Consider the following 41,289-nt stretch of genomic DNA (forward strand, 5'->3'; position numbering starts at 1 on the left):
GCCCACCCCCGTCAACCGGAGACAGCGTTCATGAACGTGATCCATCAGTTCCTCGGCGGCCTGGCTGATCTGGTGCCTCCGCCCCCAAGGGCTCCAAGCGTATCGAGCGGGCCGAAAACCGGCATGGTGTTCAAGCGCTCGGCATCCATTTCGGCGCCGCTGGTGCGGGGGCAGATGCTGATGCCGGTGACCGCGTGGAACTGGCCCGATCCCGTGACTGGCACCATGGCCGACGCGCAGTTCCTCTTTGCAGATACGGTGCCCCAGTCCGCTGCCAATGGCGCGCTGTACCAAGCGTCGGGGCGCAGCTTTTCGCAGGGATACAAGACCTTTCTGCAGGTACTCGAAGCCTGCAAATTTCCCTATCAGTCGATGCTTGCAGGCGCCATGCAGAAGATGGCAACGCCTGCGGGCGAACCTGCATACTCGCCCACTCCGGTGGGATGGACCAAGGTGTACGAGACCGGCTACCTCCAGTGGAAACCGATCTGGACACTGCCCAAGAGTTCGTCGGAGTGGAGCGCAGCAGTGGCTGTCGGCACGATCGCAAACCCCGGCACCTTGCGCTTGAATCTCAACGACACATCCGGCGCAGGGCCGCAGGCTCCGGCGTCTTTGCAGGCCCTGGACGCTTCCGGCCGCGTCCTTGCGCTACCCGCCGCTTCGCTGGAGACGGTGACGATCACCTCTGAATGCTGGGACCAAGTGCCGATCTACCCCGGCAGCTGGTACGACGCCTCGATGGTGGCGCTGGGTCGCGGCCTGGTGCCGGATGCAGGCGTGTTCTTCGGGCCTGGCGGCCTGATGGCGTGCCGTGTGTCAACTTTCTACGTCGCGTTGAACCCCCGCTTCGACTTCACTGCCGCAGCGCCGATACCCGCCTCGCTGCGCCAGACGCTGGATGAAGCTGACACCGTGCAGGCCATGGGTGTGACGGTTCAGCGAGCAAGCGGAGACGGGCAGCCAAACCAGGCCTTGCGCCTCGTGAACACGGACCCTGCCCCCGTCATCGTGGCCGTGAGCCTTGAAACCTTGGCGTGATTCGTCACGTTCACCGCCATATCCGCCGCCATATCCACCGTCATGTCCACCGTCACCCCAGCCCCCGCCTACCAGCGGTAGGTGGCCGTGGCCACTGCCTGCCGCAGCTCGCCGTAGCGACAGCTGCCTGCGCTGCAGTTGCTCAGATAGGCCTTGTTGCCCAGGTTGCGCAGGTTCAGCGCCAGGCTCCAGCGCTGCAGGTCGTAGGCGACCAGGGCATCCACCACCGTGTACGAAGGCAGCGGGGCCGCTGCCGACTCCTGGTAGCCGCGGTTTGAGCCCATGTAGCGCGCTCCAATCCCCACCCGCAGGCCGGTTGCAAAGCGGTAGTCTGCCCATACCGACAGCTGGTTGCGCGACACCGCCTGCATCTGCTTGCCAACCTCCGAAGGCGTGCTGCTGGCCGTGACGATGGCCTTGGGCGTATATGTATAGGCCGCGATCACGTTCAGGTTCTTCAGCGGCTGGAACGCGGCCTCCAGCTCCAGCCCGCGCACCGCAATCTCGCCGGTCTGCCGGGGCAGGAACTCCGGCGTGTAGGTGATGTAGTTCCTGCGGCGCAGATCGAAGATGGCGGCGCTGTAGCGGCCTTTTCCATCTGTCGGCACATAGCGCACGCCGGCCTCGTACTGGCGCCCGGTTTCGGGCTTGAGCGGCGTATTGGTCTCCGGGTCCATGGTCACCGTGGGCGAGAACGACTCGGAATAGCTCACATAGGGCGCCCAGCCGCTGGGGTGCAGATAGACCAGTCCCGCTCGGCTGGTGAACTTGTGGTCGTTGATGCGCGTGCGGCTGCCGTCGATATGGCTGCTCACCGTGGCCGAGGCGCTGTCATACCGGCCCCCCACCGTGGCCACCCAGTCGCTCCACTTGATCTGGTCCTGCAGGTAGATGCCCGTCTGTGTCAGCCGCGTGCGGGCGTCGAACCAGGGGTCACCGGGCACCACATCGTTCGTATACACCGGCGCATAGCCGTCGATGCCCGACACCGTGCCCGCGTTGTAGGTGCGCTGGTCATTGCGCGAGCCCTGGTAGTCCAGCCCCGCCAGAAACGTGTGCTGCCAATCGCCCAGCCGCAGCTTGGCCTGGGCCTGGTTGTCTATGGTCAGCAGCCGCGCCCGCTCCTTGCTGCCGAACGGAAAGCGGTTGAGCCGCCGGAAATTGGCCGGGTCCAGCGGATCGGCAGGGTTGACGGTGGCGAAATCGCTCTGGTTGTAGACCTGCTGGTAGTCCACCTTGATGGCGCCGTAGCGCGCGTTCTGGCGCAGCGTCCAGGTGTCGTTCAGGCGGTGCTCGAACAGATAGCCCAGCATCCACTGGTCCTGATTGAAATGGTCGAATCCCGGCTCGCCCACATAGGTGCCCGGCGAGAACTTTCCGTTGGGATTGGGCAGCAGCGTGCCCACCTCGGGAAAGCTGCCGTAGGAGCTGCCATCGCGTATGCGCAGATAGTGCGCCAGCACGGTCAGCGAGGTATCGGTGGAGGGCTTCCACGTCAGCGAAGGCGCCAGGTACACCCGGTCATTGGGCAGGCCGCTGGCCTGCAGCTCGGCATCGCGCACCATGCCGGTCACGCGGTACTGCAGCGTGCCCTGCGCATCCAGCGCCCCCGCAAAATCCCCGCCCACCTGGCGCCGCCCATGGTTACCCACCTGCACCTGCAGCTCACGCAGCGGCTCGCCCGTGGGCCGCTTGCTGACCACGTTGACCATGCCGCCCGGCCCCGTCTGCCCATACAGCACCGAGGATGGGCCGCGCAGCACCTCGATGCGCTCCGTGCCGTAGTTCTCCGTCTGCCACACGGCCCAGCCGTTGTTGTTGCGCAGCGGCAGGCCGTCCAGGTAGTAGCCGGGCGTCTGCGCATCAAAGCCGCGGATGATGGTCCAGTCAAAGCGCGAATCCGCACCCCAGGGCGACACATTGATGCCCGGCGTATAGGCCAGCGCATCCTTGAGCCGCAGCGCCCCGCTGGCGTTGATGAAATCCGAAGTCACCACCGAGATCGACTGCGGCGTCTCCTCCAGCGGCGTATCGGTCTTGGTGGCCGTGGCGCTGCGCCGCGCCACATAGCCGGGCACCGGCCCCGTGGCCGTCTCGGCATCCACCGCCCCGCTCACGGTCACCGTGGGCAGGCGCGGAATATCCCTGGCTGCCGGAGACACTGCCTCAGGCGCGGGCTGCGGTGCGGCCCGCAGCACATAGCCGCCGGGCGTCCTCGCCAGCACATAGCCGCTGCCGCGCAGCAAAAGCCCGAAGCCCTCCTCCACCCCGTGGCGGCCCTGCAGCCCCGCAGAGCGCAGGCCGCGCAGCTGGTTGGCATCGATCGCAATCGCCACGCCCGCCTGCAGCGCAAAGCGGTTCAGCGCATCGGCCAGCGGGCCGGCCGGTACGTCATAGACCACGGCCTGTGCCGGGGCCTGCGCCCATGCAGCGCCCGTTCCCGCAGCCGCCAGCGTGGCGACGGCAGCGGCTATGGCAAGCCTGGAGAACAGCCCCGGTAGCGGCATCGGCATCGGTAACGGCAGACGGCGGGCGCGGCCCCTGTGGGTAGGCAATGGCATGGCGGAGGATTCCTTCCTTGGTTCGTTGGTGTCTTCCAAGGCTTGACGCACGAACTTCGCAAAGGCGAACCGCAAGACAAAAAAAGTGACCGGCATCCATCACGCATAGCCAAAGCCCTGATCCGGATATCCAGAGCCGATGCAGCTTTTCCACACACCAACAATCCAAAAACACTACAATGCGCGGCGGTGCCCACCGTGCTTGCACACGAGCAAAAAAAGGCTTTCTCTTCTTGCGAATAGACGTCATCTTCGACTAATCCCCTGGGGCACTGTCGGGCCTTAAACGTGTGCGCTTTCCCGGCAATGTGCTCCTGGAAAGGTTGAACATGAACGCGAAGAATCTCGCACACAGCATTCAAGCCAGCCTGCGCACGGCTGCAAGCTTGGATGTCAAACGCTCCCATATCCATGAACTGATCGCTGCCGCCTTCGGCCATGGCAGCCAGGCCGCGATGCTGACCACAGGAATACCCTGTTCAATGCCGCAGCCGCTGGCGAATTGCCAAGAGCTGGATGGGCTGGCCGCCTCTCGTCGTGCAGTTGCACTTGGGTATCCAGTGAATGCTGCCGCACAGGCTGGGCCTCTCGTTGTAGCGGCAATCGAGCAGGCCGGGCTTTGCCTGCTATCCCTGGATCTGGTACTGAGCCTGTTGCTTGAGGGACAGACTGAGCTGCATGACTGGCATCTTGTGCCGGAGGAGCCTCGTTCAGATAACGAAACCTCGTTTGATGAAGAACTTGAACTCGAGTACCTGGACGACGAGGCATGGCATGCCGGCCAACGGGATCAAGAAACTGCCTTTGTGAATCTGATGGACGATGAGGTTGTTTCTGCGCTCGCTTTGGCTGCCGAGCGCTCGGATGGGCGTGCACACCTGGCTCTGGCACTTTTGTGCATGGGTGGCGAAGATGGAGATGGATTTGAGCAATCGAGCTCCGCCGATGGTCGCTACTGGCACGAAAGAGAGCAATCGGGACATGTATTGACAGGAGTGGAGAAAGAGTGGTCCGACACCTATCGGCAACGCATTGAACGCCAGAGTCTTGCCAGGTTTCATCTCGAAACTGCTGCAGAACTTCGGCAACCCGACGCCTTGCTGCTCATGGCACGCCAGACTCAAGATCCCCGCTTCTTCGAGCTTCAGGCGCCGCAGGTGCACGCTCACCCAATCTTGGTCGCAAGAGTGGCAGAAAACATGGGTTATCGGGAGGAAGCGACCTTCTGGCTGACGAAGGCAGCAGAGAGTGGGCACATGGATGCCATGCGGGAACTCATCGAAGACCAGCATTCGAACAATCCACTCATGTGCTGGACCTGGTATCACCTCGCCAAGCTCCATGGAAAAGATTTGACAAGGGACGACTACCGCGCCATCAATGAAGACGGGTCTTCGTACGATGACGACGTGGGTGGGCCCATGTTTGCTGCCGGTGAGGACGGCGTCGTACTGCCGGATGCAAGTGCCTCCGTGCAACTGGCGGCTGAAGCCCGCGCCCAGGAAATCTTTTCTCGTCAATCGTGACCAAGCACCGCCCGAAAGGTTACACGGCATCCAGCGCCGGGTAACCGTTCGGGCGTTGCCGCAGCGTCATGGCGCATCCACCAGCACCAGCCACGGTGTCAACGTGCGAATGCGCAGCTCGGGAAAACTGCTCATCAACAGCTGCAGCGCGCGGTCCGTATCGTCAAGCGGCAGCACGGCGCTCACGCGCAGTTGGTGGATCTGTGCGCTGTCGTAGCGGATATGGCCGGGCCGGTGGCGGGCCAGCGCATCCAGCACCTCGGCCAGGGGCTGGTCGCTCACCACCAGCTGGTGCTGGCGCCAGGCATCCGCCAGGCCCCGGGCGTCCATGGCCTGCACGGGCCCCAGGCCGTGGTCCGTGATGCGTACACGCTGGCCGGCATTCACCGTGGCGGAGTCCTGGCCGCCCGCAGCGGCCTGCGCCGCCACGCGCGACTCCAGCACGCTCAACACCGTGGCATCGGCCTGCCGGTCCACCACAAAGCGCGTGCCCAGCGCACGCAGGCTGCCCTGTGCCGTCTCCACCACAAAGGGGCGCGATGCATCACGGGCCACATCGACCAGAATCTCGCCCTGCACCAGCTCCACCGTGCGGCGCCGCTCGTCATAACGCAGGTTCACCGCGCTGCCACTGGCCAGGGTGATGCGCGTGCCATCCGCCAGCGCCCGGGTCTGCCACTGGCCTGTGGCCGTGCGCAGGTCCGCCATCAGATAGCCCGGGGGCCAGGCCTGCAATACCACCCAGGCCGGCAAGGCCAGCACGGCAGCCAGCATCAGGGCCGCACCGGCACGCCGCGTGCGCCGAGCCCGGCGTGTCTGCCCATCCTGCATTCTTCCAGCGCTGCCCGACGCATCCAGCGCCGCACGGGCTGGCCGGCTGCCGGCCGGGCCGCTGCGCGCAGCCTGCAGGCGGTCCAGAAACTGCTCCATGTCCAGGGCGGCGGCCGCATGGCGCGGGTCGGCACGCTTCCATGCTTCAAAGCCCGCGCGGGCCGTGGCGCATTCGGCCTCGTCATCGCCCGTCAGCGCCACAAGCCACTGCGCCGCCTGCTCGGCCAGGGCATCGTCATCCGGCCCTGCGCCGGGCATGCGCTCCGCTCTACCGGACATGCTCGGCCACGGCAGGGCAATGGGCGCGGCAGTGCAGCAGCGCCTGCACCAGGTACTTCTGCACCATGCGCGTGGAAACACCCAGGCCCTGTGCAATCTCGGCCTGCGGCTGCTCGTCCAGGTAGTGGCGCAGAAACGCCTCGCGCGGGCGCTCGGCCAGCCCCTCCAGCGCAGCGCCAATCTGCTCCAGCGCCTGCACCGCCATCAGGATTTCTTCGGGCGCCGGATAGCCGGGCAGGCTTTGCGCCACCAGCGCCAGCTCATCCAGATAGGCCTGCGCCATGGCCTGGCGCCGCGCCCGGTCCACCAGCAGCCGCCTGGCCGTGGTCGTCAGATAGGCGCGTGGCTCCGCCATGCCCAGCAACGCATCGCGCGAGGCCAGGATGCGCACAAAGGTGTCATGCGCCACATCGGCCGCATCAAACGCATTGCCCACCCTGCGCCGCAGCCAGCCGCGCAACCAGCCATGGTGGTCGGCATAAAGGGCAGCCATGCGTTGCTGCAGCGCAGATTCGGTGGAAGACACGGTTTCTTCTGCGCTGCGCCCGGGGCAAGGCGGCAGCCGCAGCGGCGGAATTGAGAATGAAACGCATTCTATCGAGACAGAACGCATGCGTATCAGTCTGCAGCGTGCCCGCAACGGGCGCGGTGGCAGGCATGGACCGGCGGGCAATGGTGCGGCGGATACGGCCAAGCCAGTCCAGGGCACCGCCATGCCCCTGCCCCGCCCTATCGCAGCCCTTCCGCCTGCAGCGACTGGCGCACGGCAGGCCGCTCCCGCATCCGCGCGTACCAGACTGCAAGATGCTCCAGGCCATCGAAGCGAATGCTCGTCTTGTAGACCGACTCCAGCCACGGCGCCTGCCCCCACTGCGTGAGCGCGAACAGATAGGCATCGGCCACGGTGAAGCCATCGCCCATCAGGTAGCGCTTGCCGGCCAGTTGCGCATTCACCCAGGCATACCGCTGCTCCAGCTTGGGCTTGGCCGTCTCCACGCCGTACTTTCCCGCCGCCACTGCATACAGCAGCGGGATGAAGCCCTTGTGGATCTCCGAATTCAGAAAGGCCAGCCACTCCAGCAGCCGATAGCGCTCCAGGCTGCCATGGGCCGGCGCCAGAAGCGATGCAGGCCGCAGGTCCGCCAGGTACTGCAGGACGGCGGGCCCTTCCCGCAGCAGGCTGCCGTCGTCCAGCTCCAGCAGGGGGACATAGCCAAACGGGCTGAGCGCACGGAAGTCCCTGCCGTCTTCCGTATGGTGGGTCTTGTGGTCCACCCGGACCAGTTGGAAATCAAGCCCCAGCTCGTTCAGGACAATGTGCGGCGCCAGCGAACAGGCGCCCGGCAGGTAATACAGCTTCATGCAATTTCTCTGGTGATGGAACAAGGGGCCTGCGCGTTCAGGCACAGCCCCTGGCCAATGTCATGCACCAGGGAACAATCTGGAAGAAGGCAATAAAACTGCCCATAGGTTAAAAAAATATACCTGCCGTCTGCCTATGATGAATGTGCTATGAAATCCAACATCTCCGGCTGCTCCGTGGAAGAAGCCATGCGCCTGCTGGGCGGCCGCTGGAGGCTGCTCATCGCCTCCTACCTCATCGACGGCCCCCGGCGCTTCAACGACCTGCGCCGCGACATGCCCGGCATCTCCCAACGCTCCCTCACCCTGGACCTTCGCGCGCTGGAGGAAGCGGGCCTGGTCAAGCGCACCGTCTACCCCACGGCGCCGATCAAGGTGGAGTACGAATTGACCCAGGATGGGGAACGGCTCAAGCCGGTGGTGGGGGTGATGAAGGAGTTTGGATTGTGGGTGAAGGGGAAGGCGCCGGCCTGAAGAGGACTGCACCGGCTGGTTGTCTACATCCGCCCCCCTGCTGACAGGCAGGCCCCATCGCCGCATGCACGGTGATTTCCAGAACAACGACCATGACGAACAAGCCTTCCGAGCAGGCATCCCGCGCCGAGTACGCGCGACGGATCAATCGCGTGCTCAACTACATTGATGCCCACCTGGATCAGCCTCTGGATGGTGCGCATCTGGCCGACATCGCCAATTTCTCGCGCTTCCACTTTCACCGAATTTTTGCCGCATGGATGGGAGAAACGCTGGGCAGCTATGCACAGCGCCGACGGCTCGAGAAGGCGGCGTTCCGGCTGTCCTGCGGCAGCAAGGAAACCGTGCTTGAAACCGCGCTGGCCACCGGCTTCCAATCGGGCGAAGCATTTGCGCGCGCCTTCAAACTCAAGTTTGGCTGTACGCCATCGGCCTGGCGCTCCACCACGCTTGAGCGGCTGAAAACCCAGGCGGCCGCCATCGGGCAGCCGCCAGTCAGCCAGCAGAGCAATCCTGATCAGGTCTTCGGCAATCTCCATCAGACAGACCCATGCGCGTTCGGCGAACCTCAGGGCTCTTGTCACCTGAAGGAAGAAATCGCCATGGACGTACGCATCATTGATCTACCCAAAGCACATGTCGCCTATCAACGCTTGATCGGCCCCTATGGGCCAGCCATAGGCCAATTCTGGCGAGGCACCATTGCGCCGTGGATGCACTCCAATGGCCTCAGCGATCAAACGTGCTACGGCATAGGTTATGACGACCCCTCTCTCACACCCGCCAACAAATGCCGCTATGACGCCTGCGTGGAAGTCCCCGCGCATTTTGTCGCCAGCGGCCAGGTGGACACCCAATCCCTGCCGGGCGGCCGTTACGCCGTGGCAAGGTTCAAGGGGAAACCCGAGGGTCTGGCCAATGCCTGGATGTGGCTGACGCGCGAATGGATGCCGTCCAGCGGAATGCAATGCGATGACCGGCCTTGCTTTGAGATGTTTTCTGCGGCCACCGCCATGGATGCCGACACCGGCGAGTTCTGCTGCGACATCTGTATTCCGGTGCGGGCGCTGTAAAGCGACTCAAGCCGGTTGAGGTTTGGGCATTTTGGGGAGCAATCCCATGGGCTCTTGCCATTGTGATGTTTATCAAGACCTGATGCGACCTTGTGAATCTAAGTTGGTCTCCTTTCCGCTTGTGGTTGCAATGGACACTTGTCACATGTGCCGCAACATTTCATTCCTGCCACTTGTGCATTGAAGGCGGCTTCTTCCTTCTTCCAGTCTCTTAGCGAAATCACCAACGCACTGGCGTGTTTCGCGTGCTCACCGCAACGACGTAGACGTTTTGGAGTTTTTAGGCTAGTCGAATCGCAGAAGCATCGCTGCTTCTGTCGGAGAACTTTCTGCGTGGCTTCCCACACGCTGTATAGCAGCGAGCCGTTAAACCAAAGATCAATGATGAGCCGTTTGTTTCGCGACAGTCGTTCCTCAACGCTCAGAAATCCATCGGCCAAAGCTTCAGAAAATCGCGGACCTAGCACGCTGGCAGCAGCTTGGGCTTTGGCTTGATGCTGCGCTGCGTCCCCGTGAGCCCAGTATTTGCTATTGGGCCAAGCCCGTTTGGTGCGAGCACGATCTTGCAATTTTAGGTATTTGTAGACTGCTTCTAGCCAGACCGTGGCCGTTGCCTCATCCACGATATCTAGTTGTGTCGCACCAGGAAAGTAGAGGCAAAAAGTGCCGCCAGGATTGATATGTCGCTCTGGACAAAAGGTGGGGAGATTTTTGGGGGTTTCCTCGCGGACAGATACTCTTACCCCGAACTGATCTAGGTGCAATATGTACGGAATTACACGACCGCTTACGAGCTTAATTGGCAGATCTAGGATGCCGGAATTCGATGACTTGAGCGAAAGGCTGCCCCCAAATTGGGGAGCAGCTTGCGCAATGCAATGCAGTGCTGGGCTCAAAATGTTTCCTTAGCTCAGCGAATCACAGTAGCGTATGGACGCACCTCGCGTTCGCTTGCTCGGAGAACGGCTGGAGCCCCCTCATAAGCTGCGGCGCGCGCATTCTTTGCAGCTTTATCACCGTTATCGGCAAGGCTCTCGGTAGCCTCTTCATAGTCCAGATTTGCCACCTTGAGGGTTTTGCCAAACAGCTTCCGTACAGCGTCGGTACCCGCGTCATAGGCCGCCTGTCCGATTGCGGTTTCATCACCCTTGCAATCACACTGACGGTTCTCCGAATTGAGAACTTTTCTCCCGATCGCGCAACGAACGCGATGCCCCTTGGTGCCCAGACGAGTTACCGAAACCGGGCCAAGATCAAAGCCGATCGCCAAACCCAGTTCGCCAGTGCTGTAACCTTTTTCGGTCAGGCGCTCAATGCTGAGGTTGAAGCTGCTGCGCAGGGCTCCTGCCAGGCGTGTAGCTTCAGATACAGATAGTTCCTCATCTGTGGCGTGGGCCGTTCCGTCGGCATAGAGACCATGTATGCAATCACCGATGAAGCGGACTCGGCGACCCTGGAAGTCGTCTGTCACGACGCGCTCCAGTTCCGCACGCAAGACGTGGAGGGTGCGAACAACATCCTCAGGGTTGTCATCTATGTGGTCGGCTACGTACTTCGTGAAGCCATCGATGTCCGCATAGATGCTAATCATCTCCTGGCGCTTCGAATTGCCCGGCGTCAGCACGGAGATGTCCATATCCTTCAGCGGCGGCGTCTGGCGCGTGAACTGGTAGCTGCCGATGGGGTTTTTTTTCATGTCATCTCGCCATTCCTGGACGATTTCATCCGCGGTGACATCCAGCTTGGCAGCATCCTTACAGCTCTTGATCTCCTCGATCGAGAGCGCGTGCCTCTCAGGCGCGTCCTTCTCTTCTAGGCCAATCACCTTGCGCGCGACGTTAGTTAAGAAGATGCCCTTGGGCTTGTTGTTGCTGGCGAGCTTAGCGGCGTGATTGGCGGGATCGCCTAGGAAAAGCGGCTCGCGATACCCATTGCGTCCATTGTTCACGGCAAGCGCCAGACCCGTGTCGATGCCGATGCGCACCTTGGCGTCCGGGATCTGCTCATCCGTATCCCCAGTTTGCGCCAGCACATCAATGATGAGTTGCGCTGTTGCAATGGCGCGCTGGACACGCTTCTTCTCTGCGTCGGTTTCGCTGTTGTACGGTTTGGTGAACAGGGAGTGAAGGCGCTGGCTATGGAAGTCGACGCGCCGAGCATCGACCCTGTCCAAGATGCGCTTCACTGCGCGGTAGTGCTGATCCAGGAAGCGCAGTGTACGCTTATGGCAGTCGGTACCCTCGACATCTGTGATGTTGAGCATATCCACCAAGTTCTGGATGTCGGCGTACATGTGAACCCCATCCACCCGATATGCAACGTTTGTCGGGATCGACTCCAGTGACATGTCTCGGGTGTACTCCTTGATCGTTACCGTATCCACATCAGCCTTTTTTTTATCGATGTGTTCGGAAGCTCGGTTTTCATTCCAGTTCTTGCTCACTGACTTCTCCTTGGAAAAAGGCGTACATACATAGTTGGGCTTGGCGACGGTGTTGGCAAACCCATTACCGGGGGCCGAGTTCGCTGAACACCTCACGCAGTCGACTGCAAGCTGTACTTACGTTTGATGCCGAGTCTCGATCAGTGCGATAACCGATTGTCGTGAGGCCTGAAAGATCCGAAGGAAGATCCACCGCTTCGCCGCGAGGTTCAAGAAGTATTGAACGAAGTCGACCTAGGCGCCCTACGAAAAGACCAAGTTCAAAGATCACGTTGTCGCGCGGAGTATCTTTTGTCATTCCGCGCGAGGTAGTGACAGAGTCGTCAGGCTGAGCGATTGCTATTGCGAAATCGCTTTCGTCCAGTTGATCCTCAAGACTCTCAATGGGATATTTAGACGCACGAAAGACGCCATCTGTCCAAATTTTCACGAAAAATTTGTCGTGCTCCAGTTGCATCTCAATAGCACGTGCGATAGGCAGAGCTTCAACAGAGCAGATGATAAAAATACGGGCAGATTGATGAGCAGGCCGAACAAGGTTGTTCCGTTGGTGTAAGCGATCAACCAGCTGCCTCGTGATCTGCTGCCACATTTTTGGAAACTTGTTCGCAGCCTCCTTAAAAGCTTGTGCAGAGACTTTGAGCACTACGGAAGGCTCTAGCGCGACAACTGTGGCTGAGCGGGAAGCAGTAGATACAACTGCAGACATTTCTCCAACCAACTCAGTAGGCCCTCGCTTCGCCACTTCGCGCCCATGTACTTTGACCTGAAACTGACCTGTGATGATGAAGAAAACATCCGAATCATTTGCGCCCTGATTAATGATTGTATTGCCCGTCGCTACTGACATGGGAGTACCTACGTCGGCGAGCTGAGTGGCAAGGGCGTCATTCCCGAAAACAATGCGTTGTTGAGACAAAGCCTCTTCTAATGCAGCCCGCCCCTCCGCTCCTTCGAACCGCTTGATCATCTCTCCACAATCCATTGCTTTACCTTTTGATAGTCGAAAAGTGATTATTCTCTTTGCTGATGGTGGTAACTTAAGCTGTTTAGCACTCTTTAATTAGAGTGCTAATGAATTTATCTGCAGGCTATCATCGTGTCAAGTCACTGAGCCAGCTTCGAAGCTTGGTTGCTATGCACCTGAAAACTGATGCAGGACCACCGTTAGTATGTGGACAGAGAATGAATGCAATTGAGCGATATCTAGTAGGTCGAGGTGCTACCAAGGCTGACTGCAACCTCTGCAGAGCAGGCGCTGGCGGTTTGCCTTGCGAATGGCTGCAATGTTCGCGTGCCCCTCAGTAGGGCTATTCGCAAGAGGGCACAAGATTGTCCCGTATACGACACCTAGCGATCTCCAGAGGGATAAGGGACGCGGCGATTCACAGCGCTGCGCCTTCTTCAATTAGCGGCGGCGGTTTGACTGAGAAACGACTGAGGCAGCCAGCGTCTTGGTCGTCGCGGCGGAGCGTGAGCTATCGAGAGCCGCGGAGGCCCGGCCCTCGAGTTTCGCTCCAGTCTGTGCCGCTGACCCTGACTGCCGCAAGGCCGAGCCAGCCAGAGAGCGCTGCAGGGCGCTAGCTGAGCCGCTTTGGAGCGTCTTTCCCGCGAGGGAAGCGACGCGAGAGGAGGTCTGTTTTGCATTAAAACCCATGACGAAACCCCTATGGTTAAAAGTTGGGCTGCTGGATGAATCAACAGTGGTGATTACTATATTTAGTGTCTGGATGGCCGTCAAGACACTACCTATAGCGCTCAAGTGACAAATTGTGTTTTCTTGTTGTGGGCAGCCTAACCCTGCATCGGTACGAGTCGCATCTACGCTGTCGCTTCAACCGGGCTTGCATCTGCACGTCGGCATGAAGCCCTTCTTCCCGCCTCCCGACGGGTGCATAGGGGTGGGCTGCTGCCGGCTTCGCCGCCACCTTTCAGCGGCTGCTTCGGGCCGATAGCGGCCAACCGAGCTGCGCAAAATCGCTCCTTCGAGCCGATATGCGGTGAACCGAGCAACCGACTGACTGCCCCCAAGGGTGGAGCGGTTGCCCATAACCGGAAGCGTTCAACGGCTGGTATTGGCTGTCGCGGTCAGTCGGGCACTGCATCGTGAATGGCGCAAATCAGCCTGAAGCCGTCGTTCAACCGCCTGCGGTGGCCTACTGCTGACACACAGGCCTTGAACAACTGATCTGCGAAGAAAGCAAAACAGGCGACGTTGCCCTCGCAATTCACTGCAAAGCCCCTCATTCAACACGTCCCTGCCCCCTCCATCCAGCACCCCTACGTAACCGCTTTGGGCAGCTCCCGCACGCCCACACCTGCTACGATCCCCCCCGGTGCTCAACACACCTTCATAGGCGGAAGTCACTCCCGAAAGTCAGTGGCATTTCGCCCATAGCTTTGTCTTGCCCTGCAACCCAGGGCAAGTCTTGTTTATGGCCGGGCTGCCCGCCGCTGCATAAAGCCATTGCGGCAAAGACCGACGGGCAACCCTATGACCGTGTTGACATAGGAGGCCATTCATGGCTTTGCGATCCCCCTCCCGTGCCGTCCCTGCAGACAACATCACCCCCCAAACCCTCCACTTCGGCGACATCCCGATACGCACGCTCCCCAGGCACGGCGTGACTTGGTTCTTTGCCAAAGATGTGTGTATCGCTCTGGGAATCTCCCGTCACAAGCTGGCAACCAGCAAACTCGACGCAGACCAGCGCTGCATAGTCCGCCTTCCCAGCGAGCCCAGGCGCGAAGCCTTGGCGGCCGTCAGCGTGGAGGGCCTGTATGCACTGATCCAGGCCAGCCCCTCACCTGAAGCCAAGCGCTTCAGGCGCTGGGTGCAACGCAAGGTGCTGGGTGGCATGGATGCATCTGCCAAAGACAACAAAACCAAGAACAAGACCAAGCCCAGGCGCGATGCCAGGCACCCGCCCCAGAGCCTGATCCCGGGGCCCGCACCCAAGGTCTTGCGCCGCATCCGCACCTGCGATGACCTGTCTTTCACGCGGCGCAATGCGAAGGGGGAGCGCATTCAGTGGTTTGTGCCGCCGCGCGTGAACAGCGGGCATGAGCACTACGGGATTGGAGAGATCTGGTTCAGCGAGGTGGTGGAGCTGGCGCGCCACAACCCCAGGCATGCCTATGACGCCATGCGGTTTGCGGGGCCGGAGATGGCGCGGTACTGGAACCATGGGCACCCTGACGGGTTCTTTGACCGCATGGCACGTTGGGCGCTGGGGGCCATTCTTGCCAATGCGCAGGAACCCGCGCTGCCGTTCGAGCTGCCCTGCCTGGGCTTTGCGCCGCTGGAGGGCATGGAGGCCATGCTGGCGACTGCGGCTGCGCCCCGGCCGTTGCCGGTGCATGTGCAGGAGGCCATAGACAGGCAGGCCTGGCAGGAGGCGGCCGAGTGCCAGCGGCATTACTACGAGCGCCGCCGCCGTGACCTGATGGCGCGGCACGACTGACGCGGGCGTCAAATGCCACTCCTTTGCCCCAGGAGTGGCCAGCGGCTGGCCGGGCAGTGAACCGAGCAGTGACCCGGGCAGGGACAATGGCGCATATAGCGAGACTCTCATGAAATTGAACCTGCTCACCCTGCACGAAAGTGACCTGGCCACGCTGCCTGATGGTGTGTACATTCGCCGCCTGACCCACCCCATCACCGAGATGTTCATGGCCCTGCTGCCTGCGGTTGAGATCAATGGCAGCAGCAAGATTGCCGTGGTTCTTGGCCCCCAGGGCGAAGCGGAGGCATTCGACAACGTTCTTGGAGTGACTGCGGTTTTTGTTGAGGATTTCGACTTTGCGCATTTTCTGGCGCAGGACCGCGCTGCCCAGAACCAGCAGTTGCTGGAACTCCTGCGCCAGTGCCTGATGGACATCGCCCATCGCAAGGGACCGAACCTGCAAGCCGTGCAGGCCATCAACGCAGCAGCGGATGCGGTGGTGCAGCGCCAATTCCAGCTGACGCTGCCCATCAAGAAGCTGGGCAAGCGCAGTAGGGACAGAAAGTCCCGGGTGGAAGTGTTCCGGCGCCTTGATTCCGAAGTGGGTGAAGCCTGGTATTGCGAAGTGACCAGGGCAGGCCAGAGCACCCCGCAAGAACTGTGGATGAGCAATGTGCCCGGCTTCATTGACCGCCGCGACTATTTCAAGACCGCCGAGATCAGCGGCAACAGCTACATCGCCAAGAGTCGCCTGGGCCGGGTGGTCTTCGAGACTCCGCTGGCGTAGCGCCAAACTACCCCCGCCATTTCCTTTGCTGGAGCGCGCTCAGGGCAAATCGATCTTCAGCCCGCGCCCGGTCTGCACGGCCACGTGGTGCGCATCCTTCAGGGCCCGGGCCAGCTCTGGATCGGTCTCGTCGAACTCCTTGACCGCAACGCTGCCGATGGTGATCTGGTGCAGCCTGGAGCGATCCAGGCCCCGGTCCAGCAGGACCGCACGCACGTATTGCAGCTGTTGCGCCAGGTGCTGGAAGACATCGTGCCCTGGCAGGGCCAGGGCACGTTGGGCCACCAGCGCCAGGGCGCGGTCGATGTATTCAAGGGGCGTCAATGGGATTCAACCGGTTCATGGAGTGGCTGCAGAGCATGCCAGAGCGCCGCGGGCCCGAGAGGGCGGGCCGCTGGAGCCAGGGGCTTCAGGGGCACCAGGGGCACCAGGGGCACCAGGCTCCCCTGGCCTCACCCGGTGGTTCTCAGAAACTGTCCCAGTCGTCATCGGCCGTGGAGGCCATGGCGACGGGCTTGGCGGCGGCCGTTTTGGCTGGAGCCGCAGGGGCTGCGGGCTTGGCCGCAGCAGCGCTGGGCGCCAGCGCCGGGGCACGGCGGATTGCGGCGCTGGTGGTTGGCGCGGCGCTCGCTGCGCGGGCCGCAGTCTGCGGCGGCGCACCGCTGCCGCCCGGCAGCCTGAAGACCGAGACCACGCGCACCAGTTGATCGGACTGGTGGCGCAGGCCTGCGGCGGCGCCGGCCATTTCCTCGACCAGGGCGGCGTTTTTCTGCGTGGTCTGGTCGATGTGGGTGATGGCCTCGGCCACCTGGGCGACGCCGCTGTTTTGCTCGGCGCTGGCGTGGCTGATGTCCGAGATGAGCTGGGTGACCTTGCGGATTTCCTCCATGGCCTGCTCCATGGTTTCCCCTGCAAACGCGGCCTCCTGGTTGCCGGTGTGGATTTCGGCCACGCTGTGGCTGATGAGCTGCTTGATTTCCTTGGCGGCCTCGGCGCTGCGGCCTGCAAGGGCGCGCACTTCCTCGGCCACCACGGCAAAGCCGCGGCCATGCTCGCCCGCGCGGGCCGCTTCCACGGCGGCGTTGAGGGCGAGGATGTTGGTCTGGAAGGCAATGGAGTCGATGACGCCGATGATGTCGGCGATCTTCTTGCTGCTGGCGTCTATGCCCTGCATGGTCTGCACGACCTTGCGCACGGCCTGCCCGCCTTCGGTGACGACGCGCTGGGCCTCGCGCGTGATGCGGTCGGCCGATTGCGCGTGGTCTGCGTTGTGGGCCACGGTGGAGCCCAGCTCTTCCATGGCGGCGGCGGTCTGCTCCAGCGCGCTGGCTTCGCTTTCGGTGCGGGCGGCCAGGTCCTGGTTGCCCTGGGCGATTTCCGCGCTGGCCAGGGCCACGCTGTGGGCCTGTTCGTTCACGCTGCCAACCACGCGCGTCAGGCCCGTGCTGGTGGTGTTCATGGCTTCCAGCAGGTGGCCGATTTCATCCTGGCGGTCGCTGGCGATGCGCACGGTCAGGTCGCCATCGGCAATGGCGTAGGCCATGTGGCTGGCCTGCTTCAAGGGGCGCACGATCATGCGGCGGATGAGCCAGAACCATGCCGCCGACAGCAGCAGTACGGCGCCCAGGCCCATGAGGGCGAACTGCAGGACCAGGCTGCGGGTCTCGGACACGGCTTCGTCCACGTAGGCGCTGGTGGCAATGACCCAGTTCCAGGGTGCGTATTGGCTGAAGACGACCAGCTTGTCGCGGGCCTGGGTTTCGCCCGGATTGGTCCAGGGATAGGCCATGCTGCCCTGCTTGCGGTCCAGCATGTCGCGGATGAAGAAGCGGCCATCGCCGTCCTTGGAATCGCTCATGTTCTGGCCTTCCAGGGCGGGATGCACGACCAGTTGGCCGCGCTGGGGGCCGTCTTCGGCATTGAGCACGTAGTAGTAGCCGGTCTGGCCCACCTTGAGCGCGCGGATGGAGTCCTTGAAGTGCTCCAGCAGTTGCGAGAAGTCCTGGCCCACGAAGGCGATGCCCACGGTGGCGCCGGAGGCGTCCTTGAGCGGGCGGTATTGCGTCATGTACTGGCGGCCGAACAGGTGGGCCAGGCCCATGTAGCTTTGGCCGGCCTGGATGGCGGCATAGGCGGGATGGGCGCGGTCCAGCCGGCTGCCCAGCACGGCCGCGCTCTGGTCGCCTTTCTCGTTTTTGAGCGTGGTGGCAATGCGCACGAAGTCGCCCTGCCCCTGGGCCGCAAACACGGTGGCCACGGCGCCGGTGCTGCGCGTGAATGCCTGCAGATGCGCATCGTTGCCGTTGAGCGGCTGGCCGTCCAGGCTCAGCAAGGGTTCGCCGCCGCTGGTGTCCAGGCTGAGCGTTCCCTGCAGGCTGCGCGCCAGGCTGTCGGCCAGGAACTGGGTGCGCTGGCGCAGTTCCTTGTCGGTGGACTCGACGAAGTTGTGCAGCATCTGGACGCCCTGCTGCATCTCGTTGTGCATTTTTTTCTGCAGGGACTTGCTCACATCCCAGGCAATGCCCAGCACCAGCAGCGCCAGGATGGCGGCGACCCAGACAAAATTGGTGAGTGACAGCTTTGCGCCCAATCCTTGGCGGCGCCAGAAACGTTGACCGATGTGCATTGATGCATCTCCTGTGCGGCGTTGTGCGCCGCTGTTGTGCGCGCACAGGCGGGGAATGCCTGCGTGCCAAGCCATGCTGACCAAAGTCAAGCCCTGGTGATTCATGGGCCGAAGCGTATCGACGCTGCCGCATGCGGGATTTGAGATGGGTCAAGGAAGTAACCAAGTGTTGCAACGACAGCGTCCGGCCCATCGCGCCCGGCTTCGGCTGGGTGCGTCGACAATTCCGGTTCCACCGCTTTGTCTGCCGTGCCCCATGTCCAATGCCCGCCTCCCCTCCTTCCGGTTCCTGATCGGCTTCGAGGCCGCAGCCCGCCTGGGCAATTACTCGCGCGCGGCAGAGGAGCTGTGCATTTCCCAATCCGCCGTGAGCCACCAGATTGCGCAGCTGGAGCAGCAGTTGGGCCAGCCGCTGTTCCGCCGCAAGGGGCGCGGCGTGGAACTGACGGTGGCGGGCCGGTTGCTGCTGGACAGCGTGGGCAAGTCGCTGGACCAGATCCGCCACGGGCTCAGTCGCATAGAGACCTACATGGACGACAGCCTGGTCACCATCGTCTGCCCCGCCCCCGTGGCCAGCGGCTGGCTGCAGCCGCGCCTGGACGGCCTGCTGCAGCGCCACCCCCAGCTGTGCCCCATCGTCTCCACCGACGAGACAGCGCGCTACATCGACGAGCTGGATGTGGACATCGCCATTACCCGCGAGCCGCTGCGGCAGACCGATGTGCTGCAGGTGCCGCTGCTGGCCGACGAGCTGGTGGCCGTGCGCGCACCCGGGCCGCACACAGGCGCCGGCCTGCTGTGCCTGGAGGAAGACCTGACCAGCGACCGCACCGGCCCCTTCATCCGCCAGCACCTGGGCCGGCTGCGCAAGACCGCCATCTACGACGACGCACGCCTGCTGCTGGACGCGGCGCTGCGCGGGCGTGGCTGCGCCGTGGTGTCGCGCCTGCTGGCGGACGAGGCACTGGGCACGGGCCGGTTGCAGTTGGTGGAAGGCATTCCACCCTTTGCGCTGGGCCGCCTGTGGATGTCGCGCATCGAGGGCGAGCCGCGCATGGCGCTGGTGCGCGAGGTGTTTGACTACCTTGTGGAGCAGGCGGTGCCGCTTGCCAAAGCATGAGCTGGGTTGATTGATTACGGCAAAAGATATCAATTTTCAGAATGAATACGGGCTCGGACAATCGCAGCATTCCCCCAAGCACCTGCTGAAGACACCATGCCTTACGCCCTTTCCCGCCGCTGCCTGCTGAACTGCCTGGGCCTGTCGCCCGTGGCGGCCCTGGCCGGCACCGCCGCCGCCCGCTCCACGGCAGCCCGTGCCGAAGGCAGCCGCCAGGACCCGGACAGCCTGGCGACCTGGCACATGCCCGACGAGGGCGACCCGCACCAGTCCACTTGGATGTCCTTCGGCCCCAGCGAGAGGGTCTGGGGCCGCCGCCTGCTGGAGCCCGCGCGCGAGCACCTGGCCGGCATTGCGCGCGCCATTGCGGCCTTCGAGCCCGTGAACATGCTGGTGCGCGAGCGCGACTACGACCTGGCAGCGCGCCTGTGCGGCAACCGCGTCAAGCTGCATGTGCAGCCCGTGGATGACCTCTGGATGCGCGACACCGGGCCGGTCTTCGTGCGCAAGCTGGGCAGCGGCACTGGCAGCAGCAAGGGCGAACTGGCGGGCGTGGATTTCAACTTCAACGGCTGGGGCGACAAGCAGGCGCATGACAACGATGCCGAGGTGGCAGGCTTTGTCACCGAAGCCGCCAACGTGCGCTACCTGGAGACCGAGCTGGTGCTGGAGGGCGGCGGCATCGAGGTGGACGGCCAGGGCACGGCCCTCATCACCGAAAGCTGCGTGCTCAACCCCAACCGCAATCCGGGCCTGTCGAAAAGCGCCTGCGAGGCCGAACTCAAGCGCCTGCTGGGCCTGCGCAAGATCATCTGGCTGCCCGGCATTGCGGGCCGCGACATCACGGACGGTCATACCGACTTCTATGCGCGCTTTGCCTCGCCCGGCGTGGTGGTGGCGGGCCTGGACGACGACCCGGACTCCTACGACTACGCCGTCACGCGGCGCCACCTGGACATACTGCGCCAGGCCACAGACGCGCGCGGCCGCAAGCTCGACGTGCAGGTGCTCAAGGGTCCGTCATCGGTGCGCAGCAAGCTGGAGTCCAGGGAGTTCGCGGCCGGCTACATCAATTTCTATGTGTGCAACGGCGCCGTGATCGCCCCGCAGTTTGGCGATGCCCGCGCGGACGCCAACGCCCGCTCCCTGCTGCGCGAGCTGTTTCCCCGCCGCGAGGTGGTGCAGCTGGACATCGATGCGATTGCCGCCGGGGGTGGCGGCATCCACTGCACGACGCAGCAGCAGCCGCTTTGATGCGCGCCGTGCGGCAATAAGAATCGTCTTAACCTTGGCTGCGCAAGGCCGGGCAAGACTGGAGAGCGGTATATCGATCCGTTTTTTCCAGAAATGCAGCCAAAGAGAACGTCCCAGAAACTGTGCGACCCGTGCTACGAATTGCTGAGCAATACGAGCCTGTCAACGCCCCACCCCGGACTGAGGTTCCGCTTTTACTCACTGGAGCAGGACGCCAATTTCGTGAACTATGACTGCGTGCATTGCCAGGCACCCCTGGCGATGAAGACAAGCCGGCGCGGGGCACTTCTGGGGTTTCGCCTGATGCCGTCCGAACCGTACTATCCCCTGGGTGAGGGGGACATCGAGGACGGCGGCCCGGCGCAAGGCCAGGCGCTAAAAGGGTGACCGGCTTGTGCAGCCCGCAGGCCGGTCAGTCGAAGAGATGGTGCTCGGCGCAGAAGGCCGCCAGGTCCTGGTTGCTGTCCACGTTCAGCTTGCGCATGGCGGAGTTCTTCTGGAGGCTGACGGTCTTGACGCTGCGCCGCAGGCGTGCGGCGATTTCGGTGATGGACTCCCCATTGGCGAAATGCCTGAGGACTTCGAACTCGCGCGGCGAGAGGCTGTTGGCGCGCTCGGCCAGGAAAACGGACCGCTCCTGCCTGGGCGTGTCGGCCTGGAATGAGGGCGAATAGTAGCGGGCATTGAGGCGGACACACTGCAGCGCCGCCATGATCTGGGTGAGCGGATCTTCCTTGAGCAGCACACCGGCGACGCCGGCGTCATACAGGGCCGAGATGATCATGGGATTGGAGACGGTCGTCAGCACCAGCACCTTGATGTCCGGGAAGTGGCGTATCAGATAGTCCACGTAGCGCAGGCCGTCGCCATAGACATCGTCGCCCGGCATGGAGTAGTCGGTCAGAACCACGTCCAGGGGGTTCGATCTGGCGTATTGCATCAGGGCCGATGGCGTGCTGAACGTGGCCACGACCTGGAGATTGGGGTCCTGCTCCAGGAAGTCCTTGACGCCAAGCAGGACCACGGCGTGGTCGTCCACGACAGCAATGCGCAGTTTCAGTTTCATGGGATCGCAAGCAAAGGGTTAGGGCTGGGGCAATTGCGCCATCATGGCGCGAAGGTCGGCCAAGAGGTCGTCCAGCAGGACTGACAGCGCGGCCTGCAGGCCGGGCTCCCGGGTGCCGTTCGGGAGCTGGTCCTCCAGCGACTGGGTGCGCGCGGCAAGCTCCTGCATCCTGGCCAGCAGCAAGGCGCCGCGCATGCGATGCAGCGCCTGCGCGGCCAGGTCGGGCCGGCGCTCATCCAGGCCACGGGCCAGCATTGCGATGTCGTCGTTCATGCACTGCACGAAGACCTGCCGGTGCGTCTGCAGCACGTTGGGCTCCGACAGGGCCGCAGGCTGCGGGTTATCCCCCGCCGGGGTACCGGCCTGGGCAGGCGCCGGACGGAGCCGCTTTTTCGGCGCGAACTTCTCCAGGGTGCGGACCAGCGTGCGCAACGGGATGGGCTTGACCAGCCAGGCATTCATGCCGGCATTCAGGCAGCGGTTTTCCTCGTCCAGCATGGCATTGGCGGTCACGCCGACGATGGGGCAGGCAACGCCCTCCGCACGCAGCCGCTCCGCCAGTTCGTAGCCGTTGAGGTAGGGCATGTTCACGTCCGTCAGCACCAGATCGTGCGGGCTGATGTCCCACAGCGCCAGCGCCTCCTCCCCATCGTCGGCGACCGTGACTTCGCAGCCCAGGCTCTCGAGCTGGCCGCGCAGCGTCACCTGGTTGACGGGATTGTCCTCGGCGACCAGCACGCGCAGGTCGAACAGGGGCAGATCGGAGCCGGAGCCGGCCGAGCGCTGTGCGCCGCCGAGCACTTGCGCAATGCCCAAGCCGATGCTCAGGACGTTGTGCCCATCGATGCCCCGGTTGTCCGGCGAGGAAAGGTTCAGGTGCGGCCCGGTCCATCCGGGCGCGGGGCTGTCCGCCGGCAACAGGACGTCCAGCAGCAGTTCATCCTTGTCTGCGGCCACCGGAGCGGCGCCCGCCGCGCGGGCCTGGCCGGCCCAGCGCTGCAGCCAGGCACAGATGTTGTCCGTCAGTTCCGGGTGGGGAGTGCGCACCGCGATACGGGCACCCTTGAGCTCGGGCGCCTCCTCCTCCTCCTGCGCGACGGTCTCCAGCCCCAGCTCGAACCAGAACCGGCTGCCCAGGCCGGGCTCGCTCCAGACCTCGATGGAGCTGGACATCATCCGGGCCAGGCTCCAGCAGATGGACAGACCCAGGCCCGCTCCACGGGCGGTGCGGCTGCTGTTCTTGACCAGATAAAAGGGCGTGAAAAGCTCGCCATGCAGGGATTTTTCTATGCCCACGCCCGTGTCGCAGACCTCGAACACCAGCCGGACCTGGGAGGCCGTGCCCGGCACGCTGCGCAGGCGGACGATCACATGGCCGGCCTCCGTGAACTTGATGGCATTGCTGATGAGATTGCCCAGGATCTGGCGGATGCGCACCGCATCGCCCAGCACCGACTCGGGCACCTGCGCGTCCACGCAGGAAAACAGCAGCAGGCCGTTTTGCTGCGCCATGGCGGCATAGGAGCTGGTGCAGTTTTGCACCAGCTCCCGGGGATTGAACGGGGCCTTTTCCAGTTGCAACTGGCCCGCCTCGATCTTGCTGGTGTCCAGGATGTCGCTGATGATCTGCAGCAAGATGGACGAGGAGGCTTCGATACGGTCCACATACTTGCGCTGCAGCTGCGTGAGCTCGGTCAGGCCCAGCAGTTCCAGCGTGCCCAGCGCGCCATACAGCGGCGTGCGGATCTCGTGGCTCATGGTCGCCAGAAAGGTGGACTTGGCCTCGTTGGCCTCGTCCGCCGCGATTCTTGCCCGCTCCAGATTGCTCTCGATTTCTGCGCGCGCACTGACGTCGGCAAACACGCACAGCGTCACATCCTGGCCCAGGTAGCGGGTGGGCGCGTAGGCCACGTAAAGCGTTCGGCCCTGCGCGGTGACCAGCTGCTCCATGGTTCCTGCGGCCCTGGCGTGGACAATTTCGTCCAGCGCTGCCCTGTTTTCCGGTGAGCCGGGGCGCAGGTAGCCATCGGCCGAGTGCAGCCACTCCTGCACCAGCGAGTTGCTGAAGATGATCTTTCCACTGCCGTAGGCCACAAGGCAGACAGCCACGGGGGCGGTTTCGATCAGCGTCCTGTTGAATTGATTGCTCTCGACGATGACCCGCTGCGCTTCCTGGGCAGGCGCAATCACCTTGCGGTTGAACCAGCGGGTATAGGCGATACCGGCCAGCAGGCTCAGCAGCAGGGCCAGCACCAGGCCGGCAGAGGGCGCGAACAGCCGGCCCTGGAAAAAGGTGGCGTAGTCCACCTGGTAGTAGCCGGTCCACCGGCCGGAGGCATCCTCGGTCTTGAGGATCAGGCCATTGCGCGTGTACCGCATCCCCGCCTCGTCCACCTGCGGCACCGGGCCGGTACCCATGAGCACGCCGAAATCCCGGTGCTCCAGCCAGAAAAGATGCCTGGGCAGCGTATGGATGGATCTTTCTATGGCGCTGATGCGCTGGCGGCTGAAAAGGATGGCGGCGTAGATCGGGCTTGTGGCGGCTTCGTCGCCGGCATCGATATGGCTTGAAAAGCCGGCTGCGACCATGCCGATCATCTTTTCCGGGAACTGGGGCGACCGGAACCAGACGATCTCCTGCGCCGGCGCCGTGGAGCCGGCGCCAGGCCGGGCATCGGCGGCCCTGGCCCGCAGATGCGCCTTGACGGCGGCAATCGTGCTGTCGAACATTTCCTGCGTGACGCTCTCGTTGCCTATGGGCACGTCAATGGCCGGCACGCCGATGCTGATCGCCCCGTCCTCCTTGGTGAAGAAGGCAGCGGCTGCAGGGAAGTAGGAGCCTGCCCAGAAGGAGGAATAGCCCGCAGCCAGGGAGCTGCCCAGCGAGAAAATCCGGTCCGGGAGCGTGTCGCAGGCCGCGCGCGCAGAGCATTGCAGTGAAAAGGGAATGCCGCCTATGGCCTCGCGGCCACGGAACATGCGGTAGTCCGCCTGCGCAGGAGCGGGCACGTCGACGATGGTGGCTACTCTCTGGTCCGGCAGCGCTTTCCAGGACTCGTTGCGGCCCTTGAGCCGCCGAAGAAAGATCTCCTGCTCGTCTAGCGAGCCGACGATGGCGGAGAAGTTCAAGGCCAGGCGGCCCTGCTCCTGCTCGAAGATCCTCTCCGAGCCCCACAGCAGCACGGCGATGAGGAAGATCGCAAGGGGAAGCACTCCAAACAGTACCCGGTTCTGCCAGCGTGTGGTGCGTGTGATCTTGCTGAACGGGGAGTCGGGCATGGACGCCTTGCGTGCTTGGGTCAGGTGGGGTTGCCTTGGTGTCGGGGTTCGGATGCCAGCATAAGGGCAAATTCGCTGGCGGGCACCGCGGCGGACAGCAGATATCCCTGCACGCAATCGCAGCCGATGCTGCGCAGCAACTCCAGGTCCTGGGTGGTCTCCACCCCTTCCGCCGTCACCGTCAGGCCCAGTTGCCGCCCCAGCTGCACCGACGATGTCAGGGCGGCAGTGCGCACCTCGTCACCCGCGGCGCCGGCCACGAAGGCCCGGTCGATCTTCAATTCGGTGAAGGGCGTGGAGATGAGGCTGTACATCGAGCTGTAACCCCGCCCGTAGTCATCCTGGGCCAGGCCGAAGCCTTTGAGCCGCAGGCGGCTCGCGCACATGTAGTAGTTGGCGGGTATGCCGACGGCCTGGTCCTCCAGCAGCTCGAACGTGATGTTCTCCGCAGCGATGCCGCACCGGGCCGCCATGCCGTGCAACTCATCCGGCAGCCCGATATCGTCCAGCAACGGTATCGGCAGGTTGACGGACACGGGCACGACATGTCCGGCACTGCGCCAGGCCAGGTGCGCCGACATGGCGTCTTCCATCATCCGCACCAGCAAGGCATGGTCCAGGCCATGGAACCGGATGGCGGACATGAACGAGCCCGGCATCATGAAGCCGAACTGCCGATCGTTCCAGCGTGCCAGCGCTTCCACACCGACGGTGTGGCCCGTGAGCAGGGATTTCTTGGGCTGGAACCAGGCCTGTATGGTTTTCTCCTCCAGCGCCTGGATCAGGTGTGCCTTGGCGAAAATCGGCCGTTCCTTGATGCCTGGAGCGCTTTTCCTCTCGTAGGCACGCAAGGACCTGAGTTGGCTGGCCAGGACCTGGACATGGTCCGCTCCGAACGGCTTTTGAAACATCCCGACGACGGAAAAGCCGGACTCCTTGGCCATGAGACTGACACTGTTCATCAACCGGCGCGAGCAGGAGCTGGATATGACGAGCATGGGATGCAGGCCGCGCTGGCTCAGTTCATTGATGAACTGCAGGCCGTCCATGTCGGGCATTTTCAGGTCGGTGATGACGAGGTGGAATCCGCCATCGCGCAGCATTTGCAGGGCATCGCGTGCGTTGCAGGCAATGTGCGTGTCCACGATTCCCGCCTCCATGAGCAGGCTGCGCGTGTGCTCGCAGCACAGGGCGTGGTCGTCAAGAATGAGTACTTTGAATGTCGACAGCATGGGATCAGGTCCTGCATTGCTTGATGTGGTTCAGGGTGGTGCGCAGCACCGCCAAAGTGAATGGCTTGCACAGCAGGCTGTCGAAGCCGGCCGGCAGTCCGTCGCCCTGCCCTTGCGCCTGCGTCTGCGCCTGCGTCTGCGTCTGCGGCTGGGCATTGGCCGTCAGCCCGACGATCGGGCGGCCGTAGCCACGCTTTCTGAGCGCACGCGCCAGGGCCAGGCCGTCCAGCAGCGGCATGTGCAGGTCGGTGAGAACGGCGTCGAATTCGAGCAGGCCGGGCATGGACAGCGCGTCCTGTCCATTGCTGGCCTGCTGGACCTCGCAGCCCAGCACCTGCAGTTGCTCTCGCAGGATGATTCTGTTGATGGGGTTGTCCTCGACGATGAGCACACTCAGCCCCATCGGCTCGTGGACCTGGGGAACGGCGGCGTACAGGTCAGGGCGCGCGCCCGGCGCAATGCCCTGCTGGGCCATGCCCAGCGCCTGGCCCACGGCCAGCACGCCAGGCATGCTGGTTTCCCACACACGGGCCTGCAGGGTTTCGCGGGGGACCTCGCCCGGCGCCAGCGCCAGAACGCATTTGCCCGTCCATTGCGGACGGCGCACCGACCGTGGCCAGGCTTGCACCAGCACCGCCTGTTCATTGGGGCCCTGCACCTGCTCCCGGTAGGGCTGGGCCATGGCGCCCCAATGCCGCAGCCAGGCGCACAGGTTGTGCACGACTTCCGGAATGGCGCCATCCACGTAGACGGTGTGCGGCAACAGGCTGGGCACTGCCTCATAGCCTGCCGCGCTCTCGCGCGGCAGGCGCAGCTCGAATGACACGCAGGTCCCCAGTCCCGGCTGGCTGGCGGCCGTCAGCCGCCCGCCCATCTCCTGGCTGAGGCGCAGGCAGATGGACAGACCCAGGCCCGCGCCCTGGACCTGCTGCTGCGTGGCCGCATGGGCACGGAAGTACGGGTCGAACAGGAAGGGCTGCTGCTCCGGCTCGATGCCGATGCCGGTGTCCTGCACCTGGAACCGCAGGTCGGTGCCTTCCTCGCTGTCGCCCATGACCTGCAGGCGGATGGCCACATGGCCGGAGAACGTGAACTTGATGGCATTGCCCACCAGGTTGTCCAGGATCTGCCGCAGCCGCAAGGCATCGCCCACCAGCAGCGGCGGCGTTTTCACATCGGAGACGGCATACAGCTGCAGCCCTTTTTGCTCGGCACGCGACAGCAGGCCCGCGGCCACGCTGTCGAGCAGTTCGGTGGCCGAGAACGCATGGGCCTCCAGTTGCAGCCGGCCCGCCTCGATGGCCGACAGGTCCAGGCTGTCGTTGACGATGCGCAGCAAGGAGGCCGACGCCTGCTGCATGGCCCCCAGGTAGCGGGTCTGTTCGGAAGGAGCCCTGGACAGCGCCAGCAGCTCCAGCGTTCCCAGGATGCCAAAGAGCGGCGTCCGTATTTCGTGGCTCATGGTGGCCAGAAACTGCGTCTTGGCCTGGCTTGCCGATTCGGCGCGCAGCTTGGCATCGACCAGCGCTGCCTGCGCCTGCCTGAGCGCCGTCACATCGCTGACCAGGCAAAAAACCACCGGCTCGCCTGCGTGGCTGGTGTGCGTGGTGCGGACCTCCACCAACCGGCCGTCTCCCAGCACCAGCTCGCGCCGGCCCTGCTGCGCGCCCGCGGCAACGGCATGCTCGAACCACGAAGAATCACTGCACACCCACTGCCGCGCCAGTCCGTTGGACAGCAGCAGGCTGCGATCGCTGCACCGCACCAGCGCCAGACCCACCGGGGCCGTGTCCAGCAGCTTGCGGCAGAGCGCATCACTGGCGGCGCAGGCGCCTGCCCGGCTCCAGGCCGAAGCCGGCACCCTGCGGCGCAGCCGGCGCACGCACCATGCAATTACAGCCATGAAGGCAAGTCCCAGCGACACGGACCCCAGCAACAGCCAGACATGGGCCCTAACCAACTGCCGCGCGGGCTCCCAGCGGCCTGCAAGCCATCCGGCGTTGTTCGCGGATTTGCGCAGCAACAGGGATTCGGGAAGCGCCTGGCCTGCCTGCATCAGTGAATGGAGCGGCCCGGGCTGGCCCTGCGGTGCGCTGGCGCGCCACGGCCAGGCATAACCGGCTTGCGTGTGGATGGCTGCGTGCGTGGCCCCCACCGCAGCGTCCAGCAGCAGGAAACATCGGTCCATGAAAAACAACTGAATGTCTCGCACGGGCACATGACCCAGGCTGCGCGATGGCGTCGCCGGGGCGGCGTCGTCCCTGCCGCCGTGACCGGCGCAGGCCAGCATGGCCATGATCGCCAGTGCAAATGCCATCAAGTCACGCCGTGCCAGGGGCAGGCACAGCCTGTGTTGTATCGATCTGGAAGAAAACAAGAGAGCTTGAAACTGGCGCATTGCCGAATCTTAGAAATCAAAGGGCGAATTTGGACTAAGAATTTTCTTAATACTGAAACCTCTTGCACGCCGCCTCGCCAAAGAGGGATTTCAAACATCGATCCGCCATCGGAAAATCGTCAAATTTCTTTGAAGATGCCATTATTCCTGTCACTTTAAGAAAATTCTTAAACCAATATCCCAATGCCTTGGAGATTATTGCCGGATTGATTCATCGACAAAGGCTGCTCCGTTTCTGACCACCCCTGTGATATTGCACACAGACGTCGCGCATGCAGAATTCCAGCGCTATTTCACGTCCTGTATTGCGCAATATTCAGAATGCGTTTCGGCAGCCCATTTCAGGGGAAGTAAAAATGGCAATGAGGATATACAGGCAAAGATTCACGACCAGGCCGGCAAGCAGGCCGCTGCGCCTGCTCGCCCTGGCGTTGCTCTTGCAAGGCTGTGTCGCCACGGCCCAGGCATGGACCGTCGTGGTGGACAGCGCCGCCGACGCAAGCGGCCCGTGCGCCAGCACCGGCCTGGGACCCTGCTCCCTGCGCGACGCCATCACCTACGCCAACGCCAACCGCAACAAAGGGGGCGACAACCGCATCGAGTTCAGCATCGGTGCGGGGGGAGAGCAGACCATCGTCACCCAAAGCAACTGGAATGGCAGCCTCATGCAGCCCATTGCACCGGCCACATCGCTGACGGTGGACGCCAGCACGCAACCCGGCTATGAGGACCACTTGCCACGCCGCCCCCTGATCACGCTGCAGGCAGGCAGCTCCGAGTTCGGTATAGGGCTTGAGCTGGCAGGCGCCATCACGGTGCGCGGTCTGGCGATAGGCGGCTTCAACACGGCCCTGGCGGTGACAGGCGACGGCAACACCGTGCTGGGCTGCCATATAGGCGTTGACGCATCGGGAACGGTCGCCATGGGCAATCGCAGCAACATTATTGTCAACTCCGGCAACCGCAACCGCATCGGTAATCTGGATATTGGCGGACGAAATGTCATTTCCGCGGCGGAAAATTCCGGAGTATGGCTTTCCTGGCCGGGCGTCGGTACAGGAAACATCATTCAGGGAAATTACATAGGCACCGATATCACCGGCAATGTGGCCCTGGGAAACCAGGGAAACGGCATCAGCGTGGCATCCGAATTTACCGGCACGCTGATCGACAGCAACCTCGTCTCCGGCAACGTCAGGGAAACCGGTGGTTCATCCGGGATTTCCATTTCCGGCTCGCACACGCTGGTGACCCGCAACCGCGTCGGAACCAATGCAGCCGGCACGGCCATGATTGCCAACAATGGGCCAGGCATTGCCGTATTCTTTTCGCCGGAAGGCGGACATCGCATTGGCACAGGCCCTGAAGACGGCAACCTGGTTGCCGGAAACAAGGAAACGGCCATTGAATTGAATGGAAACTACGCCGCACGCAACTCGAATACCCTGATTGCCGGGAATATCGTGGGAACCAGTCTGGATGCCAGCACCATGCTGCCCAATCAATGGGGCATCGTCATCAAGGATTCGGACGAGGTGACCGTGCGCGGAAACATCGTCGGTGGCAGCAAGGCGTCCGGCATACAGTTCCAGGGCGCCGGCAAGAACAACCTCGTGCAGGGCAACTACGTGGGCGTCAGTCCCCAGGGAACCGCCCTGCCCAATGGGGAAGGCGTTTCCTTTTTCCAGAAGGCCCATGACACCCTGGTCGGCGGTGACGACGCGGCACATGCCAACGTGATTGCGCACAACAGGCTGTTCGGCGTGGGATTGCGGGGGGACGAAGTCAAGGGCGTCTCCATGCTCGGCAATGCCATCTACGGCAATACCGAGGGAGGCATCGCACGAACCAGCCTGGCCAACGGAGATCCTGCCGAGCCGGTGCTGCTCACGGTGACGCCCGACGGCCTGTCCGGCACGCTGGACAGCGTCGCCAACGAGAGCATGCGCATCGAGTATTTCTCGACGCCCAGGCTGCCCGACGGGCTGGTGGAGCGCGCCGCCGGCAAGGTTCTGCTGGGCTCGCAGACCGTGACCACCGATGCCTCCGGCCATGCGCCCTTGGCGTTCAAGGGCGCCATGCCCCCGGGCGACCAGGCCGCTGTCACGGCGACCGCCACCCGGATTTCCACCGGCGACACCTCGCGCTTTTCCAACGCGATGGCGGCCAACGCCGCCCCCGTGGCGCTGCCGCAAGCCGTCACGACGCCGCAGGATACGGCGCTGTCCATCACCCTCGCTGGCACGGACTTCGAGTCGGACCCGCTGCGCTTCGAGATCACCACCGGCCCCGCCCATGGCGGCATCAGCGGCTTCGATCCCCAGACGGGCACGCTGGTCTATACGCCGGCGGCCGGCTACTCGGGGTCCGATACCTTCGCCTTCACGGTATCCGACGGGCACCAGAGCGCTGCCGCACCGGCATCCGTGTCCATCGAGGTGATCGCTGCCGATCCTCCCGACCCGGGCCCGGGCACCGATCCCGACCCCGGTCCGGGCACGGACCCAGGGCCCGGTCCCGGCCCCGGAAATGTCCAGGCCGTTCCCGGCCTGGGCAAGGGCGGCATGCTGGCGCTGCTGTGCGGCATGGCCTATCTGGCCAGCCGCAGGATGAGGAAAAGGCAGGCCTGAGCCTGCAGCGGGCGCAGAGGCCCCCGCGCAAACGTCAGGCCGGCAGCCAGCGCAGCCAGCTCGGCCGCCAGGTCAGCGTGAAGGCAATGGCCAGGGCGGCAGCGGCCAGCGTCATGATCCAGACCAGGGAGGCCATGGAGGCATGGTCCACCGCCAGGCACAGTCCCAGCGAGGCGGCCAGGCCTGAGACGCCCAGCCAGCGCAGCAGCCTGACCTTGCCATCGGGCTGGGGCATGTCGCCGTGCACCTGCTCCCAGTGCACGTCCTTGGCCAGCGCAAACCAGCCCATGCCGGCCAGCGAGGCGGCAAAGGCGGCGGCCAGCAGCAGTGCGTCCATCAGTCCTTCAGACATGGGCCACCTCCGCGGCGCGCGAGGGCATGGCGGGCACGGCGCGCGTCTTGAGCTTGCGCGCCACCACCACGGCCAGCACGGCACTGGCCAGCATGAACAGGTCCACGCCGGCCACCGGCCAATAGCCCGCGCCCAGGGTCTTGAACAGATGGTCGCCCGTGGTCAGCCAGTTCAGCAGCACGGCCGTGACGGCCATGGCGGCCACGGCCCAGCACTGCTCGCGCCATGCTGGGTTGGGCAGGCCCCGGGCCACGGGGGCGCTGCGCACAAAGGCATGCGCCATGGCCAGCAGCCAGGCGGCCCAGAAGAAATAGCGCTCCATGTCGCCCCGGCCCGGCCAGCCCTGGGGCATGGCCTCGGGCAGCAGGCGGTTGGAAATCAGCATGCCCAGGGCGGCCACCAGCATGCCGGTGACGGTGGTGACGGCCAGGGCATCGACCACGCGTGCGCCCTGCACGCCCTGCTTGGCGTGCTGCTTCTTGCGCTTTTCCACGAAGAAGACAAAGCCGGTGGCAATGCAGGCGCAGCCGGCCAGGCCACCGAGCACGTACAGCCAGCGCAGCAGCCAGTGGCGGAAGTGCTGCAGGTGCAGGCCGGTGAGGAAGGTGTTGAGGCTGTCCACGGCCGTGCGCGGCGGGTCTTCGCGCAGCAGGGCGCCGGTGCTGGCCTTGAAGTGGATGCCCTCGCCCGTGAGCGCGATGCGGTCGGTGCCGGCCCGGTAGACGCTGACGTAGCCATTGGCATCGCCCACATGGGTGACGGACAGGAAGCCCACGTCGCCGGCCATGCCCTTGGCGGCCCAGCGGCGCTGCGCCTCGGCCACCATGGCGTCCACCGAGGCCACGGGCGCGGCCACGCCGGCGCGGTCGTGCGGCAGGCCGGTTTCCTCGGCCTCCATTTTTTCGTGCAGCTCGTGCAGCGGCTCCAGCTGGGTGTGGGTGATGGGGAAGTAGATGCCCGCAAAGATCACCAGCCCCGTGAAGGCGAAGAAGAAGTGGAAGGGCAGCGCCACCACGCCCGTCATGTTGTGCAGGTCCAGCACGCTGCGCTGGGTGGCCTTCTTCGGACGGAAGGTGAACAGCTCGCGGAAGATCTTGCGGTGCATGACCACGCCGCTGACCAGGGCCACCAGCATGATGAGCGCGGCAAAGCCCACGATCCAGTAGCCCAGGCCCATCCAGTTGAGCGTCAGGCTGTAGTGCAGCGGGTAGAAGAACTGGCTGCCGATCTTGAGGTGGTCATCCGGCAGGGACTCGCCATTGCGCGGGTCGATGGTGCGCATGGCCCAGATCAGGGTCTCGGGCTTCTTGGCGTTGGCCACCTCGTAGCCGGCGAACAGGCCCAGCACCGGGTCACGGTGGGTGGTGTAGGCGCCCCAGCGCTGGGGCGTGTCGAAGCGCTCGGGCAGCGGGCCGTTGACCTCGCCGCGCATGGCCTCGCGCGCCTGGGCGTTGGGCTGCATGGACTCGAAGACCGGCTTGAGGATCTGGTCGTACGAGGGCATGGGCGTGGGCTCGAAGCGCGAGGCCGGAATGGCCCAGCGGTCGATCTCGCGGTCGAACACCGACAGCGCGCCAAAGAAGAAGGCGGCCATGAGCACGAAGCCGAGCACCAGCCCGAACCAGGTGTGCAGCCAGGCCATGGAAAGGCGGAAATTCTGGAACATGGGAAGCGATCTCCGGATCAGGGCAGCAGCATCTGCTGGAGCAGTGATGCGCAGCCGGTCATGACAATGCCGCCACCGGCCAGCACGGCCCAGACGCGCGGGAGGCTCTGGGCGGCAAAGGCCCAGAGGAACACCGTCAGAAACACCAGGAAGCCGAGGATGTAGCCCAGATGCTCGGCATCGTGGAACTCCATTCCGGCGGCAAACATCAGCACCACGCCCAGGGCGATGAAGCCCCAGGTGAAGGCATAGCCGCCGAAGACGGCAGCTGCAATGCGAACCAAAATAGTTTTCATTTACACAGAAAAATACAGTTGTGCACCAAGTTCTCGGGGCGCATTATCCCCGAGGGTTGTTAAAACCTGTAATCGGCTGTGGTCTGTGGCGCCTGTCTTCTGTGCGTGGCGTCTCTAGGCAGCCTGGCCTGCCGCCTGCGCCTTGGCCTGCGGCGCAGAAGGCTTGAGCGTGGGCGGCGCGAACTGGAAGGTGTGGGCGCTGGCGCCCGGCCAGTAGAGCTTGAACACGCTGTGCTGCTTGTCCAGCGGCCCCAGCAGCGCGCCGGGCTCCACGCGCAGGACCAGGTTGGCCAGCTGCCGCACCTCGGTGTCGGAGATGCGCCGCACGATGTGGTGGGCCGTGATGTCGCAAGGGTGCTCCAGGCCCGCAGCCTGCACCAGTTCCTGCAGCGCATGCAGGGTCTTGTCGTGGAAGTTGGCCACGCGCGTGGCCTTGTCGGGCACGACCAGGGCCTTCTGGCGCGCCGCATCCTGCGTGGCCACGCCCGTGGGGCAGTGGCCGGTGTGGCAGTTCTGCGCCTGGATGCAGCCCAGGGCCATCATGAAGCCGCGCCCGGCATTGCACCAGTCGGCGCCCAGCGCCATCATGCGCGCGATGTCGAAGGCCGTGATCACCTTGCCGGCCGCGCCGATCTTGATGCGGTGGCGCAGGCCCACGCCGATCAGCGTGTTGTGCACCAGCAGCAGGCCTTCCTGCAGCGGCACGCCCACGTGGTCGGTGAACTCCACCGGCGCCGCGCCCGTGCCGCCCTCGGCGCCATCGACCACGATGAAGTCCGGCGTGATGTCCGTCTCCTGCATGGCCTTGACGATGGCGAACCACTCCCAGGGATGGCCCACGCAGAACTTGAAGCCCGTGGGCTTGCCGCCCGACTTCTCGCGCAGGCGGGCGATGAAATGCATCATCTCCACCGGTGTCTTGAAGGCGCTGTGGCTGGACGGGCTGATGCAGTCCACACCCACGGGCACGCCGCGCGCGGCGGCGATCTCAGGGGTGACCTTGGCGCCCAGCAGCATGCCGCCGTGGCCGGGCTTGGCGCCCTGGCTGAGCTTGATCTCGATGAGCTTGACCTGCGGGTCGGTGGCGTTGGCGATGAATTTATCTTCGTTGAAGCTGCCATCGTCGTTGCGGCAGCCGAAGTAGCCCGAGGCCACCTCCCAGATCAGGTCGCCGCCGTGCACGCGGTGGTGCTGGCTGATGGAGCCCTCGCCCGTGTCGTGCGCAAAGCCGCCCATCTTCGCGCCCTTGTTCAGCGCCAGGATGGCATTGGCCGACAGCGCGCCGAAGCTCATGGCCGAGATATTGAAGATGCTGGCGCTGTAGGGCTGGGTGCAGGGCGAGGCGCCTTCATCGGCGCAGCCGATGGTGATGCGGAAATCATGCGAGGCCAGCTTGGTGGGCTGCATGGAATGGTTCACCCATTCATAGCCCTGGGCCGTGACATTGAGCTGCGTGCCCAGCGGGCGGCTGTCCGGGTCGCCCTTGGCGCGCTGGTAGACCAGGGAGCGCTGGGCGCGCGAGAACGGCAGCGCCTCATGGTCGGACTCGATGAAGTACTGCCGCATCTCGGGCCGGATGAACTCCAGCAGGAACCGCAGGTGGCCGATGATGGGGTAGTTGCGCAGCACCGAATGGCGCACCTGGGTCATGTCGCGCACTCCCAGCAGCGCCAGCGCGGCGCACACGCCAAAGCCCAGCCACCACCACAGCCCTCCCCACACCAGCGCCGCCACCAGCAGCCCCGCGCTGCCGACCAGGCTCAGGCAGAACGTGGTGTAGCGCAGCGGCACCCATGCGGGCAGGCGATGAACCGGGGAGGCAGACGTTGACATGGCGTGGGTCCTTGGAGGCGTGTTGACGATCTTGTGCATGCCGCGCCGTCGAGGGCGCGCTGTGCACAAGGGTAACCCACGATCCGCGTCAGCCCTGGCGCGGCCGGGCGCCGGCGCCCGTTGCCTGCGCGGCCGCCGGCAGCACGAACCGGAAGCTCGCCCCCTGCCCCGGCTGGTCCACCAGTTCGATGCGGCAGCCGTGCAGCTCCAGCATGCGGTGGACGATGCGCAGGCCCAGGCCGCCGCCGCGGCGGGCGCCGCCCACGGTGAAGGGGCGCTCGAACAGGCCTTCGCGCAGATCGGCCGAGATGCCGGGGCCGGTGTCGGCCACGGTGACTTCGACCGCGTTGCCCGCTGCCGCCAGCGCCACCTGGATGCTGCCGCCGCCGGGCGTGTGGCGCAGCGCGTTGTCCAGCAGGTTGCCCAGCACGCGCTCGATCATGCCCAGGTCGGCCTGGACGACGGGCAGCCGGGGCGGGAAGTCGGCCCGCAGCGCCACCTGGCGCGCCTCGGCACGCAGCTCGAATTTCTGGAACACGTCCTGCACCAGGTCGGGCATGGAAAACGGCTCCGGCTCGGGCTGGACAAAGCCGTATTCCAGGCGCGCCAGCTCGAACAGGCTTTGCGCCAGCTCGCCCACCTTCTGGCTCTGGGCCAGGGCAATGCCCAGGTAGCGGCGGCGCTCGGTGGCGTCGAGCACGGCGTCCTTGAGCAGCAGCGTTTCCAGGTAGCCGTGCAGGGACGACAGCGGCGTGCGCAGGTCGTGCGAGACGTTGGCGATGAGTTCGCGCCGCTCCTGGTCCTGGCGCGTGAGCGCCCGCCACTGCTCGCCGATGCGCGCCACCATGCGGCGGTAGGCCGAGTCCAGCACGGCGATCTCGTCACGGCTGTCCTGTGCGGCGCCGGGCTGGGGGGGCGGCAGGTCCGGGGGCGCGCCATGGATGTCGAAGCCGGCCACCTCTTCGGTGAGCCGGCGCAGCGGCCGCGTGATCAGCGCAAAGGCCACCAGGCCCGCCACCAGGCACAGCAGCGCCACCATGCCGATGGACCACAGCGCCGTGCTGAGCACCGAGTTGGCCGAGCCCTGCGCCACCAGCTGGTCATGCGCCTCGCCCTGCAGCACCACGTAGATGAAGCCCACGTCCTTGCCGTTGACGCGCAGCGGCGCCGCGCTGAAGACCTTGCGGCCTTCGACGCTGCGCGGGTCGTCGCCCAGGATGGGCAGGGTGCCGCCTTCCAGCAACCGGTGCACGGGCGCCAGGTCCACGCGCTCGCGGCGCACGCGGCCATCGGGGGCGGCATGGCCGGCAATACGGCCATCGGCGTCCAGCAGGTAGACCTCCACGCTGGGGTTGACCAGCATGAGCTGGTTGAAGAAGCTGCGCACGGCGCCGGGCATGAGGCCGTTGGCGTCGGTCAGCTGGGCGTCGCGCGCGATGCTTTCGGCCACGTCGCGCGACAGGCCCTGCACCACTTCCAGCTCGTGCATGCGGCTGGCGCGCAACTGCATCCAGGCCGAGGTGCCGCTGCACACCAGCAGCAGCACGGCAAAGACCAGGGACAGGCGCTGGGTCAGTGTCAGGCGCAGCTTCATGTCAGGCGCCCTCCCCCGCCTCGGCGAACTTGTAGCCGCGCCCCCAGACGGTGAGGATGCGCGCGGGCTGGGCCGGGTCGGCCTCGATCTTGGCTCGCAGGCGGTTGATGTGGGTGTTGACGGTGTGCTCGTAGCCTTCGTGCTGGTAGCCCCAGACGGCGTTGAGCAGGTCCATGCGCGAGAACACCTTGCCGGGCTGGCGCGCAAAGAAGTACAGCAGGTCGAACTCGCGCGGGGTCAGGTCCAGCCGGGCACCATGCAGCCGGGCATCGCGCGCCACGGGGTCCATGGCCAGGCCGGCGATGGTCAGGCTGCCGGACTCCAGCCGGGCATTCTGGGCCAGCGCCTCCACGCGGCGCAGCAGCGCCTTGACGCGCGCCACCAGCTCCAGCACGGAAAACGGCTTGGCCAGGTAGTCGTCGGCGCCGATCTCCAGGCCCAGGATGCGCTGCACCTCGCTGGAGCGCGCGCTGATGATGATGATGGGCGTGTAGCGCGCCATGGCGCGGGCGCGGCGGCAGATCTCCAGGCCGTCCACGCCGGGCAGCATGATGTCCAGCACCAGCGCGTCCCAGCCGCCGCGCTCCAGTTGGCGCAGGCCGTCGTCGCCACGCGCGCAGTGCATGACTTCCAGGCCTTCGTCGCGCAGGTGCAGCGTGAGCAGGTCGGCGATATGGGCGTCGTCCTCGACGAGAAGTACGCGGCGCGTGGCGGTCATCGGATGCGGTTTCCTGGAAGTGGCGGGAGTGGCTGCCATTGTGCGCAATACCGGGGTCGGGAGTTATCACGAATCTTTGAACTCTGCGTGAAGACTTCGGGAGGCCGCCGCCCTAACCTGACTGGCATCGCATCGTTTTCAGACGCAAAGAACCTTCAGGAGCACACCATGACCACCAGACGCCATCTTCTGTGGACTGCAGGCGCCGGCACCACCGCCGTGCTGGCGGCCAGCCTGTTCCCGCGCCGCGCACCGGCCGCCGCCTCCAGCGAAATCTTCGAGGTGAGCTACAGCGACGCCGAGTGGCGTGCCCGGCTCACGCCCGAGCAGTACCAGATCCTGCGCAAGGAAGGCACGGAGCGCGCCGGCACCAGCCCCCTGAACAAGGAGCACCGCGCCGGCACCTTTGCCTGCGCGGGCTGCGCGCTGCCGCTGTTCTCGTCCAAGACCAAGTTCGACAGCGGCACGGGCTGGCCCAGCTTCTGGCAGCCGCTGGACAAGGCCGTGGCCACGCGCCAGGACCGCACCTACGGCATGCTGCGCACCGAGGTGCATTGCCGCCGCTGCGGCGGCCACCTGGGCCATGTCTTCGACGACGGCCCCAAGCCCACGGGCCTGCGCTACTGCATGAACGGCCTGTCGCTGACGTTCACGCCCCAGCCTGCCTGAACCCGGGAGCCACGCCATGCTGCTGATCGTCCTGGCCTATCTGGGCGGGGTGCTGACCATCGTCAGCCCCTGCATCCTGCCGGTGCTGCCCTTCGTCTTTGCACGCGCCGACCAGCCCTTCGCCAAAAGCGGCCTGCCGCTGCTGGCGGGCATGGCGCTGACCTTCGCCCTGGTAGCCTCACTGGCCGCCGTGGGCGGCGGCTGGGTGGTGGCCGCCAATGAATACGGCCGCTGGCTGGCCCTGGGCCTGGTCGCCGTGTTTGCGCTGACCCTGCTGTGGCCCGGCCTGTCCGAACGGCTGACGCGGCCGCTGGTGGCGGCGGGCTCGCGCCTGTCCGAGCGTGCCCAGGGCACGGACGGCGGCGCCCGCCCCGGCGCCTCGCTGCTGCTGGGCGTGGCCACGGGCCTGCTGTGGGCGCCCTGCGCGGGCCCCATCCTGGGCCTGATCCTCACGGGCGCCGCACTGCAGGGCGCCAACACCACCTCCAGCCTGCTGCTGCTGGCCTATGCGGCCGGTGCGGCCACCTCCATGGCGGCGGCCCTGCTGCTGGGCGGCAAGGTGTTTGCGGCGCTCAAGCGCATGCTGGGCGCGGGCGAATGGGTACGGCGCGGGCTGGGCGCAGCCATGCTGGCCGGTGTGGGCGCGATTGCGCTGGGGCTGGACACGGGCGTGCTGGCGCAAGTGTCCACGGCCTCCACCGGCGGCCTGGAGCAAAGGCTGGTGGACCGCCTGAGCGGCAGGCCCGAGGGTGGCGCCATGGCCATGCAGGCCGGTCCCGCCATGATGGCCGCCGTGGACAGGGGTGAGGGTGCTGGCCCGGCCATGATGGCCGCAGGCGGCGCCATGCGCATGGCCGGCGACCCGTCCCGCGCCGCCCTGCCCGACGAAGGGCTGGCCCCTGCGCTGGACGGCGCCACCGACTGGCTCAACTCCACCCCGCTGACGGCCGAACAACTGCGCGGCAAGGTGGTGCTGGTAGATTTCTGGACCTATTCCTGCATCAACTGCCTGCGCACCCTGCCCTATGTGAAGGCCTGGGCCGAGAAATACCGCGACCAGGGCCTGGTGGTGGTGGGCGTGCATGCACCGGAGTTCGCCTTCGAGCGCAAGCTGTCCAACGTGGAAAAGGCCATCAAGGACCTGGGCATCAGCTACCCCGTGGCCGTGGACAACGGCTACAAGATCTGGCGCGCCTTCAACAACCAGTACTGGCCGGCGCACTACTTCATCGACGCCCAGGGCCGCATCCGGCACCACCACTTTGGCGAGGGCGGCTATGCCGAGTCCGAGCGCGTGATCCAGCAACTGCTGCATGAAGCCGGATCGAAGCAGGTGGACCAGGGCCTGATCGACGTGCAGGCCAAGGGCGTGCAGCAGGCAGCCGACATGGCAGCCGTGCGCTCGCACGAAACCTACCTGGGCTATGAGCGCGCCGAGCAATTTGCCGCCACGCCTGCCGCCGTGCACAACCAGGCCACCGCCTATGCCACGCCCGAGCGCCTGCCGCTGAACGCCTGGGGCCTGAGCGGCCAATGGACGGTGGGCCCGGAAAGCGCCACGCTGGACGGCGCCACCGGTCGCATCACCTACCGCTTCCAGGCACGTGACCTGCACCTGGTGCTGGGCCCGGGCAGCGATGGCAAGCCCGTGCGCTTCAAGGTGCTGATCGACGGCAAGGCGCCCGGCGCCTCGCGCGGCATGGACGTGGCCGCCGACGGCAGCGGCAGCGTGACCGAGCAGCGCCTGTACCAGCTGGTGCGCCAGGACGGCGGCGCAGCCGAGCGCACCTTCAGCATCGAATTCCTGGACCCCGGCATCTCCGCCTATGCCTTCACCTTTGGCTGATCCCTGGCCACTTCACTTTCACCGGAGAGACACCATGACCAACGATTCCACCCTCGCCACCGCACCCCGCCGCCGCGGCCTTCTCCAACTGCTGACCGGCAGCGCCGTGCTGCTGGGCGGCGCCCTGCTGTGGCAGGGCAGCACCCTGCGGGCGGCCGAGCAGGCCGTGCGCATCCCCCCCCCCGCGCAGGATGCGCCCGCCACGGGCCAGGGGCCGCAGAAAGCCATCTTTGCGGGCGGCTGCTTCTGGGGCGTGCAAGGCGTGTTCCAGCATGTCAAGGGCGTGCAGCGCGCCGTCTCGGGCTACAGCGGCGGCACGGCGGCCCAGGCCTCGTATTCGGCGGTGAGCAGCGGACGCACCGGGCATGCGGAGTCGGTCGAGGTCACCTATGACCCGGCCCAGGTCAGCTATGGCCAGCTGCTGCAGATCTACTTTTCCGTGGCCCATGACCCGACCCAGCTCAACCGCCAGGGGCCGGACACGGGCACGCAGTACCGCTCGGCCATCTTCGCCACCGACGCCGCGCAGCTCAAGACCGCCCAGGCCTATGTGGCCCAGCTGGACGCGGCCAAGGTCTTCGGCAAGCCCATCGTGACCCGGCTGGAGGACAAGCCCAGCTTCTTCCCGGCCGAGAACTACCACCAGGACTTCATGACCGAGAACCCGCGCCATCCCTACATCGTCATCAACGACCTGCCCAAGGTGGAGCAGCTCAAGCAGCTGTTCCCGGGCAGCTACCGCGCCGAGCCGGTGCTGGTCAAGCAGGCCGCCCGGCAGATGTAGCGTCTGCGCAGCGCGGGTGCGGGTGCGGTGCGGGTGCGGTGCCTGCAGGCGTCGGCGGCGGCTACCGTATGAGACATTTGCGGCATGCCACCCAGTTCGCTTG

Annotated in this window: 31 protein-coding genes; 12 read left to right on the forward strand and 19 right to left on the reverse strand. The window is 64.8% G+C overall.

The genetic code is table 11. The annotated features are described in order from the left end of the window. Positions 1 to 30 precede the first annotated feature (30 nt). On the forward strand, positions 31 to 1,041 hold the full coding sequence (locus BW39_RS21965) for a hypothetical protein (RefSeq protein ID WP_043824298.1): 1,011 nt from the start codon (positions 31 to 33) through the stop codon (positions 1,039 to 1,041). Between the two features lie 68 nt (positions 1,042 to 1,109). Here the strand turns inward: BW39_RS21965 and BW39_RS21970 are convergent, their stop codons facing one another. Further along, positions 1,110 to 3,554, reverse strand: coding sequence for a TonB-dependent siderophore receptor (locus tag BW39_RS21970; protein ID WP_235264263.1), 2,445 nt, complete (start codon positions 3,552 to 3,554; stop codon positions 1,110 to 1,112). A 377-nt stretch (positions 3,555 to 3,931) separates the two neighbouring features. Here BW39_RS21970 and BW39_RS31310 point away from each other — a divergent pair, with 377 nt between their 5' ends. After that, on the forward strand, positions 3,932 to 5,128 hold the full coding sequence (locus BW39_RS31310) for a hypothetical protein (RefSeq protein ID WP_152547298.1): 1,197 nt from the start codon (positions 3,932 to 3,934) through the stop codon (positions 5,126 to 5,128). A 66-nt stretch (positions 5,129 to 5,194) separates the two neighbouring features. Here BW39_RS31310 and BW39_RS21980 read toward each other — a convergent pair whose 3' ends face one another. From BW39_RS21980 to gstA, 3 genes are all read right to left on the reverse strand, one after another. Next, complete coding sequence (locus tag BW39_RS21980; RefSeq protein ID WP_235264264.1) at positions 5,195 to 6,238, reverse strand: FecR family protein; 1,044 nt, start codon at positions 6,236 to 6,238, stop codon at positions 5,195 to 5,197. Further along, on the reverse strand, positions 6,228 to 6,764 hold the full coding sequence (locus BW39_RS21985; protein ID WP_043824270.1) for a sigma-70 family RNA polymerase sigma factor: 537 nt from the start codon (positions 6,762 to 6,764) through the stop codon (positions 6,228 to 6,230). Before BW39_RS21985 ends, BW39_RS21980 begins: the two co-directional genes overlap by 11 nt. A 203-nt stretch (positions 6,765 to 6,967) precedes the next feature. After that, positions 6,968 to 7,600, reverse strand: a complete 633-nt coding sequence (gene gstA, locus BW39_RS21990) for a glutathione transferase GstA (protein WP_043824272.1) — start codon at positions 7,598 to 7,600, stop codon at positions 6,968 to 6,970. Between the two features lie 150 nt (positions 7,601 to 7,750). Here gstA and BW39_RS21995 point away from each other — a divergent pair, with 150 nt between their 5' ends. Both BW39_RS21995 and BW39_RS22000 read left to right on the forward strand, forming a co-directional pair. Further along, positions 7,751 to 8,074, forward strand: a complete 324-nt coding sequence (locus BW39_RS21995; protein ID WP_013802924.1) for a winged helix-turn-helix transcriptional regulator — start codon at positions 7,751 to 7,753, stop codon at positions 8,072 to 8,074. Positions 8,075 to 8,166: 92 nt separating this feature from the next. Continuing rightward, on the forward strand, positions 8,167 to 9,147 hold the full coding sequence (locus tag BW39_RS22000; RefSeq protein ID WP_043824275.1) for an AraC family transcriptional regulator: 981 nt from the start codon (positions 8,167 to 8,169) through the stop codon (positions 9,145 to 9,147). A gap of 98 nt (positions 9,148 to 9,245) precedes the next feature. Here BW39_RS22000 and BW39_RS31315 read toward each other — a convergent pair whose 3' ends face one another. The 3 genes from BW39_RS31315 to BW39_RS30585 form a co-directional block, all read right to left on the reverse strand. Then, a complete protein-coding gene (locus BW39_RS31315) occupies positions 9,246 to 10,043 on the reverse strand; it encodes an E2 domain-associated cysteine-rich protein (protein ID WP_152547299.1) in 798 nt (265 codons plus the stop codon). Between the two features lie 14 nt (positions 10,044 to 10,057). Beyond that, a complete protein-coding gene (locus BW39_RS22005) occupies positions 10,058 to 11,590 on the reverse strand; it encodes an adenylate/guanylate cyclase domain-containing protein (protein WP_043824278.1) in 1,533 nt (510 codons plus the stop codon). A gap of 64 nt (positions 11,591 to 11,654) precedes the next feature. Next, complete coding sequence (locus BW39_RS30585; protein WP_200871539.1) at positions 11,655 to 12,560, reverse strand: TIR domain-containing protein; 906 nt, start codon at positions 12,558 to 12,560, stop codon at positions 11,655 to 11,657. 1,552 nt (positions 12,561 to 14,112) lie between these two features. Here BW39_RS30585 and BW39_RS22010 point away from each other — a divergent pair. Both BW39_RS22010 and BW39_RS22015 read left to right on the forward strand, forming a co-directional pair. Beyond that, complete coding sequence (locus BW39_RS22010; protein ID WP_043824280.1) at positions 14,113 to 15,054, forward strand: BRO-N domain-containing protein; 942 nt, start codon at positions 14,113 to 14,115, stop codon at positions 15,052 to 15,054. Positions 15,055 to 15,088: 34 nt separating this feature from the next. Beyond that, complete coding sequence (locus BW39_RS22015; RefSeq protein ID WP_235264265.1) at positions 15,089 to 15,823, forward strand: hypothetical protein; 735 nt, start codon at positions 15,089 to 15,091, stop codon at positions 15,821 to 15,823. Positions 15,824 to 15,862: 39 nt separating this feature from the next. On the opposite strand, the gene BW39_RS22020 is transcribed toward BW39_RS22015, so the two are convergent. Continuing rightward, positions 15,863 to 16,147: an immunity protein Tsi6 family protein gene (locus tag BW39_RS22020; protein WP_034392327.1), complete on the reverse strand. Its 285-nt coding sequence runs from the start codon at positions 16,145 to 16,147 to the stop codon at positions 15,863 to 15,865. Positions 16,148 to 16,289: 142 nt separating this feature from the next. Next, the gene (locus tag BW39_RS22025) at positions 16,290 to 18,449 is read right to left on the reverse strand and encodes a methyl-accepting chemotaxis protein (RefSeq protein ID WP_043824284.1); all 2,160 of its coding nucleotides are present in this window, start codon (positions 18,447 to 18,449) and stop codon (positions 16,290 to 16,292) included. 256 nt (positions 18,450 to 18,705) lie between these two features. Between BW39_RS22025 and BW39_RS22030 the strand changes: the two genes are divergently transcribed. Together BW39_RS22030 and BW39_RS22035 are read left to right on the forward strand one after the other, a co-directional pair. Then, the gene (locus BW39_RS22030; protein WP_043824285.1) at positions 18,706 to 19,569 is read left to right on the forward strand and encodes a LysR family transcriptional regulator; all 864 of its coding nucleotides are present in this window, start codon (positions 18,706 to 18,708) and stop codon (positions 19,567 to 19,569) included. 96 nt (positions 19,570 to 19,665) lie between these two features. Further along, complete coding sequence (locus BW39_RS22035; RefSeq protein WP_043824286.1) at positions 19,666 to 20,823, forward strand: agmatine deiminase family protein; 1,158 nt, start codon at positions 19,666 to 19,668, stop codon at positions 20,821 to 20,823. A 412-nt stretch (positions 20,824 to 21,235) separates the two neighbouring features. Here the strand turns inward: BW39_RS22035 and BW39_RS22045 are convergent, their stop codons facing one another. The 4 genes from BW39_RS22045 to BW39_RS22060 are packed head-to-tail and all read right to left on the reverse strand — an operon-like array spanning position 21,236 to position 28,717. Next, positions 21,236 to 21,889 carry a response regulator transcription factor gene (locus BW39_RS22045; RefSeq protein WP_043824287.1) on the reverse strand — a complete coding sequence of 218 codons (654 nt, stop codon included), beginning with the start codon at positions 21,887 to 21,889 and terminating at the stop codon, positions 21,236 to 21,238. Positions 21,890 to 21,907: 18 nt separating this feature from the next. Beyond that, positions 21,908 to 25,168 carry a hybrid sensor histidine kinase/response regulator gene (locus BW39_RS22050; protein WP_043824288.1) on the reverse strand — a complete coding sequence of 1,087 codons (3,261 nt, stop codon included), beginning with the start codon at positions 25,166 to 25,168 and terminating at the stop codon, positions 21,908 to 21,910. Between the two features lie 20 nt (positions 25,169 to 25,188). Continuing rightward, the gene (locus BW39_RS22055; protein ID WP_043824289.1) at positions 25,189 to 26,400 is read right to left on the reverse strand and encodes an EAL domain-containing response regulator; all 1,212 of its coding nucleotides are present in this window, start codon (positions 26,398 to 26,400) and stop codon (positions 25,189 to 25,191) included. A 4-nt stretch (positions 26,401 to 26,404) separates the two neighbouring features. Beyond that, a complete protein-coding gene (locus BW39_RS22060; protein WP_152547300.1) occupies positions 26,405 to 28,717 on the reverse strand; it encodes an ATP-binding protein in 2,313 nt (770 codons plus the stop codon). Positions 28,718 to 29,070: 353 nt separating this feature from the next. Between BW39_RS22060 and BW39_RS22065 the strand changes: the two genes are divergently transcribed. Then, a complete protein-coding gene (locus tag BW39_RS22065) occupies positions 29,071 to 31,428 on the forward strand; it encodes an Ig-like domain-containing protein (protein WP_235264266.1) in 2,358 nt (785 codons plus the stop codon). Between the two features lie 34 nt (positions 31,429 to 31,462). Here BW39_RS22065 and BW39_RS22070 read toward each other — a convergent pair whose 3' ends face one another. The 6 genes from BW39_RS22070 to BW39_RS22095 all read right to left on the reverse strand — a co-directional run bounded on the left by BW39_RS22070 (position 31,463) and on the right by BW39_RS22095 (position 37,887). Beyond that, positions 31,463 to 31,780 (reverse strand): DUF3325 domain-containing protein, encoded by a 318-nt coding sequence (locus BW39_RS22070; protein ID WP_043824291.1) that lies wholly within the window; start codon positions 31,778 to 31,780, stop codon positions 31,463 to 31,465. Beyond that, a complete protein-coding gene (locus BW39_RS22075; RefSeq protein ID WP_013802943.1) occupies positions 31,773 to 33,446 on the reverse strand; it encodes a PepSY-associated TM helix domain-containing protein in 1,674 nt (557 codons plus the stop codon). Before BW39_RS22075 ends, BW39_RS22070 begins: the two co-directional genes overlap by 8 nt. A 17-nt stretch (positions 33,447 to 33,463) precedes the next feature. Continuing rightward, a complete protein-coding gene (locus BW39_RS22080; RefSeq protein WP_013802944.1) occupies positions 33,464 to 33,742 on the reverse strand; it encodes a hypothetical protein in 279 nt (92 codons plus the stop codon). Between the two features lie 114 nt (positions 33,743 to 33,856). Beyond that, positions 33,857 to 35,575 carry an FMN-binding glutamate synthase family protein gene (locus BW39_RS22085; RefSeq protein ID WP_043824304.1) on the reverse strand — a complete coding sequence of 573 codons (1,719 nt, stop codon included), beginning with the start codon at positions 35,573 to 35,575 and terminating at the stop codon, positions 33,857 to 33,859. Positions 35,576 to 35,663: 88 nt separating this feature from the next. Then, on the reverse strand, positions 35,664 to 37,169 hold the full coding sequence (locus tag BW39_RS22090; protein ID WP_043824292.1) for a sensor histidine kinase: 1,506 nt from the start codon (positions 37,167 to 37,169) through the stop codon (positions 35,664 to 35,666). A 1-nt stretch (position 37,170) separates the two neighbouring features. Beyond that, a complete protein-coding gene (locus BW39_RS22095; protein WP_012204915.1) occupies positions 37,171 to 37,887 on the reverse strand; it encodes a response regulator transcription factor in 717 nt (238 codons plus the stop codon). 168 nt (positions 37,888 to 38,055) lie between these two features. Between BW39_RS22095 and msrB the strand changes: the two genes are divergently transcribed. Genes msrB through msrA form a run of 3 tightly spaced genes read left to right on the forward strand, consistent with a single transcriptional unit; the run spans position 38,056 to position 41,186 of the window. Further along, positions 38,056 to 38,556: a peptide-methionine (R)-S-oxide reductase MsrB gene (msrB, locus tag BW39_RS22100; RefSeq protein ID WP_013802950.1), complete on the forward strand. Its 501-nt coding sequence runs from the start codon at positions 38,056 to 38,058 to the stop codon at positions 38,554 to 38,556. Positions 38,557 to 38,572: 16 nt separating this feature from the next. Then, complete coding sequence (locus tag BW39_RS22105; RefSeq protein WP_043824294.1) at positions 38,573 to 40,402, forward strand: cytochrome c biogenesis protein DipZ; 1,830 nt, start codon at positions 38,573 to 38,575, stop codon at positions 40,400 to 40,402. A gap of 34 nt (positions 40,403 to 40,436) precedes the next feature. Beyond that, complete coding sequence (gene msrA / locus BW39_RS22110; RefSeq protein ID WP_043824296.1) at positions 40,437 to 41,186, forward strand: peptide-methionine (S)-S-oxide reductase MsrA; 750 nt, start codon at positions 40,437 to 40,439, stop codon at positions 41,184 to 41,186. The last annotated feature ends 103 nt before the right edge of the window (positions 41,187 to 41,289 follow it).

Source organism: Delftia sp. RIT313, from assembly GCF_000632165.1.
Classification (GTDB): domain Bacteria; phylum Pseudomonadota; class Gammaproteobacteria; order Burkholderiales; family Burkholderiaceae_C; genus Comamonas; species Comamonas acidovorans.

Excerpts from the sequence above, each read along its gene's own strand:
- BW39_RS21965 (WP_043824298.1), top strand. The coding sequence starts at position 31 with ATGAACGTGATCCATCAGTTCCTCGGCGGCCTGGCTGATCTGGTGCCT.
- BW39_RS21970 (WP_235264263.1), bottom strand. The coding sequence starts at position 3,554 with ATGCCGATGCCGCTACCGGGGCTGTTCTCCAGGCTTGCCATAGCCGCT.
- BW39_RS31310 (WP_152547298.1), top strand. The coding sequence starts at position 3,932 with ATGAACGCGAAGAATCTCGCACACAGCATTCAAGCCAGCCTGCGCACG.
- BW39_RS21980 (WP_235264264.1), bottom strand. The coding sequence starts at position 6,238 with ATGTCCGGTAGAGCGGAGCGCATGCCCGGCGCAGGGCCGGATGACGAT.
- gstA (WP_043824272.1), bottom strand. The coding sequence starts at position 7,600 with ATGAAGCTGTATTACCTGCCGGGCGCCTGTTCGCTGGCGCCGCACATT.
- BW39_RS21995 (WP_013802924.1), top strand. The coding sequence starts at position 7,751 with ATGAAATCCAACATCTCCGGCTGCTCCGTGGAAGAAGCCATGCGCCTG.
- BW39_RS22000 (WP_043824275.1), top strand. The coding sequence starts at position 8,167 with ATGACGAACAAGCCTTCCGAGCAGGCATCCCGCGCCGAGTACGCGCGA.
- BW39_RS30585 (WP_200871539.1), bottom strand. The coding sequence starts at position 12,560 with ATGATCAAGCGGTTCGAAGGAGCGGAGGGGCGGGCTGCATTAGAAGAG.
- BW39_RS22010 (WP_043824280.1), top strand. The coding sequence starts at position 14,113 with ATGGCTTTGCGATCCCCCTCCCGTGCCGTCCCTGCAGACAACATCACC.
- BW39_RS22025 (WP_043824284.1), bottom strand. The coding sequence starts at position 18,449 with ATGCACATCGGTCAACGTTTCTGGCGCCGCCAAGGATTGGGCGCAAAG.
- BW39_RS22030 (WP_043824285.1), top strand. The coding sequence starts at position 18,706 with ATGTCCAATGCCCGCCTCCCCTCCTTCCGGTTCCTGATCGGCTTCGAG.
- BW39_RS22035 (WP_043824286.1), top strand. The coding sequence starts at position 19,666 with ATGCCTTACGCCCTTTCCCGCCGCTGCCTGCTGAACTGCCTGGGCCTG.
- BW39_RS22045 (WP_043824287.1), bottom strand. The coding sequence starts at position 21,889 with ATGAAACTGAAACTGCGCATTGCTGTCGTGGACGACCACGCCGTGGTC.
- BW39_RS22050 (WP_043824288.1), bottom strand. The coding sequence starts at position 25,168 with ATGCCCGACTCCCCGTTCAGCAAGATCACACGCACCACACGCTGGCAG.
- BW39_RS22055 (WP_043824289.1), bottom strand. The coding sequence starts at position 26,400 with ATGCTGTCGACATTCAAAGTACTCATTCTTGACGACCACGCCCTGTGC.
- BW39_RS22060 (WP_152547300.1), bottom strand. The coding sequence starts at position 28,717 with ATGGCATTTGCACTGGCGATCATGGCCATGCTGGCCTGCGCCGGTCAC.
- BW39_RS22065 (WP_235264266.1), top strand. The coding sequence starts at position 29,071 with ATGCAGAATTCCAGCGCTATTTCACGTCCTGTATTGCGCAATATTCAG.
- BW39_RS22070 (WP_043824291.1), bottom strand. The coding sequence starts at position 31,780 with ATGTCTGAAGGACTGATGGACGCACTGCTGCTGGCCGCCGCCTTTGCC.
- BW39_RS22075 (WP_013802943.1), bottom strand. The coding sequence starts at position 33,446 with ATGTTCCAGAATTTCCGCCTTTCCATGGCCTGGCTGCACACCTGGTTC.
- BW39_RS22080 (WP_013802944.1), bottom strand. The coding sequence starts at position 33,742 with ATGAAAACTATTTTGGTTCGCATTGCAGCTGCCGTCTTCGGCGGCTAT.
- BW39_RS22085 (WP_043824304.1), bottom strand. The coding sequence starts at position 35,575 with ATGTCAACGTCTGCCTCCCCGGTTCATCGCCTGCCCGCATGGGTGCCG.
- BW39_RS22090 (WP_043824292.1), bottom strand. The coding sequence starts at position 37,169 with ATGAAGCTGCGCCTGACACTGACCCAGCGCCTGTCCCTGGTCTTTGCC.
- BW39_RS22095 (WP_012204915.1), bottom strand. The coding sequence starts at position 37,887 with ATGACCGCCACGCGCCGCGTACTTCTCGTCGAGGACGACGCCCATATC.
- msrB (WP_013802950.1), top strand. The coding sequence starts at position 38,056 with ATGACCACCAGACGCCATCTTCTGTGGACTGCAGGCGCCGGCACCACC.
- BW39_RS22105 (WP_043824294.1), top strand. The coding sequence starts at position 38,573 with ATGCTGCTGATCGTCCTGGCCTATCTGGGCGGGGTGCTGACCATCGTC.
- msrA (WP_043824296.1), top strand. The coding sequence starts at position 40,437 with ATGACCAACGATTCCACCCTCGCCACCGCACCCCGCCGCCGCGGCCTT.